At 66.8% G+C, this 56986-nt stretch carries 49 protein-coding genes, 3 tRNA genes and 1 pseudogene (2 of these 53 running past the window's edge); 28 read left to right on the top strand and 25 right to left on the bottom strand.

The genetic code is table 11. The features are described from left to right. Both QLQ83_RS10630 and QLQ83_RS10625 read left to right on the top strand, forming a co-directional pair. Positions 1-1283 carry the 3' portion of a catalase gene (locus QLQ83_RS10630; RefSeq protein WP_282735501.1) on the top strand. Its footprint begins 1108 nt before the window's first position, so 1283 of the gene's 2391 nt are visible here — the last part of the coding sequence; its start codon lies off the left edge, out of view; it ends in the stop codon at positions 1281-1283. A gap of 29 nt (positions 1284-1312) precedes the next feature. After that, positions 1313-1849, top strand: coding sequence for a DUF421 domain-containing protein (locus tag QLQ83_RS10625; RefSeq protein WP_282735500.1), 537 nt, complete (start codon positions 1313-1315; stop codon positions 1847-1849). Here the strand turns inward: QLQ83_RS10625 and QLQ83_RS10620 are convergent. Continuing rightward, positions 1758-2093 carry a GlsB/YeaQ/YmgE family stress response membrane protein gene (locus tag QLQ83_RS10620; RefSeq protein ID WP_282735525.1) on the bottom strand — a complete coding sequence of 112 codons (336 nt, stop codon included), beginning with the start codon at positions 2091-2093 and terminating at the stop codon, positions 1758-1760. The genes QLQ83_RS10625 and QLQ83_RS10620 overlap by 92 nt on opposite strands. A gap of 354 nt (positions 2094-2447) precedes the next feature. Between QLQ83_RS10620 and QLQ83_RS10615 the strand changes: the two genes are divergently transcribed. The 3 genes from QLQ83_RS10615 (at position 2448) to QLQ83_RS10605 (ending at position 3787) form a co-directional block, all read left to right on the top strand. Further along, positions 2448-3068, top strand: coding sequence for a DUF892 family protein (locus QLQ83_RS10615; RefSeq protein ID WP_282735499.1), 621 nt, complete (start codon positions 2448-2450; stop codon positions 3066-3068). 164 nt (positions 3069-3232) lie between these two features. Next, positions 3233-3391 carry a YqaE/Pmp3 family membrane protein gene (locus QLQ83_RS10610; protein WP_282735498.1) on the top strand — a complete coding sequence of 53 codons (159 nt, stop codon included), beginning with the start codon at positions 3233-3235 and terminating at the stop codon, positions 3389-3391. 27 nt (positions 3392-3418) lie between these two features. Then, entirely contained in the window at positions 3419-3787 is a 369-nt protein-coding gene (locus QLQ83_RS10605; protein ID WP_282735497.1) for a DUF4112 domain-containing protein, read from the top strand. Between the two features lie 120 nt (positions 3788-3907). Here the strand turns inward: QLQ83_RS10605 and QLQ83_RS19490 are convergent. Next, positions 3908-4720 (bottom strand): annotated as a pseudogene (locus QLQ83_RS19490) (endonuclease/exonuclease/phosphatase family protein). Positions 4721-5533: 813 nt separating this feature from the next. Between QLQ83_RS19490 and QLQ83_RS10590 the strand changes: the two are divergent. Both QLQ83_RS10590 and QLQ83_RS10585 read left to right on the top strand, forming a co-directional pair. Further along, positions 5534-6136, top strand: a complete 603-nt coding sequence (locus QLQ83_RS10590) for a PAS domain-containing protein (protein ID WP_282735494.1) — start codon at positions 5534-5536, stop codon at positions 6134-6136. A 21-nt stretch (positions 6137-6157) separates the two neighbouring features. Further along, complete coding sequence (locus QLQ83_RS10585) at positions 6158-8752, top strand: chemotaxis protein CheB (RefSeq protein ID WP_282735493.1); 2595 nt, start codon at positions 6158-6160, stop codon at positions 8750-8752. 18 nt (positions 8753-8770) lie between these two features. On the opposite strand, the gene QLQ83_RS10580 is transcribed toward QLQ83_RS10585, so the two are convergent. From QLQ83_RS10580 to QLQ83_RS10570, 3 genes are read right to left on the bottom strand one after another with little or no spacing between them, the layout of a single operon-like run. Next, positions 8771-10030 carry an AI-2E family transporter gene (locus QLQ83_RS10580; RefSeq protein WP_282735492.1) on the bottom strand — a complete coding sequence of 420 codons (1260 nt, stop codon included), beginning with the start codon at positions 10028-10030 and terminating at the stop codon, positions 8771-8773. A gap of 23 nt (positions 10031-10053) precedes the next feature. Then, the gene (locus QLQ83_RS10575; protein WP_282735491.1) at positions 10054-10446 is read right to left on the bottom strand and encodes a PRC-barrel domain-containing protein; all 393 of its coding nucleotides are present in this window, start codon (positions 10444-10446) and stop codon (positions 10054-10056) included. Next, on the bottom strand, positions 10443-10601 hold the full coding sequence (locus QLQ83_RS10570) for a hypothetical protein (protein WP_282735490.1): 159 nt from the start codon (positions 10599-10601) through the stop codon (positions 10443-10445). The genes QLQ83_RS10575 and QLQ83_RS10570 overlap by 4 nt, the downstream gene beginning before the upstream one ends. Positions 10602-10936: 335 nt before the next feature. Here QLQ83_RS10570 and QLQ83_RS10565 point away from each other — a divergent pair, with 335 nt between their 5' ends. Together QLQ83_RS10565 and QLQ83_RS10560 are read left to right on the top strand one after the other, a co-directional pair. Beyond that, a complete protein-coding gene (locus QLQ83_RS10565; RefSeq protein WP_282735489.1) occupies positions 10937-11326 on the top strand; it encodes an ElaB/YgaM/YqjD family protein in 390 nt (129 codons plus the stop codon). A 355-nt stretch (positions 11327-11681) separates the two neighbouring features. Beyond that, on the top strand, positions 11682-12149 hold the full coding sequence (locus QLQ83_RS10560; protein WP_282735488.1) for a PRC-barrel domain-containing protein: 468 nt from the start codon (positions 11682-11684) through the stop codon (positions 12147-12149). A 219-nt stretch (positions 12150-12368) separates the two neighbouring features. Here QLQ83_RS10560 and QLQ83_RS10555 read toward each other — a convergent pair whose 3' ends face one another. Beyond that, positions 12369-13091 carry a Crp/Fnr family transcriptional regulator gene (locus tag QLQ83_RS10555; RefSeq protein WP_282735487.1) on the bottom strand — a complete coding sequence of 241 codons (723 nt, stop codon included), beginning with the start codon at positions 13089-13091 and terminating at the stop codon, positions 12369-12371. A gap of 214 nt (positions 13092-13305) precedes the next feature. Beyond that, positions 13306-14025 carry a Crp/Fnr family transcriptional regulator gene (locus tag QLQ83_RS10550; protein ID WP_282735486.1) on the bottom strand — a complete coding sequence of 240 codons (720 nt, stop codon included), beginning with the start codon at positions 14023-14025 and terminating at the stop codon, positions 13306-13308. A 539-nt stretch (positions 14026-14564) separates the two neighbouring features. Between QLQ83_RS10550 and QLQ83_RS10545 the strand changes: the two genes are divergently transcribed. Both QLQ83_RS10545 and QLQ83_RS10540 read left to right on the top strand, forming a co-directional pair. Further along, on the top strand, positions 14565-15695 hold the full coding sequence (locus QLQ83_RS10545) for a diguanylate cyclase domain-containing protein (RefSeq protein WP_282735485.1): 1131 nt from the start codon (positions 14565-14567) through the stop codon (positions 15693-15695). Positions 15696-15926: 231 nt separating this feature from the next. Beyond that, on the top strand, positions 15927-16091 hold the full coding sequence (locus QLQ83_RS10540) for a hypothetical protein (RefSeq protein ID WP_282735484.1): 165 nt from the start codon (positions 15927-15929) through the stop codon (positions 16089-16091). A gap of 212 nt (positions 16092-16303) precedes the next feature. Here QLQ83_RS10540 and QLQ83_RS10535 read toward each other — a convergent pair. The 6 genes from QLQ83_RS10535 to QLQ83_RS10510 form a co-directional block, all read right to left on the bottom strand. After that, positions 16304-16379: transfer RNA gene (locus QLQ83_RS10535), tRNA-Lys, on the bottom strand. A gap of 30 nt (positions 16380-16409) precedes the next feature. Beyond that, positions 16410-16485 (bottom strand) — tRNA-Lys (locus QLQ83_RS10530). Positions 16486-16566: 81 nt separating this feature from the next. Beyond that, positions 16567-17424 (bottom strand): 23S rRNA pseudouridine(2605) synthase RluB, encoded by an 858-nt coding sequence (gene rluB, locus QLQ83_RS10525; RefSeq protein WP_282735483.1) that lies wholly within the window; start codon positions 17422-17424, stop codon positions 16567-16569. Next, positions 17421-18287: an SMC-Scp complex subunit ScpB gene (gene scpB, locus QLQ83_RS10520; RefSeq protein ID WP_282735482.1), complete on the bottom strand. Its 867-nt coding sequence runs from the start codon at positions 18285-18287 to the stop codon at positions 17421-17423. The genes rluB and scpB overlap by 4 nt, the downstream gene beginning before the upstream one ends. Beyond that, on the bottom strand, positions 18284-19219 hold the full coding sequence (locus tag QLQ83_RS10515) for a segregation and condensation protein A (RefSeq protein ID WP_411971128.1): 936 nt from the start codon (positions 19217-19219) through the stop codon (positions 18284-18286). The genes scpB and QLQ83_RS10515 overlap by 4 nt, the downstream gene beginning before the upstream one ends. A 320-nt stretch (positions 19220-19539) precedes the next feature. Continuing rightward, positions 19540-21363 (bottom strand): DEAD/DEAH box helicase, encoded by a 1824-nt coding sequence (locus QLQ83_RS10510; protein WP_282735481.1) that lies wholly within the window; start codon positions 21361-21363, stop codon positions 19540-19542. A gap of 262 nt (positions 21364-21625) precedes the next feature. On the opposite strand from QLQ83_RS10510, the gene QLQ83_RS10505 reads away from it, so the two are divergent. Beyond that, positions 21626-22126: a hypothetical protein gene (locus tag QLQ83_RS10505; protein ID WP_282735480.1), complete on the top strand. Its 501-nt coding sequence runs from the start codon at positions 21626-21628 to the stop codon at positions 22124-22126. Between the two features lie 75 nt (positions 22127-22201). Here QLQ83_RS10505 and purL read toward each other — a convergent pair whose 3' ends face one another. Continuing rightward, entirely contained in the window at positions 22202-26179 is a 3978-nt protein-coding gene (gene purL, locus QLQ83_RS10500) for a phosphoribosylformylglycinamidine synthase (RefSeq protein ID WP_282735479.1), read from the bottom strand. A gap of 158 nt (positions 26180-26337) precedes the next feature. On the opposite strand from purL, the gene mltF reads away from it, so the two are divergent. After that, positions 26338-27801 (top strand): membrane-bound lytic murein transglycosylase MltF, encoded by a 1464-nt coding sequence (mltF, locus tag QLQ83_RS10495; RefSeq protein WP_282735478.1) that lies wholly within the window; start codon positions 26338-26340, stop codon positions 27799-27801. Positions 27802-27819: 18 nt separating this feature from the next. On the opposite strand, the gene tadA is transcribed toward mltF, so the two are convergent. Further along, positions 27820-28290, bottom strand: coding sequence for a tRNA adenosine(34) deaminase TadA (gene tadA / locus QLQ83_RS10490; protein WP_282735477.1), 471 nt, complete (start codon positions 28288-28290; stop codon positions 27820-27822). Positions 28291-28374: 84 nt separating this feature from the next. Between tadA and QLQ83_RS10485 the strand changes: the two genes are divergently transcribed. From QLQ83_RS10485 to QLQ83_RS10445, 9 genes are all read left to right on the top strand, one after another. Then, positions 28375-29190, top strand: coding sequence for an acyl-CoA thioesterase (locus QLQ83_RS10485; RefSeq protein WP_282735476.1), 816 nt, complete (start codon positions 28375-28377; stop codon positions 29188-29190). A gap of 41 nt (positions 29191-29231) precedes the next feature. Beyond that, positions 29232-29307 (top strand) — tRNA-Thr (locus tag QLQ83_RS10480). A gap of 257 nt (positions 29308-29564) precedes the next feature. Continuing rightward, positions 29565-30284, top strand: a complete 720-nt coding sequence (locus QLQ83_RS10475) for a GntR family transcriptional regulator (protein ID WP_282735475.1) — start codon at positions 29565-29567, stop codon at positions 30282-30284. Between the two features lie 24 nt (positions 30285-30308). Then, on the top strand, positions 30309-31526 hold the full coding sequence (locus QLQ83_RS10470) for a CaiB/BaiF CoA transferase family protein (protein ID WP_282735474.1): 1218 nt from the start codon (positions 30309-30311) through the stop codon (positions 31524-31526). A 12-nt stretch (positions 31527-31538) separates the two neighbouring features. Further along, the gene (locus QLQ83_RS10465; RefSeq protein WP_282735473.1) at positions 31539-32828 is read left to right on the top strand and encodes a TRAP transporter large permease; all 1290 of its coding nucleotides are present in this window, start codon (positions 31539-31541) and stop codon (positions 32826-32828) included. A gap of 97 nt (positions 32829-32925) precedes the next feature. Next, positions 32926-33972 (top strand): TRAP transporter substrate-binding protein, encoded by a 1047-nt coding sequence (locus tag QLQ83_RS10460; protein WP_282735472.1) that lies wholly within the window; start codon positions 32926-32928, stop codon positions 33970-33972. Positions 33973-33983: 11 nt separating this feature from the next. Beyond that, positions 33984-34499: a TRAP transporter small permease gene (locus QLQ83_RS10455; protein WP_282735471.1), complete on the top strand. Its 516-nt coding sequence runs from the start codon at positions 33984-33986 to the stop codon at positions 34497-34499. Further along, a complete protein-coding gene (locus QLQ83_RS10450; RefSeq protein ID WP_282735470.1) occupies positions 34496-35428 on the top strand; it encodes a hydroxymethylglutaryl-CoA lyase in 933 nt (310 codons plus the stop codon). The genes QLQ83_RS10455 and QLQ83_RS10450 overlap by 4 nt, the downstream gene beginning before the upstream one ends. Positions 35429-35434: 6 nt before the next feature. Continuing rightward, the gene (locus QLQ83_RS10445; protein ID WP_282735469.1) at positions 35435-36649 is read left to right on the top strand and encodes an MFS transporter; all 1215 of its coding nucleotides are present in this window, start codon (positions 35435-35437) and stop codon (positions 36647-36649) included. Positions 36650-36653: 4 nt separating this feature from the next. On the opposite strand, the gene QLQ83_RS10440 is transcribed toward QLQ83_RS10445, so the two are convergent. The 3 genes from QLQ83_RS10440 to QLQ83_RS10430 form a co-directional block, all read right to left on the bottom strand. Beyond that, positions 36654-37406, bottom strand: a complete 753-nt coding sequence (locus QLQ83_RS10440) for an SDR family NAD(P)-dependent oxidoreductase (protein ID WP_282735468.1) — start codon at positions 37404-37406, stop codon at positions 36654-36656. A gap of 117 nt (positions 37407-37523) precedes the next feature. Next, entirely contained in the window at positions 37524-38798 is a 1275-nt protein-coding gene (locus QLQ83_RS10435) for a Y-family DNA polymerase (RefSeq protein ID WP_282735467.1), read from the bottom strand. Continuing rightward, a complete protein-coding gene (locus tag QLQ83_RS10430; RefSeq protein ID WP_282735466.1) occupies positions 38795-39253 on the bottom strand; it encodes a LexA family protein in 459 nt (152 codons plus the stop codon). Before QLQ83_RS10430 ends, QLQ83_RS10435 begins: the two co-directional genes overlap by 4 nt. 147 nt (positions 39254-39400) lie before the next feature. Between QLQ83_RS10430 and QLQ83_RS10425 the strand changes: the two genes are divergently transcribed. After that, positions 39401-41374, top strand: coding sequence for an acyl CoA:acetate/3-ketoacid CoA transferase (locus tag QLQ83_RS10425; protein ID WP_282735465.1), 1974 nt, complete (start codon positions 39401-39403; stop codon positions 41372-41374). A 9-nt stretch (positions 41375-41383) separates the two neighbouring features. Here the strand turns inward: QLQ83_RS10425 and QLQ83_RS10420 are convergent, their stop codons facing one another. After that, positions 41384-44476, bottom strand: coding sequence for a bifunctional diguanylate cyclase/phosphodiesterase (locus QLQ83_RS10420; protein ID WP_282735464.1), 3093 nt, complete (start codon positions 44474-44476; stop codon positions 41384-41386). 173 nt (positions 44477-44649) lie between these two features. Here QLQ83_RS10420 and QLQ83_RS10415 point away from each other — a divergent pair, with 173 nt between their 5' ends. Next, positions 44650-45930, top strand: coding sequence for an MgtC/SapB family protein (locus tag QLQ83_RS10415; protein ID WP_282735463.1), 1281 nt, complete (start codon positions 44650-44652; stop codon positions 45928-45930). Positions 45931-45970: 40 nt separating this feature from the next. Here the strand turns inward: QLQ83_RS10415 and QLQ83_RS10410 are convergent, their stop codons facing one another. The 3 genes from QLQ83_RS10410 to QLQ83_RS10400 form a co-directional block, all read right to left on the bottom strand. Continuing rightward, entirely contained in the window at positions 45971-46453 is a 483-nt protein-coding gene (locus tag QLQ83_RS10410) for an SRPBCC family protein (protein ID WP_282735462.1), read from the bottom strand. Between the two features lie 34 nt (positions 46454-46487). Next, on the bottom strand, positions 46488-47111 hold the full coding sequence (locus QLQ83_RS10405; RefSeq protein WP_282735461.1) for a LolA family protein: 624 nt from the start codon (positions 47109-47111) through the stop codon (positions 46488-46490). Positions 47112-47172: 61 nt separating this feature from the next. Beyond that, complete coding sequence (locus tag QLQ83_RS10400) at positions 47173-48195, bottom strand: AraC family transcriptional regulator (RefSeq protein WP_282735460.1); 1023 nt, start codon at positions 48193-48195, stop codon at positions 47173-47175. Between the two features lie 194 nt (positions 48196-48389). Between QLQ83_RS10400 and QLQ83_RS10395 the strand changes: the two genes are divergently transcribed. Both QLQ83_RS10395 and QLQ83_RS10390 read left to right on the top strand, forming a co-directional pair. Further along, the gene (locus tag QLQ83_RS10395; RefSeq protein ID WP_282735459.1) at positions 48390-49829 is read left to right on the top strand and encodes an FAD-binding oxidoreductase; all 1440 of its coding nucleotides are present in this window, start codon (positions 48390-48392) and stop codon (positions 49827-49829) included. Positions 49830-50006: 177 nt separating this feature from the next. Further along, positions 50007-50621: a cell wall hydrolase gene (locus tag QLQ83_RS10390; protein ID WP_282735458.1), complete on the top strand. Its 615-nt coding sequence runs from the start codon at positions 50007-50009 to the stop codon at positions 50619-50621. 8 nt (positions 50622-50629) lie between these two features. On the opposite strand, the gene QLQ83_RS10385 is transcribed toward QLQ83_RS10390, so the two are convergent. Both QLQ83_RS10385 and QLQ83_RS10380 read right to left on the bottom strand, forming a co-directional pair. Next, a complete protein-coding gene (locus QLQ83_RS10385) occupies positions 50630-52498 on the bottom strand; it encodes an ABC transporter ATP-binding protein (protein WP_282735457.1) in 1869 nt (622 codons plus the stop codon). 210 nt (positions 52499-52708) lie between these two features. Beyond that, the gene (locus tag QLQ83_RS10380; RefSeq protein ID WP_282735456.1) at positions 52709-53224 is read right to left on the bottom strand and encodes a DUF4231 domain-containing protein; all 516 of its coding nucleotides are present in this window, start codon (positions 53222-53224) and stop codon (positions 52709-52711) included. Positions 53225-53439: 215 nt separating this feature from the next. On the opposite strand from QLQ83_RS10380, the gene QLQ83_RS10375 reads away from it, so the two are divergent. Next, positions 53440-53916, top strand: a complete 477-nt coding sequence (locus QLQ83_RS10375; protein WP_282735455.1) for a glycine zipper 2TM domain-containing protein — start codon at positions 53440-53442, stop codon at positions 53914-53916. 10 nt (positions 53917-53926) lie between these two features. Then, positions 53927-54964 (top strand): hypothetical protein, encoded by a 1038-nt coding sequence (locus QLQ83_RS10370; RefSeq protein WP_282735454.1) that lies wholly within the window; start codon positions 53927-53929, stop codon positions 54962-54964. 26 nt (positions 54965-54990) lie between these two features. Here QLQ83_RS10370 and QLQ83_RS10365 read toward each other — a convergent pair whose 3' ends face one another. Then, positions 54991-56986 carry the final stretch of an nSTAND1 domain-containing NTPase gene (locus tag QLQ83_RS10365; protein ID WP_282735453.1) on the bottom strand. Its footprint extends 2267 nt past the window's final position, so 1996 of the gene's 4263 nt are visible here — the last part of the coding sequence; the start codon falls outside the window, past its right edge; the stop codon is at positions 54991-54993.

Raw genomic sequence — 56986 nt, 5'->3', positions numbered from 1 at the left:
AATCGGGCGAATTTCCTGAATGGGAGCTGGGACTGCAGATATTCACAGAAGAACAGGCCGAAGGCTTCAGCTTCGATGTGCTCGACGCGACCAAGATCGTCCCGGAGGAGCTCGTACCGCTTACGCCTGTCGGACGAATGGTACTCAACCGCAACCCGGACAACTTCTTCGCGGAAACCGAGCAGGTAGCATTCTGCACGGCGCACATCATACCGGGCATAGACTTCTCCAACGATCCGTTGCTCGCCGGTCGTATCCATTCCTATGCCGATACGCAGATCACGCGACTCGGTGGTCCCAATTTCCACGAGATCCCGATCAATTCGTCGCTTGCCTCGGTACAGAACAACCAACGCGATGGCATGCACCGTCAGGCACTGCATCGCGGGCGCGTGGCGTACGAGCCGAACTCACTGGCAGGTGGTTGCCCCTTCCAGGCCGGAACAAGCGGATTCGTCTCCTACCCCGAGTCCATTACCGGAGACAAGGTCCGAGGAAAACCGGAGAAATTCGCGGAGCATTATGCGCAAGCCACCTTGTTCTACGAAAGTCAGACGGCCGTCGAGAAGGCCCATATTGCGGCCGCCTTCCGATTCGAGCTGAGCAAGGTCGGTATCCCCGCGATACGTGAGCGGATGTTGGCTTCACTGGGGAACGTTTCACGGGAACTGGCCGCAGAGGTTGCGTCCGGACTGGGAATGGAAGTTCCCAATGCCATGCCGAAGGCGGTCGCCGACCCGAATCCGCCGGAGGTGAGCGTTTCTCCGGCGTTGTCGCTAATGGCGCTCCCGGGCGAATGCGGAGTCCGCACACGGCAGATTGCCGTGCTGGTCGAGAATGGTGTCCACCATGCCTCGCTCGTTGCCCTTCACGCGGCCTTGACCGAGGCGGGTGCCGTCGTGCATTTCGTGGGGCCACGGGTGGGCACGTTCGTCGGCACCTCCGGTGAGAAGGTTGAAGCTGACAAGTCGATGGAGAATTCTCCAGGATTCCTGTTCGATGCGCTGGTGGTGCCCGATGGCAGCGAGGCGGTCCAGGCGCTCGCGGGTAACGGGCATACGGTGGAGTTTATAAAAGATCAGTTCAGGCACTGCAAGACGATTCTGGTCCTGGGCGCTGGACGGAAGCTACTGGAAATGGCAGGCATCGAGCCCGCGACAAACCAAGACCCGGGTATCCTGCTGGCGGAGGGCGTCGACGCAGCCGAGATCGCAACGGCCTTCATCGATGCGGTCGCCGCTCATCGCCATCCATCCCGAGACCGCGATCCACCAACGAAATGACACAGCCCGCTGTCGGCAGGAGAAAACAGATGCTGTTTAGTGGATGGGACAGTCTGTTGCGCACCTTGGTCGTTGGCATCCTGGCTTACGTTACGCTTGTCGTCTTCCTTCGCGTCTCGGGGAAGCGGACACTCTCCAAGTTGAACGCCTTCGACCTGATCGTGACCGTCGCCCTCGGCTCGACCCTGGCAACCGTCCTTCTGGCCAATGATGTCGCACTAGCCGAAGGGGTCCTGGCCTTCGCCCTGCTCATCGGCCTGCAGTTCGCCGTCACCTGGTCCAGCGTCCGGGCACGATGGGTGCGGCGACTGGCGACGGGAGAACCGATGATGCTGCTTTACGACGGCAATTTCCTGCCAACGGCTCTGCGTCAAGCGCGTGTAACCGAAGACGAGATACGGGCGGCGGTACGCTCGGCCGGGGTCAACTCGATGCACAAGGTGCGCGCAGTCGTCCTGGAAACCGACGGTTCGTTTAGTGTCGTCCGGCCGGGCGAGAATGGGGGCGGCTCCAGCCTGGTCGGCGTCGAGAGGCCTCAGGAGTTACTGAAGACCGCAGACCGGTAAACCTCTTATATTTCCCTCCGGCTGGGGAAACGCTGATTGATCGGAGTATCCTGCTGCGCTGGAACAAACTCAGGATGGCCAGCAGTATTATCGCGCCGGTCAGCGACATGACGCAGCTCGTGATGGTTAAGACGTCGTTAATCGAGCCGACGCCGAGCAGCGGCCCGATCAGAAACCCGTCAAGTGCGCCGACGATACCGACCACGACGTTGAGGATGATGCCGTGCTGGGCGTTAGTGCCCATGATCATGCTCGCGACCCAACCTAGCAGGCCGCCCATGACGAGCCATACGATAATACCCACGATTCCGTGCCTCAACATAATCGTGGCGCGCCTGGCGCCAAAAAATCGATTCTACGGCTCATATTACGCGGTCACCGTGCGCTATCGAACACTGGGACCGCGGCGAGTGGATGATGACCGGGCGAATCAGGCCCGCGGCACCGAACTGCTATGTGGGCTACAGCACCGACCCAGCAGCACCTACCTCCTATCATTGGACATTCAACTGGCCGCCATCTGTCGCACCGTTGAACCCAAGCCAATGTCGCAGCACGCCTGTCGTGCGCGCCGCCACCGATGGTCAGGAGTAAAACCGTGAATAAGAAACCGATTATCAAGAAGCAGTTGCACGAGTTGCTATTTCAAGCTCTCGAGACGGAGCGCGGTGGTACAAAGATCTACAAAACCGCGCTCTCATGTGTGCTGAACGAAGAACTGAAAGGTGAATGGGAGGAGTACCTCGAGCAGACCCGCACCCACGAAGAGGTGCTGCTGACGGTGTTCGAGGAGCTGGGACTGAATCCGGATACCGTCACGCCCGGCCGAGAAGTGGTAGCACACCTGGGGGATTCGCTGGTTACCGCGATGGAAATGGCGAAGGCAAAAGGCAGCGCCGCGGATGCCCAACTCGTTGCCGGTGAGTGTGTGGTCCTGGCGGAAACCAAGGACCTCCAGAACTGGGACTTGATCGGGCATCTGGCAGAACACGGCCAGGGAGAGGAAACCCGCGTGCTCAGCACCGCCTTCGAAGCGGTGGGCAAGGAAGAAGAGCATCACCTCCTTCACACGAAAGGGTTCCTGCGCGAATTGTGGATCGAGTCGCTCGGGTTGCCGGCGGTCCTGCCACCCCCCGAGGAAGTGAAAAAAGTGGAAACGGCGATCGGCGCCGCGCGGGCGGAGCACCAGCGCGACGACATGCTGAAGTCGAAGCACTGACGAAGGCAGCAAGGTGGGCCTGATATTGTAGTAGTGTCGGTGAGTGTGGCATGTCGTACCGAACCCTCGGGCCAGACGGATCAGCACGCGGCGTCTCTTGACCCTCGTGAGCTACCGCGTGCGGCTGCCCGAACGGCATCCCAACGCAACCAGGAGCACAGCCATTGGACCTGTTACGCATCATCATCGCGATCTTCCTGCCGCCGCTGGGCGTCTTTTTGCAGGAAGGCATCGGAAAGCATTTCTGGATCAACATTCTGCTCACGCTGTTCGGCTATATTCCCGGCATCGTCCACGCCGTGTGGATCATCGCCAGACGATGAACACGGCGTTTGTGAAGGCGCACCGCGATGTCACCATCTGACGCGCCCCAGCGCCGACCCGCCGACGCTCGTGAGCGCGTGCATCGGCTCGCGCGACTGATGGACAGTTCGATTCGCCTGCCCGGAGGTTTCCGCATCGGGGTCGACGGGCTCATCGGGCTAGTACCGGTGGTCGGCGATCTCGCTGCGGCCGGGGTGTCGTTCTACATCGTCGCACAGGCGGCTCACGCCGGTGTGTCGGTCAGGGTACTAGCGCGCATGGCACTGAACGTCGCGCTGGATGCCGTGGTCGGCGCGATTCCGGTGCTCGGCGACGTGTTCGATGTCGCGTTCAAGGCCAATCAGCGCAACGCCAGGCTGATGGATGCCTATCTGGATCGCAGCGCGCCACGCTGAAATTCGGTTCGCATTCTCGCGACAACCGACACCCCATCAAACCGGTGCGGCTGAGTAGGCGGTCTAAAGTTCCAATCGCAACACTATTGAGGGTGCTCGGGCGACCCGATGTCGACAGGCTCACTCGTCCGGGTGCTGCTTACCGTCTTCGATCTTTTCATTTACCTGCTCCTCTTCCGTCCGGGTCGTATCCGGCTCCTCCTGTTCCGCTTCTGCGCCGGCCTCCAGGCTGAGTTCGATAAAGATAGGAAAATGATCCGATCCCCAGGCGGGCCCTCTGTCAATACGGACGAGCTTGAAATGATCGGTGTGGAAGACGTGATCGAGAGGCCAGCGCAGTAGCAGGTTCTTGGCGTGGTAGGTGTTATACATGCCCCGCCCGACGCGCGGGTCGAGTAGACCACTGGCTTTCTGAAACAGGCTCGTGGTGTATGACTAGGCCACATCGTTGAAATCGCCTGCAACAATTGTTGGCCTATCGCGTTTCTCCACTTCCCGGCCCACGATCAACAGTTCCGCATCTCGTTCCGTTGTCTCGGTCGCATACTTCGGGTTGGGCGGATCGGAATGCACGAAATGCATGAATATCCGGTCATCTGACGGCAGCACCAGCTGCATGTGCATCGATGGGATGCTGTCCTTTAGAATAAACCGGATCTCGGGATCGATCATCGCCAGTCGGCTATGTAGGAGCATGCCATAGGTGTTGTCGAGTGGGTTCTTGAGCGTGTACGGATATTTCTCTTCCAGGGGCCTTAGCGCTTCTTCCCACCACTGGTCTGTCTCCAACGACAAGACCACATCCGGATCATACTCGCGCACGATATCCAAGAAGGCCTGCGACTTCCGGTTTTCCATCAGCACGTTTGCAACCAGTAGCCTCAGGTTGGCGTCGTCAGAACGTGCCTCAGTCGCCAGTACCTGCTTGGGCATCAGCATCGTGTACGGAAGCACCTTCACAACCTGATATCCCACGGCCAGAACCAACAGCCCAAGAACGACGGATTCGTGGACGCGACGTGGGTTCCAGAAACAGAGACAGAGGGCAAGCAATACGACACCTGAGATGGCAATCTGCGCTCTTGGAAAATCAAAAACACGAATCCACCACTGATCGAACCGAAGTAATGGGAGAGCTGTCGCAACCACCAGCAGCATAGCCAGAAAGACAAGAATAATTTTCACGGGACTTGAAAGAGCTTCTCGGAAGAGCATGACCCCACCCACGATGCCAACAATGTGTCCAATGCATCACTCGAGAATCTGTAATGATTGCAAAAGGAATTCACATCCTGCCGTGCTGCTGTGCTGAGCTGATGCACTTGCACGGCAGCTATAACTAAAATAAATCATGACAGAATTCCGCGAAATGATCTGTTCGTCAGCGTACACACCGCTCTAACCGGGCTTCCCTCGATTTATTGGTCACTAGGCATTACAAGAATCTCTATACCGGATATCGAAACCCGCATTGTCGCGTATTAAGATGTCGGGGAATAGCCCCATCTATCAGTGACACTTATTCATACTTGATTTTAGTGTCGAGAAAGCGTTTCTGGCATACCGCAACGTTCTATCGGCACGGAGCTATATCAGATCATTGCGGCCAGATCATATGCGACCGCCACTTGAGGGTGTTGAATAAAAATGCACAAACCCCGGATATAGCCGAAATTTCAATACCAATCCCTGCCGAAATAAGCTATAATACAAACTGTAATCTTGAGCGTAAGTTTGGAGTCTCGTATGCCTACCACCAGTAATGAATCCAGTGTCTATACACAGCTGCGAGACAAGGCTGAAGCGCAGCTGCAGATGGGCACGACGCCGACAGCGAGTCACTGGTCCGTGGGCGTTGACGCCCTGAGCCTCCTCCACCGGCTGTCCAGCAATCCCGACAATGCGGAAGATGCCCTCAAGCTGCTCCATGAATTGCAGGTCCATCAGGTGGAGCTTGACTTGCAGAACGAGGAGGTTGCTGCCAATGAGCAAGCACTTGGGGAGGAGTTGAGCCTTTACCGGAACTCTTACGATTCCGCCCCCTTTGGCTACTTTCTCGTCGACCTGGAGGGCAAGGTTATTCAGGTTAATCTTGCCGGCACGGAACTCTTTGGCGTCGGGCGTGACGATCTTGAGGGACACCCCATCGACACATGCCTGCCAGCGGAGAGCCGGCCGCAGCTGCGCGGGTTGCTACAGCATGTGGCGAAGAGCGGTGCCAGGGATTCCTGCGTAGCCAAGACGGGTGGAGGCGCACAGGGCTCCCGCCACTTACAGTTTCTGGCATCCATCCCCCCAGGGCGCGAGCATATCCTGTTGGCCTGCTGCGAGTGCGCCAGTGGGGAGTAACCCCGTTAGCCGTTCCATGCCATGGCTGCCTTGAGCCCTGCCGATATGCCAAGCCCCCCACCGGCGGCCTTACGCATCCTGGGTATTGGCGCATCCGCCGGTGGCCTGGCGCCGCTGGAAGAGTTCCTTGCCCGGATCCCGCCCCACAGCCACATGGCCTATGTGGTGGTGCAGCATCTCGATCCCACCCACAAGGCGTTGCTCCCGGAATTACTCCAGCGCACTACCCCGATGTCGGTGCGGCAGGCGACCCATGGCATGCCCATCGAACCTGACTGCGTGTATGTGATTCCGCCGAATACGGAACTCAGCGTTGTCGACGGCCTTCTGAACCTGGCCGAACCCATGGAACCCAGGGGCATGCGCCTGCCTATCAACGTGCTGTTTTCTTCCCTGGCACGCGCCCAGGGAGAGCACGCCATCGGGGTGGTACTGTCCGGCATGGGCTCCGACGGCACCCTGGGTCTACAGGCGATAAAGGCCGTGGGCGGCCTCACGGCAGTGCAACAGCCCGACACGGCACAGTTCGATGCCATGCCCAACAGCGCCATCGCCGCAAACTGCGCCGATATCATCGCCCCGCCCGGCGAATTGCCCGTCCGTATCCTGAACTGCCTTTCCCGGGCGCCCACCCCGAGCGCCTCCGGCGGGCTTTCGACAGAACCAGAAGCAGAAACTGAGCCGGAATCAACGCCCTTGCAGCGCATTTTACGTCTGCTTCAACAGCGAACCCGGCACGACTTCTCCCTCTACAAGCCCAGCACCCTGCACCGCCGGATGGCCCGGCGCATGGCGATCCATGAAATCGCCACCCTGAGCCTTTACGTGGATTTCCTCAAGCGCAACCCCCAGGAGATCGACCTTCTGTTCAAGGAAGTACTCATCGGGGTGACCAGCTTTTTCCGTGATGCCGAGGTCTGGCAGTATCTGGCGGATACCGGTCTGCCGGAACTGCTGGCGCGACAGCACAGTGAGCCCCACCTGCGCGCCTGGGTGGTTGGCTGCTCAACCGGCGAAGAGGCTTACTCCCTGGCCATGATCTTCACGGAGGCGCTGGACAAGCTGCCACGTCCCCATGGTATTACCCTGCAGATCTTCGCCTCCGACCTGAGTCCCGACGCCATTTCTACAGCTCGCCGCGGCCATTACCCTGCCGACATCAGCAGCAGTGTCTCGGCGGAGCGCCTGGCGCGCTTTTTCAGCATCCATGGCAACGGCTACCAGATCAACAGGGATATCCGCGACCTGGTAATGTTCGCCCAGCAGGATGTGGTGCTCGATCCCCCCTTCACTCGACTCGACCTGATTTCCTGCCGCAATCTGTTGATCTATTTCGATCAGAGCCTGCAACGCAAACTCATTCCCCTGTTTCACTACAGCCTGCGCACTGGGGGTGTGCTGTTGCTGGGGAGCTCGGAGACGGTAGGGCGCAACACTCAGTTGTTTGCACCTATCCAACCCAAACTCCGACTTTACCTGCGCCAGGAGAATGTCCAGAACCGCGATATCCGGTTGCCGGTAAAGTCGTTTCCACCTCTGGCCAGGATAGCCAAGGAGCTTCCCGTGACCCCCAGCGACTCATCCTCCCACACACATGATAATCTGCAGGCGGCAGCCGATCAGGTGTTACTGCAGGTCTATGCCCCCGCCGCAGTGGTGGTCAACGATGAGGGTGATATCGTCTATATCAGCGGACGCACGGGAAAGTACCTGGAGCCTGCCGCCGGCAAGGCCAACTGGAATTTTTACGCCATGGTGCGGGAAGGCCTGCGGACCCCCATCGCCAGCGCCCTGCGCCAGGCCTCGAACCGGAGCGAACCGGTATCCTTGCAAGACCTTCAGGTGCAACTGCCAGGCGGGGGAACGCAGAGCGTCGATATCACCGTACAGGCGCTGCGAGAACCTGCCACCCTGCGTGGGATGAAGATGATCGTGTTCCGCGACATCGCCCCGGCTCATGCCGGCCAGCCGGACAAGAACAGGTCGAAGACGGCTACGCAACATACTCATGCGAAGGAGTTGCAACAGTACCAGGATGAAATCCAGACATTGCGGGAGGAAAACCGCGCGTCCCAGGAAGAGCTGCAGTCGGCCAATGAGGAATTGCAGTCGACAAATGAGGAATTGCAGTCGACCAATGAGGAGCTGACCACGTCGAAAGAGGAAATGCAGTCCATGAATGAGGAACTGCAGACCATCAACGCGGAAATGCAGACCAAGCTCGACGATCTCGCCCTCGCCCAGAGCGATATGAAAAATCTGCTCAACAGCATCGATATCGCTATTCTTTTTCTCGACCATAACCTGAACGTCCGTCGTTACACTGACAGGGCATCAAAGATCATCAATATCCGTGAAAGCGATATCGGCCGCCCACTCAGTGACCTGACCACTACCCTGCAGTATCCGGAACTGAATGATGATGCCCTTACCACCCTGAGCACCTTGGCATATTCCGAGAAGCAGGTCCCCGCCTCCGACGGCCGCTGGTTTACGGTACGGATCATGCCCTATCGCCGTCTGGACAATGTGATTGACGGGGTGGTCATCACCCTTCTCGATATCACCGCAACCAAGGAATTGGAACAGGCCCTTCGCAAGGATCTGCGATCGTGATGGAAAGATCCGCTACCTTCATGGCCTTTCATCCCCGCTACTCAGTGTCCGTTTCAGGCTGGACTTAATCTCGCCCCAGATGGCAACGAAGAACGCCGTCAGGGGCACCGCGAGTACCATGCCGATAATGCCACCCAAGACCGTGCCCCAGAAGAAAAGGGAAATAACCACGAGTGCAGGGTGCAGCCCCGAGCGGTTGGCCATGATCTTCGGTGTCAGCAGCCAACTTTCCACCAGTTGCACCGCCGCGAACACCAGCCCGGTCAGGACCAGTAACTCAATGCCGCCATCCGACTGCAGATAGGCCATGGGCAAAACCACCAGCAGGCCGATCAGAGTGCCCAGGAAGGGGACAATATTCAGCAGGCCCAGCACCAGCCCGACAAGAACGCCGTATTCCAGGCCGATCAACGTAAAGCTCATGGCATACAAGGTACCCATGCACACGGCGATGATCAGCTGGCCCTGAAAGAAGGCGGTGACGTATCCGACAAATACATCCATGAAATACAGCGTTTTCTGCTGAGTGGATTCATGGAAGATGGATAAAAGTTCAGTTGCCTGCCCCCGGAGCAAGTTCCCAGAAAGCAGGGTGAAGAAAAGGAACAGAGGCACGAAGCTGATAGCGGCCAACAACCCCAGATATGACATGATCCTCCTGCCCGGGTCTTCCATTCCTGGCACGACAGCCTCGGACTCCTTCCCACCGTTGCTCTCCATGCGGGTAGAAATCATGGAGCTGAGTTCCGGGAAGTGAAAGGAGAAATATTCCTGCCAGCTTGCCAGTGTGTCAGGCAAAACGGTCATCAACTGGACGAACTGTTTGACCACAACGGGGACGAGCAGGAAAATCAGGCCGCCAATACCCACGAAAAAGATCACCAGTAGAAGAATAATGGCCAGCAAGCGTGGCAAGCGAAGCTTTCTTTCGAGAAATTCCACCACCGGATAAAGCACAAGCGCCAGAATACCGGCCAGAGAAAGCGACAGAAGAAGGTTATAGAACGCATTCAGTACCCAACCGAATGACCATACGATGATCCCTATCAGCGAGGTCATTGCAACCAGAGACAACAGAACCGTTGTGTAGCGAAACAGGCGAAGCTCAGCCGCATTGAACAGTCGTTGTTCCGGACGTAGCTCCGGCGGGTCTTGGCTAGCAACTTTCGCTCCGCCAGCCAAGGGTTCCTGCCTATCGTGAGCCATTGCGAATTCCTGCGTTAGCTGTTCGTGTTTATTGAATATCAACAGCCCATCACCGGCCATCGCAGAAGCCACGCTCAGCCTCCTGATAAATCCGATCACCTGGTATAGAAGGACTCGATGGTCGAACTCCAGGTGGCGTCAGCCATATTCGGCCATTGATGCTTCTCGAAGCCTGGTGCATTCTTCAACCGCTCGACATCTACATCGAGCATGAAACGATTGTTCACCTTGTCGTGCTTCAAGGCCTTCCAAGGAATCGCGAACAGGCGATCACCCATGCCGAGAAAACCGCCCGAGGCCAAGACTGCGTAACGAATCCTTCCCTCGGCTACATCGAGCATAAGATCCTGAATCTTGCCTAGCTCTTCATCCTGCATATTACAGACATTGTCGCCGGTTATCGTGGAGGCGCTCAGTAATGTGACGCCGGCCTGCATATCATCGGAGGCGGCGTGACCACTCTTCGATGGCATCATTGCATCGTTCATTTCTTTTCCTTCTTGGCATCGCTATTGAGTTCTTTCAACACGGCTCCATCCTTGCCGCCATGTTCTTTCGCATTACCCGTCTGCTCAGTGCGCTTGTCGCCGGCAACCTTCTTGTCTTTCTTACTCGCACTCTCTTTGACCTGATTCTTGTTCATGACCTGAACTCCATATGAGTTTTTTGGGTTCTTTCCCTCACCATGGATCCTTTTTAGTCCAGGGTGGCTCCTGTCAAGATAGTCGAGGCCCGAGGTCCGGTCTGTGCGCTGCACAACTTATGCGGGGCCATTCTTTCAGGCAGGCATCGGGGGCGCTGCCTTACGGTACGGCGGCTCTGTGTGCTGGCGCACCGAAATATCGTTCGCTTATGCCTAAGCTGAACCCGGATCGAAATGGCTTTCCGGGTCTCGGGGACTGCTCTCCAGACCCTGGAGGCCCCGGTAGTTGGTGTCCATACCCCGACTATCCAAAGATATCAACACGATATGGACTGATGAATTCGACCGTCAGATACGCATCGAGACCACCGACGACGATGATCGTCACACCAGACAGGGCGTTGTCGCCCGTCTACACAGCGACACAAGAGGGTTGGATCATGGCGACGAAAGCAAGCGAACACGATACTGCCGATCCGGTCGAGGGCAAGGCTCACGAAGCGATGAACAGGGCCGCCCAGACCGCTGGCAAGGCGGAGGAGTACGCTCGGCAGCACGCATCCCACGCCGATGAGCGCGTTCGGGAGGTAGCAGCCCATGGGCGCCAGCGGGCAGATGATCTGCTCGAACGCGTGACCGGCCACGTCCGCGAGAAGCCGCTGCTGTCCATTGGCATCGCCTTTGTTGCTGGCGTGCTGTACTCATCCCTGAGGCGTCGCCGGTAACGCACGGCTTGCAGAACGCCGAAGCCGGCGAGGTCACCGGCAGGTCTGGCAGTGGGGACGCCAATGGCGCAGGGCTGACATGACGGAACCCTCACGTCCATTGGAAATCGCACATGCGTGACTGAGCGCGCCGATATCCCGTTCCTACAGATACCTGAAAGCACTGCAACCATCTCCAAATTTCGACTTGTATCTTCTTCATTGCCACGTCAAGGAATGTCGTAACTATGTTTGGTACCGCACCGACAAAGCGATCTTTTTTGCCCAGCCTGACATGGCATTCCCCTGATTCGGGAACTGCTCTCCAGACCCACGAGGGTCCGGAAGACTGCCGTTAAGCAGAGGAGGCTCAATCATGAAGAAGCTAAAGAGGTTAATCCTTTCCGCCGCCATTGTACCGGCACTAGCATTTAGCACGACGGCAATAGCCGAGAAGCATGACGCCGAGAAGCAAGACGCCATGAAGGCAGACGGTGAGCAGCATGCCGAGCAGCAAAGCACCGGCGAACAGCAAAAAGCCGGCGAGCAGCAGATGAGCGGTAAGCCCGCTGGTGCCTTCTACGCCGACGACGTCATCGGCCAGACCGTCAAGCACCGCGGTACAGATGAGGATGTGGGCGAGATCCAGGATCTGGTCATCGGCAATGACGGCCGCATCGTCGGCGTCGTGGTCGAGACTAGTGGCTTCCTGGGGCTCGGCGGACAACACGTGGGGCTGGGCTGGGACCACATAGAGCACACCATGGAAGATGACGAATCCGTGTTCTACACGGATCTTGACGAGGAAACGCTGCGGAACTCGCCCGAATACGAGCGCGATTGATCCAACCCACAGTCGGCGGGGGCACATCGTGCCCCCGTTGTCTTGACTCCATCCTCAGAAGTCGCAGCCCATACTCCGGGTAGGCGCCCGCCCCTCATCACCCTGAAGGCGTCATCCGCGTCGCTGGGGGTGCTGAGCCACGATATCGAGACGCTCCCCCTCCGCATTGTTGTCATGACATCCTGGCTGGCGCGCTCTCCCCAGAGCGCACCAGCCACCTCATGGTGCGCCTCCGTCGGTGATGACGCGCCGGTAGAGACTTCGATCGGCGGCATAGCACCCACAAGAGGCCTCGATCAGGCCCGCTCGGTCCAGCACCGTGATATCCCCCCGGTGATAGCTGATCAGCCGGCGCGCCTGAAGCGCCATAGCGGCCAGGGTGATGCCGGCACGACGCACCCCCAGCATCATGGCCAGGAACTCGTGGGTGAGATGCAGCTGATCCGAATGCGCCCGATCCTGAGTCATCAACAGCCAGCGCGCCAGGCGGGCCTCGACCTGATGAAAGTGGGAACACGCCGCCACCCGGGACAGTTGGTGCATGAGCACATAGAGATAGCGCTTCAGCAATACCTGAAGCGCAGGACTCTGCTCCAGGTGACGGCCAAAGACAATCGTCGGCAGGCGCAGTGCCGGCCCTGCCCCCTGCACCAGGGCGCGCAAGGGCGATTTATCGAGTCCCAGGATCAAGGGCATCCCGTACATGCCTTCACTGCCGACCATCGCCACTTCCAGCTGCTCACCGTCACTCAAATTCGCAATCAGGGAAATGAAGCTGTTGAGGGGAAAATGGACATGCAGGATCCGTCCACCGGGCTCGGTGATCACTTCACCGAACTCCAGGTCGATGACCTCGCAGTCGGCAAGGAGAGATGCCCTGTCCTGACGCGGCAAGCTGTCGATGAGGTGGTTGGTTATCGGACCGAGGGTCGAAGGCTTCATGTGCACGCTCCTGGTGGAAAACCGGCAATCGGCACATGGCAAGAAATCAAAGGGCTCTGACGTCAACGACAGCAGGGAGTGATCATGGAATCACCGATAAGCCGGTACACGAACACTGGCATGTCCAGCAACATGCCGTCGGTGCGCCAGGGTACACACGCCAGGAAACGCCCTGCTCAAGCACCCTACCAGGTCCATAAGGGAAAGGGCCCCGTCATCCGGTGCGATGATAGCTCAGCAGGCGGTCGTACTCCTTCTTGACGACCGCATAGCACTCACATACCCGCGCCTCCAGGCCAGTCCTGTCCAGGATACTGATGTGCCCACGATGGTAGGAAATCAGCCCGGCCCGCTGCAGCTTGCCGGCCGACTCGGTGACGCCCTCTCGACGGACACCCAGCATGTTGGCGATCAACTCCTGGGTCATGACCAGCTCGTTGGTCGGCAAGCGATCCAGGCTCAGCAACAGCCAGCGACACAGCTGCTGATCCAGGCTGTGATGCCGGTTGCATACCGCAGTCTGGGCCATCTGGGTGATCAGGGCCTGCGTGTAGCGCAGCAACAAATGCTGGAGCGTTGACGCGCGATCGAATTCATCCTTGATCAGTTGTCCCTTGAGGCGATAGGCGCTGCCGGCGCTCTGCACGACGGCACGGCTAGGCGTGGTTTCGCCGCCCATGAACAGCGAGATGCCGACGATACCCTCGGCACCGACGACGGCAATTTCCGTCGAATCTCCATCTTCCATGACGCACAGTAGCGATACGATGCAGTCCACCGGGAAATAGACATGGCGCATCACCTTTCCCGACTCGGCCAGCGACTCCCCCAGCCTCAGATCGACCCGCTCGAGGTGGGGCGCAAGGCGCTGGTATTCATCCCTCGACAGGGCCGCCAGCAAGTGATTCTGACGAGGATCATGTTGCAGGGCCATGACTGACACTCCCGTATCGGACAAGCCACCCCCGATAACAGGGTGCAAAAAAGGGACTGGTCCGATGGTGGTTGATGACCCGTGGCCGCCGCTGAAACGCCTTGCCGGCCGCACCCCGGATCACATCAAGAGACAGGCAACCGGATGCCCCGCGGCAGCAGGCAACCGATTACCCATTGAAATAGATAGAAAGCTCCGAGTCACACGAGGCTCTCTGCACTCCCCGCCGCCGACACACTCGCATGAAGCGTAGCCCATGCCGTGTACGCTAACGCACGGAAGCGACGCGGTCACGCCACTAGGCTCGCTAGATACTGGCCAAGCCCCGGGATTCGGGTCAGGCCATGCCGTCCCACAGGGGGCTCGCACGCAAGCCGAACAGGGAATCGACTCATGGTTGTGCCACCGTTTCTGATGATCAGGCCTCTTGTCTCACGGCCTCGAGCGACACACCCGGCCATTGTGCTCTACCCCCACCATCCGGTATACGGCCAGTGGCGGATGCGTGTCCCCGGGTCGAGTCCATGAGGGACGACTCGATGCTTCAGGGCTCCGCCTGGACGCCCCTCGATTCCGCCTCCTTCCGCGCAGAACAGCCGGTGCGGCATGGCCCTACCCCGAGAGTGGAAGACTTCCCCGGGCGAAAAGCGACCCTCGTCGCGAGGCGAGATATCGCAGCCGCCCTGGATGCCGAGAAGGCATGGGCTCGGGTAGCGCTCGATACCATTGGCGATGCCGTCCTGACCATCGATCTTCACGGCGCGGTCACCCACATGAACCGGGTAGCGGAGACCCTGACAGGCTGGTCGCAACCGGAAGCGATCGGCAAGCCTCTGTCCCGTGTGTTCCATCTTGTCGATGGCAAGACACACCAGACGACGGTCACCCCCGGGCGGCGCGCCATCGAGGAGAACAGAGCGGTAGGCCTCGCTCTGGATTGCGTGCTCGTCCGACAGGATGGCAGCAAGCTTGCGATCGAGGATTCAGCGGCGCCCATCCATGACCGGGAAGGTCGAGTCATCGGCGCCGTGATCGTGTTCCACGACGCCTCCCAGTCACAGGTCATGCTGGAGCGGATAGCCTACCAGGCGCAGCATGATGCACTCACCGGCCTGCCCAATCGCGCCCTGCTGACGGAGCGGCTCTCCCGAGCCATTGGCCTGGCTCGACGACACCGACACCTGGTCGCCCTGCTCTATCTCGACCTCGACGACTTCAAGCCCATCAATGATTCATTCGGCCATGCCGTGGGGGACAGCCTGCTCCAGGCGGTTGCGAGTCGTGTTCAGGACTGCATGCGCGACATCGACACCGTCTGCCGCCAGGGTGGCGACGAATTCGTGATCCTGCTCGCCGAGATCAGGCGACCCGAGGATGCCACGCGAGTCGCGGAAAAACTGCTCGCCGTCCTCGGCAGGCCATACGGTATCCAGGGTCATGAACTCCTTATCACGCTTAGCATCGGCATCAGCCTCTACCCCGATGATGCCGACGATGCGGATACCCTCATGCACAACGCCGACACGGCCATGTACCACGCCAAGCGAAATGGTCGAAACGGGCATCACTGCTTCACAGCCGAGATGAATACCCGCCCCCTTCAACGAAGGCGGACCGAACCAGGCCTGCATCCCCCCCTGCAGCCATCGCAATACGTTTTCGACTTCTAGGGGAGGGACGTGCTGCTCACGGAGGTCGTCTCCGGTGCCCGAGCCCTGGTTGACGGAACGCATCCGTTCCCCGGATGCGCCCAGCCCGCCGGGATCATCCCCTTGGCTCGATCGTTCTACCGGGCTTCGGGCAAAGAGGGCAATGTACGGCAGCGCACAGATGGGAGGCCACCGATAACTTATCCTCAGCATGGGTGAGGCAAGGGAACCGCCTGTACAGGGAGTTACACCATGCGTCGCACGGACTGCGACGCCATCATGACACGAGCCATCCCGCAGCATCCTCACACAGGATCATGCGTCAAACAGGAATACGTCTTAATGAACAACATCGTCTATATCGTCGGCGCAATCGTCATCGTGTTGGTGATTCTCTCCGTTCTCGGTCTTCGTTGAGACCCGCGACGAGCGACTGGATCGGCAAGGCAGCAGAACCCGTGGGGCTGCCGGCCGAAGACGCGCCATCTCACTGGAAACGTCCCCGTGACCATCAGCAAAGGGCGAGGTGATCGCCAGTAGCGCGGGCCATGCTCGACAGTGAACTCACATGGATCCCATTACGCAAAACGCCCTCGCTTCCTGGAAGCGAGGGCGTTTTGCTGGCAATCTGGTGGGTCGTGTAGGATTCGAACCTACGACCAATTGGTTAAAAGCCAACTGCTCTACCAACTGAGCTAACGACCCGGTGCTTGTGGGCAAGCATACAGGCTCGGATGGTGGGTCGTGTAGGATTCGAACCTACGACCAATTGGTTAAAAGCCAACTGCTCTACCAACTGAGCTAACGACCCCTCCGAACGGGTGCAGATATTACTGATCTGCCCCCGTGATGGCAAGCGCTTTTTGCCTTTGGTCGCAAGGCGGGGCCGCGCTCAGCGCCCGCGCTGGCCCTTGGGCTTGCGCATGGCCTGCACCGGCCGGCGCTTGTGCTTGTCCCGGCTCCAGCGGTTCTTCTCGTCCGGAGTCAGTTCCGGCACCTTGCGTGCTTCCAGGCCGGCCGTCGCCGAGAGGTCATCGATCTCGTCCTGGGAGAGTTCCACCCACTCGCCGGCCTTGGTCCGCTTGTCGAGGAAGATGTTCCCGTAGCGCACCCGCTTCAGGCGGCTGACGGTGAGCCCCTGGGACTCCCACAGGCGACGCACCTCGCGGTTGCGGCCCTCCATGATGACCACGTGGAACCAGGTGTTGATGCCCTCGCCGCCGAACTCCTGGACGTCGGTGAAGCGTGCCGGCCCGTCATCGAGCATCACGCCCTCGACCATGGCCACGACCTGCTCCTTCTTCACCTCGCCCATCACGCGAACGGCATATTCACGCTCCACCTCGGTGGAGGGATGCATCAGCTTGTTGGCCAGTTCCCCATCGGTGGTGAACAGCAGCAGGCCGCTGGTGTTGATGTCCAGGCGGCCGATGGCGATCCAGCGCTCGCCCTTGAGGCGCGGCAGGCGATCGAAGACGGTACGCCGCCCTTCCGGGTCCTTGCGGGTACACAGTTCGCCCTCGGGCTTGTTGTACATGATCACCCGGCGCGGCACCTCCTCGGCGCCGCGCAGGGTCACCGGGCGGTCATCGACGGCCACCCGGTCGCGCATCTCGATGCGGTCGCCCAGGGTGGCCACCTTGCCGTTGACCTTGACCCGGCCATCGGCGATGGCGGCCTCCATCTCGCGGCGCGAGCCGAGTCCGGCACGCGCCAGGACCTTCTGCAGTTTCTCGGTGGTAGTGCTCATCGGTCGTCATTCTCACTGGGTGTGGATTCCGTCCCCGGGGCAGCGTCATCGGCGACGCGGCCCCGGGCACGTTCGGACAGTCGAGCCTCCAGATCGGCGAAGCTCAGCCCTGCCCGCTCGGACGCCTTCCCGGCGTGGTCATCATCGTCGGCCCTCCCGGCCGTCGGGTCGGCGGCCTGGGGGGCCACCTCGCCGCCCGTCTCGGGCGACATCTCGTCTTCTGCCTCGTCCGCCTCGGGCGAGTCATCGACCGCCTCGGCCTCGTCCGCCTGGGCCAGCAGCTCGTGCTGGGGAGGCGGTGCCTCCTCCTCCACGACCGGCTCCTCGAAGTGCCTGAGCTCGTGCATCGGCGGCAGCTCGTCGAGGGTCTTGAGGCCAAAATCGTCGAGGAAGCTTCGCGTGGTGGCATAGACCCCCGGGCGCCCGGGAACGTCGCGGTGGCCCACCACCCGGATCCAGCCGCGGTCGAGCAGGGTGCGCATGATCGAGCCGCTCACCGTGACGCCCCGCACCTCCTCGATGTCACCACGGGTCACCGGCTGGCGGTAGGCGATCAGTGCCAGCGTCTCCAGCAGCGCCCGGGAATAGCGCTGGGGCCGCTCGTCCCAGAGCCGCGAGACCCAGCGCGAGAGGCGCGGCCGGATACGCAGCTGGTAGCCCGAAGCGGTCTCGACCAGCTCCATGGCCCCCCGCTCGTGGCGGTCCCCCAGGCGCTCCAGGGCCTCGCGCAGGGCGCGCCGCGGCGGACGCTCGTGGTCATCGAACAGCCCCTCCAGGCGCTCCAGCCCCAGCGGCTCCCCGGCCGCCAGCAGCGCCGCCTCGAGGATCTCGTCCAGGGCATCGGGAAATTCCATGGCGGTCATGCCGGGTCGCTCCCCTCCGGGTCATCCAAGGGATGGTCATCGAAGGCGCTCTCGCCGCCCTCCTCCTCGAGGAACGCCTCCTCGGGCCCCTCGTCCCGGGCGGCCCTGGCGCGCACATGGATCGGCGAGAGCGGGGCATTCTGCACGATCTCGATCATCGCCTCCTTGGCCAGCTCGAGGATCGCCATGAAGGTGACGATCACCCCGGCCCGCCCCTCCTCGAGGGTGAACAGCGCCTCGAAGGCGGTGTAGTGCTCGTCGCCCAGGCGCTCCATGATCGCCAGCATGCGCTCCCGGGTCGAGAGCCCCTCGCGGCTGATCTGGTGGGCCTGATTGAGCTCCGCACGGCGCAGGATGCCGGCCAGGGCCCCGAGCAGCTCGTCGAGCTCCACGTCGGGGTGGATCACCCGCGCCTCCAGGGCCGGCAGGGCCGCCCGGGCCGGAAACCAGTCGCGCCCCAGCCGCGGCAGCTCGGCCAGCGACTCGGCGGCATACTTGAGCCGCTCGTACTCCTGCAGCCGGCGGATCAGCTCGGCCCGCGGGTCCTCCTCCTCGTCGTCCCCGCCCTCCTTCGGCGGGCGCGGCAGCAGGGTACGCGACTTGATCTCGGCCAGCATGGCCGCCATCAGCAGGTACTCCCCGGCCAGCTCGATCTCCATGGCCTTCATCAGCTCCACGTACTCGATGTACTGGCGGGTGATGGCGGCCACGTCGATGGCCAGGATATCCAGGTTCTGACGGCGGATCAGGTAGAGCAGCAGGTCGAGCGGCCCCTCGAAGGCCTCGAGGAAGACGCGCAGCGCCTCCGGCGGAATATAGAGATCTTCCGGCAGCTGGGTGATCGGCTCGTTGAACAGCCGCCCCAGCACCTCGGCGTGGCCGGCCGCGGCATCGGTCTGTTCGGGGCTGGCGGTATCGGGGGTGGCGCTCACGCGGCGTGCCTCTCCGGGGACGCAGGATCAACGGGGCAGTCTAGCAAGATGGTGCCGAGGGAAACAGCATCGACGCCACCGACCGCCCACTCGAGGCTGATCCGGTGACAGGCCCCGAAGTGTCGGACCACCGGGGAGGCGCTGTGAATACCTCCCTGTACGCTACCGACGCCCTGCTTCGCTTTCGCGTCCCGCTCCGCTTGCAGGTCCGGTGCTGGCCATCCCTGGCCAGCCCGTTCGGAGCCATGCTCCTCACCCATGGCGTAGGACCTCCCCTACGGCCTGCCCCCGGCGCCTCTCGTTCAGACCATGCATGCCTGCTACTCCGCCTCGGCGGCCTTGCGGTAACGCCCGGTGTAGTCGAAGAGCTTCTCCCGCACCTGCCAGTGGCGGCCCACCTTTCGGCCCACCACGAAGTCGGGGTGGCGCAGGCGGTGGCGCTCGGCGACCACCTCCTCGGGGGTGGTGGGGCGGAAAGGCACGCCCGGGGCGCGCAGGTGCTCGCGCAGGAAGGCCGCGGCGAAGGCGCCGCGCTGGGCCGGGGTCTCCAGGGCGAACCACTCCGACAGCGTGGCACCGTCCTCGTCATGGTAGGTCACCTTCAATCGCGGCAGGCCGCGGCCGTTGACGGTGGCCTCGAGCTGCATGCCGGCCACGCGCAGCACCCGGGCGTCGCGCAGGCGCAGCGCCTCCTTGAGCTTGTCGTCGGCGTCCACCAGCAGGGTCTCGCAGCCGTGACAGCGCCGGGCGGCGATATCGTTCTCGGCGCCGCACTCGGGGCACACCTTGAAGCGAAACCGGAAGTCGCACTGAGTGCGCTTGCCGCGCTCGTCCTCCACCAGCCCCTGGCAGCGGCGACCGAAGTGCTCGATCACCACTTCGCCGTCGCGACGCCCCCAGAAGAGATTGGCATGGCCGCAGGCCGGACACTCCACCTGCACCGGCTCGCTGTCGCCGGTCGGTTTGGGCGAACCCACCTCCGGGGCATAGAGGTCCCAGGGATTGCCGGCATAGTCGAGGACCAGGCAGTCGCGCTTGCCCGGCGCGAGGCGCAGGCCGCGGCCGACGATCTGCTGGTAGAGGCTCACCGATTCGGTGGGACGCAGGATGGCGATCAGGTCCACGTGGGGGGCATCGAAGCCGGTGGTGAGCACCGCCACGTTGACCAGGTACTTGAGTTCACGCGCCTTGAAGGCATCGATGATCCGCTCGCGTTCGGCAGAGGGGGTCTCGCCGGTGACCAGCGACGCCTCGCCCGCCGGCAGGTAGCCGAGGATCTCCTCGGCGTGGGCCACGCTTGCCGCGAAGAGCATCACCCCCTGGCGGTTCCGGGCACGCGCCACGATCTCGGCGATGATGCCCGGGGTGGCGCGGTGGCCCGCCACCACCCGGTTGAGCTCCTCCTCGCGGAAGAGCCCACTCGAGGCCGGGACGAGCGCCGAGAAGTCGTAGCGCAGCTCTTGCCCGTCCTTGAAAAGGGCCGCATCGATGCGCCGCGGCTCAGCGAGGTAGCCCTGCTTGACCATCAGCCGCAGTGGCTGCTCGAAGACGCAGTCGCGAAAGAAGGCATCCACGTCGCCGCGCACCATGCCATGGTGATGGCGATGGTAGATGAAGCCCTGGCCGAGGCGATAGGGGGTCGCCGTGAGGCCGAGGATCTTGAGGCGCGGGTTGGCCGCGCGCAGATGGTCGACCACCTGGCGGTAGCTGGAGTCCTCCGCCGGCGATACCCGATGGCACTCGTCGACCACCAGCAGGGTGAAGGGGCCGCGCGGATGGTCCGCCGCGGCGAAGCGTTCGAGGTTGCGCACCACCGACTGCACCGAGCCGAACACCACCTGGCGTCCGGCCTCCTTGCACCCCAGGCCGGCGCTGAAGATGTCGGCCTCGAGGCCGTAGGCCAGGTACTTGGCGTGGTTCTGCTCCACCAGCTCGCGCACATGGGCCAGCACCAGCACCCGCCCCCGGGCCAGGCGCGCCAGCTCGGCGATCACCAGCGACTTGCCGCTGCCGGTGGGCAGCACCACCACTGCCGGATCGCTGGAGCCGCGGAAATGCGCGACGACGCGACGTACCGCCGCCTGCTGGTAGGGGCGCAGGGTCGGGGGGACAGCGCAGGGCGTGGTAGCAGCGGGGGCAGTCATGCAGGTTCCGGGATGGCGAGACGGGCCGCCATCTTAGCGGGACGCCGCGCCGTCGTCAGGGGGCAGGAGAAGGGTGGCGGCCCTCCGACCCTCCGGATTGTCGACCGAGCGGTCAGGAAACCGACGACATTGCCGACAGCCGGCGTATGAGATCGACGCTTCGCCGCCCCCGACTGGCAGAAACTTGATCGGGGTCATGCCGGGCGACACTAGCCTGCAGCAGCATGGCACTTTTCCAAGACTCCCGATAGAGGAGAGCGCCATGCACACAATTCCAACAAGCGCCACCCCCCGCCTGCTGCCCGAGGAGCTTCTGGGCCTCGCCAGCGATCATGAGCGCGACGAGCTCGAGCGCTACCGCGGCCTCGCCTTCCGTTTCCTGGCCTTCAGCAGCGCCACCAGTCGGCTGATGGCTGCCCTGGGCATCGAGTGCGAGATGCGTCTGGCGGGCCTCGCCCGGGCCGCATGCCGCCTAGGCCTGGACGAGCCGCGCGGCGACGCGGCCACGCGCCTGGCCGCGCCGGCCGTGGCACCACCGGTCCTGGTCGACAGCCTGAAGATGGCGCGGGACGCCCTGTCCCAGGCCATGGCCGATGCCGCCGCCTCCCGGCGGTTCTACGCGCGACTCGGCGAGGTCGGCGCGGCCTCCTCCCTGGGCCATGAGTTCGTCGCCATTGCCCGCCAGAAGCAGGCGGAGCTGGCGATCCTGCGCGAGCACTGCCTCGAGAGCGGCGCCGGTCAGGTGCAGCGCCGCCGCGCCTGACCGGCGAGGCGCTCCCGAGACGACGGAAGGCGGCCCTCGGGCCGCCTTGCGTGTCGTCTGCGGGCCTCGCGGGAATCAGCCCAGCCAGACCCGTGCGTTGCGGAACAGGCGCATCCAGGCGCCGTCGCGGGTCCACTCGGCAGGCCGCCAGGAGTTGGTCACCGCGCGCACCACCCGCTCGGGGTGAGGCATCATGATGGTGACCCGGCCGTCGGGGGTGGTCAGGCCGGTGATGCCGGAGGGCGAGCCGTTGGGATTGGCCGGATAGCGGGTGGTCACCTGGCCGTGGTTGTCCAGGAAGCGCAGGGCGACCTGGCCGCTGCCCTGGATGCCGCGCAGGTGGGCACTGTCGCGAAACTCGGCGCGGCCCTCGCCGTGGGCCACGGCAATGGGCAGGCGCGACCCCTCCATGCCGGCCAGCAGGATCGACGGGCTCTGCTCGACCTGGACCATGGAGACCCTGGCCTCGAACTGCTCGGACTCGTTGCGCACGAAGCGCGGCCAGGCCTCGGCCCCGGGGATCAGCTCCTTGAGCTGGGCGAGCATCTGGCAGCCGTTGCACACCCCCAGGGAGAAGCTGTCGTCGCGCTCGAAGAAGGCCGCGAACTGCTCCCGGGCGCGGGGGTTGAACAGCACCGACTTGGCCCAGCCGCCGCCGGCCCCCAGCACGTCGCCGTAGGAGAAGCCGCCGCAGGCCACCAGGCCCTTGAACGCCTCCAGGGAGACCCGCCCTTCCAGGATGTCACTCATGTGCACGTCCACGGCCTTGAAGCCGGCCCGATCAAAGGCCCAGGCCATCTCCAGCTGGCCGTTGACGCCCTGCTCGCGCAGCACCGCCACCGCCGGGCGTGCCTTGTTGAGCTGGGGTGCCTGGACATAGGGCGCGGCGATATCCTCGTCGACCTCGAAGGTCGGCTGGGCACAGAGCCCGGGGTCGCGGCCATCGAGCAGGCCATCGAACTCGCTCTTGGCGCAGTCGGCGTTGTCACGCAGCGCCTGCAGGCGATAGCTGGTCTCGGCCCAGGTCCGCTCGGCCAGCAGCCGGGTGGTCTCCAGCAGCGGCTCCTCGAAGAGGGTCACCCGCACCTGGTCGTCGTAGCGTGGGCGGGCGATGACGCCGCAGGTCTCGATGCCGGCGGCGGCGAACTGGGCCAGCACCGCCTCGGTGTGCCGGCGGTTGACCTGGATCACCGCCCCGAGCTCCTCGGCGAAGAGCGCGTTGAAGGCGTCGACGGGCTCGTCGATCAGCCAGTCGAGCTTGATCTCGAGGCCCGCATGGGCGGCGAAGGCCATCTCCAGCAGGGTCACCAGCAGGCCGCCGTCGCTGCGGTCATGGTAGGCCAGCAGCGTGCCCTCGGCGTTGAGCCCCTGGATCACCGCGAAGAACGCCTTGAGGTCCTCCGGGTCGTCCAGATCCGGACACTCGTTGCCCACCTGGCCATAGACCTGGGCCAGGGCCGAGCCGCCGAGGCGATTCCGGCCGCCGCCCAGGTCGATCAGCAGCAGGTCGGACTCGTCCTGCTCCAGGTTGATCTGCGGGGTCAGGGTCCGCATGGCATCGGTGACCGGGGCGAAGCCGGTCACGGAGAGCGACAGCGGCGAGGTGACGCTCTTCTCCTCGACCTGCCCGTCATCCGCGCCACTCTCCTCCTGCCAGGCGGTGCGCATGGACATCGAGTCCTTCCCCACCGGGATGGCGATGCCCAGCGCCGGGCAGAGCGCCATGCCCACCGCATGGACGGCGTCATACAGGGCCTGGTTCTCCCCCGGATGGTCGGCGGCGCTCATCCAGTTGGCAGAGAGCTTGATGTCGCCGAGCTTCTCGATGGGCGCGGCGGCCAGGTTGGTGATGGCCTCGGCCACCGCCAGGCGGGCGCTGGCCGCCGGGTCGATCAGCGCTACCGGCGGCCGCTCGCCCATGGCCATGGCCTCGCCGGCATGGGTGTCGAAGCTCGCCGTGGTCACGGCGACGTCGGCCACCGGCACCTGCCAGGGGCCGACCATCTGGTCGCGGGCCACCTGGCCGGTGATGGAGCGGTCGCCGATGGTGATCAGGAAGCTCTTGGAGGCCACGGCGGGCAGGCGCAGCACGCGGTCCATGGCCTCGCGCAGGTCGAGGTTGTCGAGCATCACCCCGGAGAGTGGATTGACCCGGCGCTGGAACTCGCGCTGCATCTTCGGCGGCTTGCCGAACAGCACGCTCATCGGCAGGTCCACCGGCTGGCTCTCGAAGTGGCCGTCGGTGACCGCCAGGTGGTGCGCCTCGGTCGCCTCGCCCACCACCGCATAGGGGCAACGCTCGCGCCGGCACAGCGCCTCGAAGGTGTCGAGGTCCTCCGGGGCCACCGCCAGCACGTAGCGCTCCTGGGCCTCGTTGCACCAGATCTCCAGCGGGCTCATGCCCGGCTCGGCGTTGGGCACGGCACGCAGGTCGAAGAGGCCACCGCGCTCGCCATCCTTGACCAGCTCCGGCAGGGCGTTGGAGAGGCCGCCGGCGCCCACGTCGTGGATGAAACGGATGGGATTCTCGCTGCCCAGCGCCCAGCAGCGGTCGATGACCTCCTGGGCGCGGCGCTCCATCTCGGGGTTGCCGCGCTGCACCGAGGCGAAGTCCAGGTCGGCGCTCGATGCGCCGGAGGCCATGGAGGAGGCCGCGCCGCCGCCCAGGCCGATCAGCATCGCCGGCCCGCCCATCACGATCAGCTTGCCGCCGACCGGGATCTCGCCCTTCTCGACATGGCCGTCGCGGATATTGCCGTAGCCGCCGGCGAGCATGATCGGCTTGTGGTAGCCACGGCGTTCGATGCCGTCATGCCCCAGGGCGTCCTGCTCGTAGGTGCGAAAGACGCCGGCGAGGTTCGGGCGCCCGAACTCGTTGTTGAAGGCGGCGCTGCCGATGGGGCCCTCGAGCATGATCTGAAGCGCCGACTGGATGCGCTCGGGCTTGCCGTAGTCGAACGCCTCCCAGGGCTGCACGAACTCGGGGATGCGCAGGTTGGAGACGGTGAAGCCGGTCAGGCCCGCCTTGGGCTTGCCGCCGATGCCGGTGGCGCCCTCGTCGCGGATCTCGCCGCCGGCGCCGGTGGCCGCCCCGGGGTGCGGCGCGATGGCCGTCGGGTGGTTGTGGGTCTCCACCTTCATCAGGATCTGGATCGGCTCCCGGGCACTGCCATAGGCGGCGCGCTCACCGTCCTTGCCGGTGAGCGGGGTCGGGAAGAAGCGCGGTGCCTCGGACCCCCGGATCACCGCGGCGTTGTCGCTGTAGGCGGAGAGGATGTCGTCGGACGAGCACTCATGGGTATGCTTGATCATCCGGAACAGCGAGTGACTCTGCGCCTCGCCGTCCACCACCCAGTCGGCGTTGAAGATCTTGTGGCGACAGTGCTCGGAGTTGGCCTGGGCGAACATCATCAGCTCGACGTCCGTCGGGTTGCGGCCCAGGTCGCGGAAGGCCTCGACCAGGTAGTCGATCTCGTCCTCGGCCAGCGCCAGGCCCAGCTCGGCATTGGCGGTGACCAGCGCCTCGCGCCCTCCTTCGAGCACATCGACGCTGCCCAGCGGTGCCGGCTCGTGGTGGGCGAAGAGCCGGGCGGCGTCGGAGGCGTCGGCGAGCACGCTCTCGGTCATGCGGTCATGCAGGGCGGCCTGGATCCGCTCGAAGGCGGTCTCGGAGAGGGTGCCGGCGACCTTCACCCGGTAGGCGATACCACGCTCGATGCGCCGCACCCTGGCCAGCCCGCAGTTGCGGGCGATGTCGGTCGCCTTGGAGGACCACGGCGACTGGGTGCCGATGCGCGGCACCACCAGAAACAGCTGGCCCGCGGCGCGGCTCTCGTTCGGTCGCTCGGGGCCCTCCTCCTGTCGCTCGGGGCCGTAGTCGAGGAGCTGCTCCAGCAGGCGCCGCTCGTCGTCCCCCAGGTCGCCGTCATGGTCGACGAAATGGACATGGTCGGCGTGCAGGGACTCGACCTCGGGAACGGATGCGCGCAGGGCGTCCAGCAGCTTGGCATGACGGAAAGCAGATAGGGCGGGCGCGCCTCGCAGTTCGAGCATATCCTGGAGCCTCTGAAACAGGGGGAGAATTCGGGGCCGCGGCCGGCGGCAACGAGCGCACATGATACTGGAAAGCGCCGGGCGCGAGAAATCGGCGTAGGTGACAGCCGCCCGCGCGCTGGTTAAGGTTGAGGGTCTCATCGCCGCACATCGCCCACATGCCCGCATTCCCGACCGACCCTGCCCGGCGCCAGTGGCGCGGGGCCGCCCTCCTGTGCAGTGCCCTCCTGCTGGCGCTGCTGCCCGGGCGTTCCGGAACGCCCGAGGGCCCGCACCTGGGGGAGGTACTGTCGCGGGACTTCCTCAGCGTGCACACCCGCAATACCCCCACCACCTACTACGAGGGACGCCAGGGCCCCACCGGGTTCGAATACGAACTGATGCGGCGCTTCGCCGACCACCTGGGGGTCAGCCTGACCCTGGAGGCCGACCACCATATCCAGGGCGTGCTGGACGCCGTGCGCGAGGAAGGCGACCTGGGCGCCGCCGCCCTGCCCCTGGACCCGACGCGAGAAGGCCTGCTCTTCAGCCGACCGATCATGCTGCTGCAGCCGCTGCTGGTCTATCGCCGCGGCCTGTCCCCCCCGGAGACGATCGCCGAGCTGGAGGGGCTGGAGATCGGCACCCTGCGCGGGGCCGGCACCGACCGGGTGCTGCGCGAGCTGCAGGCGGAGCACCCCGGGCTGAGCTGGAAGGAGTCCGGTGAGCTGGAGGTGGCCGAGCTGCTCGGCCAGGTGGCCCGGGGCACCCTGGATGCCGCGGTGATCTTCGAGCACCAGTTCCGCCTCAACCGGCTGTTCTTCCCCGAGGTCGAGGATGGCTTCACCCTCGGCAAGCCGCTCTCCCTGGCCTGGGCCTTCCCCGCCGGACGGGGACTGGGGCTGGTCAATGCCGCCAATCGCTTCCTCGACGACCTGCGCCGCGACGGCGAGCTCGACGCCCTGGTGGCCAGCTACTTCGGCCACGACGATTACCTCGAGTACGTGGGCGCCCGCACCTTCATCGCCCATGCCCGCAAGCGCCTGCCGCGCTACACCGAGCTGTTCCGCGAGGCCGCCCGCAACACCCGCTTCGACTGGAAACTGCTGGCCGCCGTGGGCTACCAGGAGTCCCACTGGAAGCCCAGGGCCACCTCCCCCACCGGCGTGCGCGGGCTGATGATGCTGACCAACGCCACCGCCGGCGATCTCGGCGTCGACAATCGGCTCGACCCGGCCCAGAGCATCCATGGCGGCGCCCGCTACCTGCGCCAGCTTATCGAACGGCTGCCGGAATCGATCCAGGGCGACGACCGCCTGTTCATGGCCATGGCCGCCTACAACGTTGGCCTCGGGCATCTCTACGATGCCCGCAGGATCGCCGAGCAGCGCGGCGGCGACCCCGACCGCTGGCGCGACGTGCGCGAGGCGCTGCCGCTGCTCCAGGAGCGCGAGTGGCACAGCCAGACCCGCCACGGCTATGCCCGCGGCGGCGAGCCGGTGATCTATGTGCGCAATATCCGTCGCTACTACGAGATCCTGGCCTACATGGACCGCAGCCAGGAGCAGTTTCACGAACTCAATGCGCGCCTGCCCGACGAGGACGAGGGCGCACTGTTCGAGCAGGTCCCGCCCGTTCTCTGACCGGCGGTGCCCCTGGCCTCAGTCGTTATCGAGGCCGGCGCGGCGCGCGGCGAAGAAGTCCCGCAGCAGGCGGGCGGCGCGGGCGGCCAGCACCCCGCCCTCCACCGTCACCCGGTGGTTGTACCAGGGCTGGGCGAAGAGGTTGGCCTTCGACTCCGCCATGCCGCTGCGCGGCTCGGCGGCGCCATAGACCAGCCTCGCCAGGCGGGCATGGATGATCGCCCCGGTGCACATCAGGCAGGGTTCCAGGGTCACGTAGAGGGTGCAGCCGTCCAGCCGGTAGTTGCCGAGCCGCTCGCCGGCATCGCGCAGGGCACGGATCTCGGCATGGGCGCTGGGGTCGTGCTCCCCTACCGGGGCGTTGAAGCCGGCACCGACGATCTCGCCCGCGGCGTCCACCACCACGGCGCCCACCGGCACCTCGCCGGCGGAAAGCCCCTGCCGGGCCTGATCCAGCGCCCGGTGCATGTAGAACTCGTCGCTGCGCACTGTCGTGAACTCCCGTAGACTGGATGGTATTCAGACGATCGTATGATACCGATGGCCGGCACGCCATCGCCCCGGAGGAGACCGATGAAGCCCGACGCCCTCAACGCCCTGGTGGACCTGCTCGCCCTGGAGGCCCTGGAGGAGAACCTGTTCCGCGGCCGCAGCCAGGACCTCGGCCTGCCCCAGCTGTTCGGTGGCCAGGTGCTGGGCCAGGCGCTCTCGGCGGCCAGCCAGACCGTCGACCCGGCGCGCCGGACCCACTCCCTGCACGGCTACTTCCTGCGCCCCGGGGACCCGCACCGCCCGGTGGTCTACCAGGTCGATGCGGTGCGCGATGGCGGCAGCTTCACCACCCGCCGGGTCACGGCCATCCAGAAGGGGCGGCCGATCTTCTTCTGCAGTGCCTCCTTCCACGGCGAGGAGCAGAGCATCGCCCACCAGCCCGCCATGCCCGAGGTCGCCCCGCCCGAGGCGCTGGCGGACGGCGATGCCCGCCTCGAGCGCTTCCCCGGGCACCCCATCGAGTTCCTGCATCTCGGCGACGAGGCCGAGCCGGGCCGACCGGCCTGCAAGCGCCTCTGGTTCCGCCTGGTCGGCGAGCTGCCCGATGACCAGGCGCTGCACCGCTACCTGCTCGCCTACAGCTCCGACTTCAACCTGCTGACCACTGCCCTGGTGCCCCACGGCATCGACTTTCGCGACCCGCAGCTGCAGATCGCCAGCCTCGACCACGCCCTCTGGTTCCATCATGACGTCAGGGTCGACGACTGGCTGCTCTACGACATGGACAGCCCCTGGGCCGGCGGGGCACGGGGCTTCGCCCGTGGCAGCATCTACGACCGTCAGGGCCGGCTGGTCGCCTCCAGCGCCCAGGAGGGACTGACCCGACTGCGCCGCTGACGCCTGGCATCGTGCCAAAAGCGGCGCTACCATGCCCCTGCGCCGCAATAGCTCAGCTGGTAGAGCAACGCACTCGTAATGCGTAGGTCGGAGGTTCGACTCCTCTTTGCGGCACCAGGTCTACATAGCGAGGAAAAACGGCCACTTGGCGAATCGTCGCGGTGGCCGTTTTTCGTTCCGGTCAGTCTAGGCAGCAAACAGCCAGTCGCCACCAGAAAGCCGCTCGGCACCCGCCGAGCGGCTTTCTCCCTTCTCCCCCCCGACCGCCAGGCAAGGCTGCCTCGAATTGCATGCAACTCTAGCCTAAAGTCTAGTGATACGGCGCACGGCATCTCTCCTACCTTGTAAATTGCATGCAATCCAGGACATCTGCCGTGAGCACTACCCGACACCTCGATGCCGCCCCCGTCGTGAGAACGGCCACCGCCCAGGTTCACGAGGCGATCAAGCAGCGCATCCTCGACGGCAACTACCGGCCGCACGACTACATCCGCGAGGCCAGCGTGGCCCGCGAGCTCGAGGTCAGCCGCACCCCGGTGCGCGAGGCGCTGCGCGAGCTGGTCTCCGAGGGCTGGCTCGAGGCGATCCCCCACCATGGCGCCCGGGTGGTCGCCTGGACCGAGAAGGATGCCCGCGAGGTCTTCGAGCTGCGCCTGGTGCTCGAGCCCATGGCGGTGCGCCTGGCCAGCCAGCGCATGGACTCGGCACGACTGGGCCGCCTGGAGGCGCTGGCCGAACGCATGGAGGCACTCGTCGAGCGCGTCGAGACGGACCCCGGCGTGCGCAACGAGATCGCCCTCCTCAACCACGACTTCCACCGCGAGCTGGTGCTGGCCAGCGACAACCAGCGCCTGGCCAGCGTGCTGGAGAGCGTGGTGCGCACCTCGGTGATCCGCCGTAACTTCGGCAACTACGACCTCACCAACCTGCGCCGCAGCATGCGCCACCACCGCGAGATCCTCGAGGCCATCGTCGCCGGCAGCCCCGAGTGGGCCGAGCACGTGATGCGCGCCCACCTGCTGGCCGCCCAGGCCCTGCATGTCCGGTCAACCGATGTCTCCGACGGCGCCCCGCCGGGGACCTCCCCCCACTGACCCTGAAGAGGCACCACAACAACAATGACGCCCCATGACACCCAATCCCCGACGCCCCTCAGCGACATCAAGGTCCTCGAACTGGGCCAGCTGATCGCCGGACCCTACTGCGGCCAGGTGCTGGCCGACTTCGGCGCCCAGGTGATCAAGGTCGAGCCCCCCGGCAAGGGCGACGCCATGCGCCAGTGGGGCGAGGCCGACCGCGACACCGGCGAACCGCTGTGGTGGAACGTCATCGGCCGCAACAAGCAGTCGCTGACCCTGGACCTGCGAACGCCCCGCGGCCAGGCGCTGCTGCGCGAACTGGCCAGCCAGGCCGATGTCATCATCGAGAACTTCCGTCCCGGCACCATGGAGCGCTGGGGGCTGGGGTACGAGGAGCTTTCCCGCCACAACCCCGGCCTGGTGATGGTGCGCGTCACCGGCTTCGGCCAGGACGGCCCCTACGCCTCGCGGGCCGGCTTCGCCTCGGTGTGCGAGGCCATGGGCGGCCTGCGCCACCTGAGCGGCTACCCGGACCGCCCGCCGGTGCGCGTGGGCATCTCGCTGGGCGATACCCTGGCGGGCCTGCACGCCGCCCTGGGCACCATGATGGCGCTGCACCAGCGCCACCGCAGCGGTCGCGGCCAGGTGGTCGACAGCAGCATCTTCGAGTCGGTGCTGGCGATGATGGAGAGCCTGGTCCCGGAGTACGCCCGCGCCGGCAAGGTGCGCGAGCGCAGCGGCAGCTTCCTGCCCAAGATCGCCCCCTCCAACGCCTATCCGGCCCGCGATGGCCGCGACGTGATCATCGGCGCCAACCAGGACACGGTGTTCCGTCGCCTCTGCGAGGCGATGGGCCAGCCGGGCCTCGCCGACCACCCCGACTACGCCACCCACCGCGCCCGCGGCGAGCATCAGGCAGCCATCGATGACCTGGTCGCCGCCTGGACGCGCGAGCACGATGCCCAGCAGGTGGTCGACATCCTGGCCGAGGCCGGCGTCCCGGCGGGGCTCGTCTACCGTGCGCCCGATATGCTCGATGACCCGCACTTCCAGGCCCGGGGGGCGATCGTCGAGGTGCCCGATCGCCACGGCCGCCCGCTGCCCATGCAGAACGTCTTCCCGCGGCTCTCCGACACGCCGGGACGCGTCCGCGAGGTGGGGCCGGCACTGGGCGAGCACACCGAGCAGGTGCTCACCGGCTGGCTGGGTCTGGCACCCGAGGCCCTCGACGCCCTGCGCGCCGACGGCGTGATCTGAGGACGCCACCCCATGGATCCCGTCATCGTCCTGGTCGTGCTGGTCGTGCTGATCACCATCGGCTTCCCGATCTTCCTGGCCCTGGGCCTCTCCGGCCTGGTCGGGCTCTACATGGCCCGCGGCTCGCTGGCGTTCTTCTTCGCGCCCTCGTCGCTCTTCGGCCAGCTCAACGCCTTCGAGCTGATCGCCCTGCCGCTGTTCATCCTGATGGGAAACTTCCTGGGCGCCACCCCGGTAGGTTCGAGCCTGTTCACCGCCGCGGTGCGCTGGCTCAACTGGCTGCGCGGCAGCCTGGCGATCTCCTCGGTGGGCGCCTCGGCGATGTTCGGCGCGGTCTCGGGGGTGAGCCTCGCCGGCGTCGCCGCCGTGGGCTCCATCGCCGTACCGCAGATGCTTCAGCGCGGCTACAGCCGCTCGCTGGCCGCCGGCGCCGTGGTCAGCGCCGGTGCCCTGGCCATGCTGATCCCGCCCAGCGTGCCCTTCATCATCTATGGCGCGGTCTCCAGCGTCTCGGTGGCCGATCTATTCATCGGCGGCATCGTGCCCGGCATCGTGCTGGCGCTGGCCCTATCACTGTTCATCTACATCCGCGTGCGCCTGAACCCGGCCGAGGCACCGGCCAGCGAGGAGCACTTCACCTGGCGCCAGCGCTGGGCGAGCCTGGCCAACATCTGGCACGCCGGCCTGCTGGTGGTGGCGGTGCTCGGCTCGATCTACTCGGGCCTGGCCACTCCCAGCGAGGCGGCGGGCATCGGCGCCGCCGGCGCCTTCCTGATCGCCACCCTGGTGTTTCGCAGCCTCAGCTGGCGCCGCTTCCTGGAGATACTGGCCACCACGGCGCGGATCAGCGGCGCCATCCTGCTGATCATCGGCTGCGCCAAGATCTTCGGCGACTACCTCAACATGGTACGCGTCCCGCAGCTGCTCACCGAGGCGCTTACCGCCACCGGCCTGCCCGCCTGGGCGATCCTGGTGGCGGTGATGCTGCTGCTGATCCTGCTGGGCATGATCGTCGATGCCGTGTCGCTGATCGTGGTGACCACCCCGGTGCTGCTGCCGCTGATCACCGCCCTGGGCTACGATCCGCTGTGGTTCGGCATCGTCATGGTGCTCAACCTGGAGATCGCCGTGGTCACCCCGCCGGTGGGGCTCAACCTCTATGCGCTGCGCGGGGTCTGTCCCGAACTCTCGGTGGAGGAGATCATCCGGAGCGCCCTGCCCTTCGTCGCCGTGCAGTTCCTCGTGCTGATGCTGTTCGTGTTCTTCCCCGGCCTCAGCCTGTGGTTGCCGGGGCTGATGTAGCCCCGGTGTATCAACGTCAGTGAAGTGAACCGTCACAACCGACCGTCGCAACGGTCCATCACAACGACTCATCACAACAACAAGCAGGAGATTCACCATGACGCTTTCCCGTCGCCAAGTCCTGAAGTACGGCACCTTCGCCACCGCCGGTGCCACCCTGTTCGGCACCCAGAGTCTGCTGGCGCCCCGCAGCCACGCCGCCACCACCCTGACCGGCGTCACCTACCTGCCCGACTCCTACAAGGCGCTGACCTACGGCTCCAACCGCTTCGTGGAGATGCTCAAGGAGAACGGCGGTGACGCCCTGTCGGTGGAGTTCTACGACTCCGGCCAGCTGCTCAAGGTGGACGAGCAGCTGCCGGCGCTGCGTGCGCGCAGCATCGATTTCATGTTCCACACCTTCTCCTACATCACCCGCTCGATCCCCATCCTCGGCGTGACCGGCCTGCCCGGGGTGGTCGGCGAGCTCTACCGCAATCCGGAGCGCCTGCGCCAGGGCAGCCCGCTGATGGAGCTGATCAACGAGGTGCTGGCCGAGGAGAACCTCTACATGCTCACCTCCGGGGGGGGCATCCTCGAGCCGGAGTACCTGTGGAGCACCGAGGCGAGCCCGATCCGCCGCCTCGACGAGGTGCGCGGCAAGAAGGTGCGCATCGTCGGCTTCGAGGCCACCCAGGCCTTCGAGCCCTACAACGTGGGCGCGACCCGCATTCCCTCCTCGGAGACCTACATGGCGCTGCAGCGCGGCACCGTGGACGCGGGGGTCTTCAACATCTCGACGGTCATCGGCCGCAGCCTCCAGGAGCAGCTCAAGGTCTGCTACAAGCTGCCGATCACCGGCTTCTCGGTGGCGCCCTTCATGCTGCGCGACACCTGGGACAACCTCGACGACGACGTCCGTGCCGTGCTGCAGAAGGCCGCCGACTGGTACGACGAGAACTTCATCGAGCACTGCAACAACGACATCTACCCCAACGAGTACTGGCCCCAGGTCGAGGAGGCCGGCGTCGAGATCGTCGAGCCCACCGAGGAGGACCTCGAGACCTTCAACGCCGGCGTCCAGGACGTCTGGGACATGTGGAAGGAAGAGGTCGGCGAGGAGGTCGGCAACCGGGCCATCGCCCTGGCCCTGGGCGAGGCCTGAGGGAGAGTGCCATGACCATGACTGCCATGCGGAGCTGGGACGGCCTGCTGGCCGTCCTGCGCTGGACGTCGATGGCGGTGCTGATGTTCATGATGGCGTCGATCTGCTACGACGCCATCATGCGCTACGTCTTCACGGCCCCGACCAGCTGGAGCCTGGAGATCAACTCCTTCCTGCTGGTCTACCTGGCCGTGATCGGCGCCGCCGAGGCCCAGCGCCACGACGCCCATATCCGCATCACCTACTTCAAGGACAAGCTGCCGCGGCGCCTGCGCGGCGCCATCGACCTGGCCACCGGGCTGCTGGGTCTCGCCTTCTGCGCCATCCTGGTGTGGCGCGGCGGCATCATGGCCCTGCAGGCCCTCGAGTACGGCGAACGGGTCTCCAGCTCGCTGGGCACCCCCATGGTGTATCCCTATGCGCTGTTGCCGATCGGCTTCGCCGCCCTGGGCCTGCAGTTCCTGATCGATGCCCTGGCGGCCGTGCCACGACTGGCCGGTGCCGCTGACGAGGAGAAAACCCGATGAACCTGCTGTCGCCACCCGAGCGGGTGGACATCGTCGAGGTCGCCCCGCGCGACGGTTTCCAGTCGATCCGCGAGCCGCTGCCCACGGACGAGAAGATCCGCTGCATCCAGCGGCTGATCGATGCCGGCATCACCCGCATGGAGATCGGCTCCTTCGTCAGCCCCCGAGCCATCCCGCAGATGGCCGATACCGGGGCGCTGGTCGCCGCCTTCGCCGACCGGGCCGCCATGCGCTTCTCGGCCCTGGTGCCCAACCTCAGGGGCGCGGAACTGGCCCTGGCCCAGGGCATTCGCGAGCTGGTCTTCGTGGTCTCGGTCTCCGAGTCTCACAACCAGGCCAACGTGCGGCGCAGCGTGGCGCAATCCCTCGAGGATCTCGCCCGCATCGTCGAGCTCCTCGAGCACGACGGCAATGCCTGCCTGCGCCTCGACCTGGGCACCAGCTTCGACTGTCCCTACGAGGGCAGCATCGCCTGGCACCAGGTCGATGACGTCCTCTCACGGGCCCGCGCCCTCTGCGGCGACCTCCACCTCGAGGTCGCCCTCTGCGACACCACCGGGCGCGCCACGCCCTACCGGGTGGCCGAGCACTTCCGCCAGCTGGTCGCACGACACCGCGGACCGCGCCTGACGTGGGCCTTCCATGGCCACGACACCTACGGCATGGGCGTGGCCAACGCGCTGTTCGCTATCCATAACGGTGCCACCACGGTGGACGCCGCCTGCGCCGGCCTCGGTGGCTGCCCCTTCGCCCCCGGGGCCACCGGCAACACGGCCACGGAAGACCTCGTCTACGCCCTCAACGGGGGCCAGGTCGACAGCGGGATCGACCTGTCTCGGCTGCTGGCGGCGGCCGATGCCATCGCCGCCCTCCCCGGGGGGCAGACCGCCAGCCACCTGCGGCAGGTGCCCAGGGACCGGGTGGCCTGAGCCGTCGTGCCGGTCGTCCTGCTCGCCACCACCCTGGTCCTGGCCTTCTCCTCGCTGGTGGCGCTGTTTCCCGCCGCCATCGCGCCCGAGGTGGCCAGGGCCCTGGGCGTCTCCTCGGCCACGGTGGGCCTGCAGGTCAGCCTGATCTTCGCCGGCGCCATGCTGACCTCCCTGGTGGGCGGCCCCCTGACCCGGCGCCTGGGCCCCTGTCGTACCAGCCAGCTCTCGCTGGCCCTGCTGGGCGGCGGGGCCGGGCTGCTGGCCATCCCCACCCTGCCGAGCTTCGCCGTCGCCTCGCTGTTGGCCGGCCTCGGCTATGGCCTGACCAACCCCTCGGCCTCGCTGCTGCTGGTGCGCTTCACCCCACCCGGGCGGCGCGGGCTGATCTTCTCCCTCAAGCAGTCCGGCGTGCCCCTGGGCGGGGTGATCGCCGGCGCCAGCGCCCCCGCCCTGGCGCTGGTCATCGGCTGGCAGGCGGGGCTGCTGATGCTCACCGGCCTCGCCCTGGCCGGCATCGCCGCCCTGCAGCTCGCCCGCCCGCGCTGGGACGATCAGCGCGCCCCCCACACGCCGTGGCTGGCCACCCCCTTCGCCGGGCTCGCCGTCGTCTGGCACCAGCGTTCACTGCGCCACGTGGCGCTGCTCAGCCTCTGCTTCTCGGCGATCCAGCTGTCGGTCTCTGCCTTCACGGTGGCGCTGCTGGTGGAGGACCTGGCCTTCGGCCTGGTCGAGGCGGGGCTGGTGATGTCCGCCGTGCAGGTCGTCGGGATCGTCGGGCGCATCGGCTGGGGCTGGATCGGCGACCTGCTGGGCGACCGCCTGACCACCCTCGCCATGATCGCCTGCACCACCGCCGTCGGCGCCCTGCTGGTGGCCACCATGACGCCGGCCTGGCCCAGGCCGCTGGTCACCGGCCTGCTGTGCCTGCTGAGCCTCTCGTCGCTAGGCTGGAACGGCGTCTTCATGGCCGAGATCACCCAGCTGGCGCCGGCCGAGCGCATCGCCGATGCCGCCGGCGGCTGCCTGGTCTTCACCTATGGCGGCGTGCTGCTCGGCCTGCCCCTGTTCACGGCGCTGCACGGCCTGTTCGGCCGCTACACGCCGGTCTTCGCGGTGCTCGCCGGCGTGGCCCTGGTCGGTCTGTGGCTGACCCGCCAGGCCCGCCTCGCCGCCCGGCGCGAGGCCGCCGAACAGCTACCGGTCGAGAATGGCGCCGGATAACGCCTCAGGACTTGCCGGCGGTGAAGCCGCCATCGACCAGCAGGTGGGCCCCGGTGACGAAGCTGGCCTCGTCGCTGGCCAGGAACAGGAAGGCGTTGGCGATCTCCTCCGGGCGACCCAGGCGGCCGATGGGATGCAGGCCGATCAGCCCCTGCAGCATGTCATCGTCCAGGGCCTCGAGCAGCGGGGTGTCGATATAGCCCGGGCCGATGGCGTTGACCCGCACGCCCTTCGGCGCCGCCTCGATGGCCAGGGTCCGGGTCATGTTGACCACCCCGCCCTTGGCGGCGGTGTAGGCGGCAGTCTGGGACTGCCCGAAGACCCCGAGGATGGAGGCGCAGTTGACGATGCTGCCGCCGCCCTGGCGGTACATCACCCGCAGCGCGGCCCGGGCCACCCGGAAGACCCCGTTGAGGTTGATGTCGATGACCTTCAGGTAGTCATCGTCGCTAAGCTCGTCGGTGGGGCAGATGCCACCGATGCCGGCGTTGTTGAACACCGCCTCCACGCTGCCGAGCTCGGCCACGGTGTCCGCGAACAGGCGGTCGACCTGGGCGGTGTCGGTGACGTCGCACGCCTTGAACAGGCAGCGGCCGTCGTACCGGTCATCGAGCCGTGCGGCCTGTGCCTGGCCGTCGCCGCCCTCGAGGTCGGCGATGACCACGCTGGCGCCCTCCTCCAGGCAGCGCTCGACGCTGGCCAGACCGATGCCGCTGGCGCCGCCGGTGACGATGACGTTCTTGCCCTTCATGCGCATGATGCTTCTCCCTGTCGATGACCTGCCGGCGCGACGAACGGCCACGCCGGTGCGCCCCCAGTGTAGCCAATCGCCTCGCCGCGGAAACCCCGCATCACCCCGACTTGCGGCACCTTCTCAGCGCGTCTTGACCCGCATCAACTCGTCCCAGCGGGTGGTGTAGCGCGAGGTGCGCCGCTCGCAGCGCAGCGCCCAGGCGGTGCCCCGGCGCGGCAGGCCGAAGCGCACGGTATCGCGGCCCATCTCGCGGTTGAGCCGGTCCACCGTCGCCATCAGCCGCTGGCTGCGCCCACGCGCGGCCTCGCTGCGTGGCGCCAGCAGCGAGAGCTGGTGGCGGTCGGCCTCCACCAGGTCGAGCAGCATCACCCCGCACTTCTGGTAGCGCACGCCCTCGAGGAAGATCGCCGCGAGCCCATGGGCGGCGGCCTCGAGCAGCTCGCGACTGTCGTCGCTGGGTGCCGGCAAGGGTACCACCACGCTGTTGCGGTACTGGCGCTCGCCGGCCAGGTGCGGGTTGGTGCGCACAAAGACCATCAGCGCCCGGGCCTGGCTGCCCTGGCCACGCAGCTTCTCGGCGGCCCGGGCGGCGTGCTGGCGCACCGCCTCCTGCAGGTCCGGGAAGGCGCCGGTCAGCCGCCCGAAGGAGAGCGAGACCATGATACGCTGGCGCGGCTCATGGACGTCATCGAGGACGATGGCCGGGCGGCCGCGCAGCTCCCAGACGATGCGCTCCAGCACCACCGAGAAATGGCGCCGGACCTGCTTGGGGTCGGCCTGGCGCAGCTGCCAGGCGGTGTGGATCTCCATCAGCGCGAGGCGTTCGGCGGTGCGTCGCGCCACCCCCCACAGTTCGGTCACCGGCAGCCCCTCGAGCAGCGCCCGGGTGGCGGGCCCGTCGGCCTCGAGCAGGCAGACGCCCTCGTAAACCGCGAGCGACTTGGCCGCCCGGTTGGCCACCTTGGCCAGCACCCGGGTCGGCGCCAGCCCCACGCAGACCGGGATGCCGGTATCGCGGCGCACCGTCTCGCGCAGTCGCTGGGCATGCGCCTCCAGGCCGCTCGGGGCGAAGCCGGAAAAACCCACGAAGCTCTCGTCGATGGAGTAGGCCTCCACGTCCGGCGAGAACTCGGCCAGGATCAGGTTGACCCGGCGGCTCATGTCGCCGTAGAGCGCATAGTTGCTGGAGAGCAGCACCGCCTGGCGGCGGATGGCCGGCGGCAGCAGGTGCATCGGCGCGCCCATCGCCACGCCCAGCGCCTTGAGCTCGTTGGAGCGCGCCACCACACAGCCGTCGTTGTTGGAGAGCACCCCGACCGGTCGCCCCTCCAGGCGCGGGGCGAAGACCCGCTCGCAGCTGACGTAGAAGTTGTTGCAGTCGACCAGGGCGATCACGGCTCGCCCCCCGGCAGGGCGTGGAGCACATGGGTGACCACGCCCCACACCTCGCATTCACGGCCCGTCAGGGGGATCGGCGCGAAGCGCGGGTTGCTGGCCACCAGGAAGGTCTGCTCGCCGCGGCGCTCCAGGCGCTTCACGGTGGGCTCGCCATCCACGGCGATCACCACTACCCGCCCGGGCAGCGGCTCCAGGCTGCGGTCCACCACCAGCAGGTCGCCGTCGTGGATGCCGTCGCCGAGCATGGAGTCGCCCTCGGCCCGCACGAAGTAGGTGGCGGCCGGGCGGCGCACGACATGGGCGTGCAGGTCGATCTCCACGTCCAGGTGGTCGTCGGCGGGGCTCGGGAAGCCCGCCCGTACCCGGCACCCCATCAGCGGCTGAGCCGACTCGCCAGGGAATAGCACGGCGCGGCCGATCACCCGAGCGGTGGTGGACAGCGACGACATCATGGGCCTCTCCCTCAAATACTGTATATATTAACAGTATTCGACACTTCTCCCCCGCCTGGCAAGCCCTGCCGGCACCCGGGACGCGTGCTACCGTGAAGGAGCCTCCACAAGGCACAATTACAAAGCACCCTCACCAGGACGCCCGCCATGCCCCATCCCCTGCTCTCCCGCCAGCCCTTCACCGCGAAGGGCAAGGTGGTCTCCGCCCGCGAGGCCGTGAACCTGATCCGTGACGGCGACGCCCTGGCGACCGGCGGCTTCGTCGGCATCGGCTTCGCCGAGGGGCTGGCGGTGGCCCTGGAGGCGCGTTTCCTGGAGACCGGCGAGCCCCACGACCTGACCCTGATGTATGCCGCCGGCCAGGGCGACGGCAAGGAGCGCGGGCTCAATCACCTGGGCCACGAGGGGCTGGTGGCGAAGGTGATCGGGGGCCACTGGGGGCTGGTGCCCGCCCTGCAGAAGCTCGCCATCGAGGGGCGCATCCAGGCCTGGAACCTGCCCCAGGGGGTGATCTCGCACCTCTTCCGCGACATTGCCGCCGGCAAGCCGGGCACCCTCACCCGCGTCGGCCTGGGCACCTTCGTCGACCCGCGCCTGGGCGGTGGCCGGATCAACGACGTCACCCTCGAGGAGCGCGTCTCGCTGCTGCCCATCGACGGCCAGGAGTACCTCTTCTACCGGGCCCTGCCGCTGCAGGTGGCGCTGCTGCGCGGCACCACCGCCGACACCCTGGGCAACGTCAGCATGGAGCGCGAGGCCCTGACCCTGGAGGCGCTGGCCATCGCCACGGCGGTGCGCAACTCCGGGGGCGTGGTGATCGTGCAGGTGGAGCGCCTCGCCGAGCACGGCACCCTGCACCCCAAGGACGTGAAGATCCCCGGCATCCTGGTCGACTGCGTAGTGGTCTGCGAGGATCCGGCCCACCACTGGCAGACCTTCCGCACCGCCTACAACCCGGCCTTCTCCGGCGAGATCCGCGCCCCCATGGCGACGCCCGAGCCGCTGCCGCTCTCGGCCCGCAAGATCATCGCCCGGCGCGCGGCCTTCGAGCTCAGGCCCAACAGCGTGGTCAACCTGGGGATCGGCATGCCCGAGGGCGTCGGCGCGGTGGCGAGCGAGGAGCGCCTGCTCGAGCACCTGACCCTGACCGCCGAGCCCGGGGTGATCGGCGGGCTGCCGGCCGGCGGGCTCGACTTCGGCGCGGCGCTGAACACCCAGGCGATCATCGACCAGCCGGCCCAGTTCGACTTCTACGACGGCGGCGGGCTCGACATCGCCTTCCTGGGCATGGCCCAGGTGGATGGCGCGGGCCACGTCAACGTCTCGCGCTTCGGCCCCCGGCTGGCCGGCGCCGGCGGCTTCATCAACATCAGCCAGAACGCCCGCAAGGTGGTGTTCATGGGCACCTTCGTGGCCACCCGGGAGGCGCTTGCCATCGTCGACGGACGGCTCGAGGCGCCCCCGGTCGGCCAGGGCAAGTTCGTCGCCGAGGTGGAGCATCGCACCTTCAGCGGGACCCTGGCCGCCGCGGACGGCAAGCCGGTCTGCTACGTCACCGAGCGGGCGGTGTTCGAGCTCACCCCGGAGGGGCTCACCCTCACCGAGATCGCCCCGGGGGTCGACCTGGAGCGAGACGTCCTGGCACTGATGGCCTTCACCCCGCGGATGCCCGAGCCGCCCCGGCTGATGGACGCGCGGATCTTCCGCGACGCGCCCATGGGGCTCGCCGAGGAGCTGCTCGACCGGCCGCTGGCGCAGCGCTTCAGCCTCGACGAGGAGAAAGGCATCCTCTTCATCAACTTCGAGCACCTGCGGGTCGCCTCCCCGGAGGACATCGACGCCATCGAGCAGGAGGTCGAGCGCCGCCTCGCCCCGCTGGGCCGCCGCGTCCAGGCCATCGTCAACTACGACCACTGCCGCATCGACGACGCCCTGCTCGCCCCCTACACCGAGATGGTGCGCGGCCTCGAGCAGCGCTTCTACACCCGGGTGACCCGCTACACCACCAGCGGCTTCATGCGCCGCAAGCTCGGCCACGCCCTGGAGGCGCGCGCCGTCTCGCCGCACATCTACGAGAGCGCCGAGGAGGCGGAGGCCCACCTGGGTGACAGCGAGGGTTGAGCCCGATGATCAGCAGCTGAGCACCAACGCCTCCACCGGCACCGGCCGTCCAAAGAGGTAGCCCTGGAAGGCGTGGCAGCCATGCGCCACCAGCCAGGCCCGCTGGGCCTCGGTCTCGACCCCCTCGGCGATCACCTCCAGCTCCAGGCTCTCGGAGAGGGCGATGGTGCTGGCGACGATGGCCGCACTGGCCTCGTCCTCCAGCAGGTCGCGCACGAAGGACTGGTCGATCTTGAGCTGGTCCAGGGGCAGACGCTTGAGGTAGGAGAGCGAGGAATAGCCGGTGCCGAAGTCGTCCAGGGCGAAGGTCACGCCATGCTCTCTGAGGCGCCGCATGGTCTCGCGGGCCTCGTCGCGATCGTCGACGAACAGGCTCTCGGTCACCTCGAGCTTGAGCCGCTCGGGGCGGGCGCCGGTGCTCGCCAGGGTGGCCAGTACGTGATCGACGAAGGCCGCCTCGCGGAACTGCTGGGGGCTGACGTTCACCGAGACCGTGAGGTCGGCCGTGGCGGGATCCGCGGCCCAGGCCACCAGCTGGCGACAGGCGGCCTCCAGCACCCAGCCGCCGATGGGCACGATCAGCCGGTTCTCCTCGGCCAGCGGGATGAAGTCGCCGGGGGAGACCATGCCCCGTTCCGGGTGCTGCCAGCGCAGCAGCGCCTCGACCCCGATCATGCGACGATCGGCATCCACCTGGGGCTGGTAGTGGAGCAGGAACTCGTCCCGGGCCAAGGCCTGGCGCAGGTCCGCCTCGAGCCGGGCACGGGCGTGAAGCTGGGCCTGCATGGCAGGGTCGAAGAAGCGCAGGGTGTCGCGCCCGGCCCGCTTCGCCTGGAAGAGGGCCATGTCGGCCTGCTGGAGGATCTCGTCGAGGGTCGTGCCGTGATCGCGGTAGAGCGTGATGCCGATGCTGCCGGTCATCGTCACCGAGCTTCCGGCCAGGCCGACCGGCGCCTGGAGCACCCCGAGCAGCTTGTGGGCGATACGCTCGGCAACGACCGCCACTCGCTGCGGGTCACGCCCCAGGTCGTGCAGCAGCACGGCGAACTCGTCGCCGCCCAGCCGTGCCAGGGTATCGGGGGCGCGCAACACCCCGCCCAACCGACTCGCGATCTGCTGCAGCAGCTGGTCGCCGGCATGGTGGCCCAGGGTGTCGTTGACCTGCTTGAAGTTGTCCAGGTCGAGATAGAGCAGCGCGCCGAACTGGTCGCTGCGATAGCTGTCCTTGAGCGCGCCCTCCAGGCGGTCCAGCATCAGCCGGCGATTGGGCAGCCCGGTCAGGGGGTCGTAGAAGGCGAGCTGGTGGACCTCCTCCTCGGCGGCCTTGCGCTGGGTGATATCGCTGAAGGTGGCCACGTAGTGGGTCAGCTCGCCGGCCTCGTCGCGCACCGCGCTGACGGTCAGCCACTCCGGGAACACCTCGCCGTTCCTGCGCCGGTTCCAGATCTCGCCCTGCCAGCTGCCGTTCTCCTGCACGCTCTCCCAGAGGTGCCGGTAGAAGGCCTCGTCGTGGCGCCCGGAGCTGAGCAGGCTCGGATTGCGCCCCAGCACCTCGGACTCGGCATAGCCGGTGATGCGGGTGAAGGTGTCGTTGACCTTGAGGATCCTGCTCTCGGCATCGGTGATGACCATCCCCATGTGGGTCTCGAAGGCGGTGGCGGCGATGCGCAGCTGGGCCTCCGTGGCGCGGGACTGGGTCACCTCGCGCACCACGGCGAGCACCCCGCTGAAGCCTTCGCCCTCCTCGGCCAGCGGACTGATGATGGCCTGGAAGTCGCGGGGCACGCCGGCCAGGGTGACGCGATACTCGGTCTCCACCGGCTCGCCGCTGGCCTTGAGCTTGGCCAGGGCCTGGTCGAACCGTTGCGCCACCGCGTCCGGCAGAACCTCGCGATAGTGGCGCTGCAGCAGTGCCTCGGCCTCGTCGAGCAGCTGGTCACGGTCCACGGCATGGACATAGACGAAGCGTCCCTCGGCATCGAACACGAAGATCATGTCCTGGATCGAGCCGATCAGGGCCTGCAGCCTCGCCTCGCGGTCCTGCACCGCCCGTCGGGCCTGCTCGCGCTCCATTAGCCGCCGGCGCAGGTCGCCCTCCAGTTGCAAGCGACCGAGGTAATGGTGCAGCAGCCACCAGCCCAGCGCCGCCACCACCAGGAAGATGGCGCCCAGCAGCCAGAGCCGCTGCCACCAGCCGGCGAGCAACACCTCGAGCTCCTCGCCGACCACCACCAGGAGTGGCAGCCCTTCGACCCGCTGCATGGCATAGAGGCGCTCGTTGCCGTCCAGCGGCGAGGCGGTGCGCAGGGTCGTCGCCGCCTCGCCGCTGTCGAGGAAGGCCCGTGTCAGCGGCTCGCTGACCGGGGTGCCGAGCACGCCCATGGCGCCCCTCTCATCGAAGGCCGGCCGCCGGGTGACCAGCCGCATTTCGGTATCGAGAATGGCAATGCTTTCGCCGCGGGTCATGTTCAGTCGCTCGAGGGCCTCGCCGAAGATGTCGGGATTGAGCCTAAGCACGGCCAGGCCCTGGAAGTCCCCATCCGGCCCGACCAGGCGACGGGCATGCGCCACATGGAAGTCCTGGCTGACGGCCGACCAGAAGAGCGGGGACACCCACTCCTGGCGGTCTGCATCCTGCTCGAAGGCCTGAAAATGGGGCAGGCCGGTGACGTCGAGACCCTGTGAAAATGCCGGGTTGGCAGAGGCCCGCAGCATCCCCCCGGCACTGACGATACCGAGGTCATCGATCAAGGCATGGCGATGGCTGTGCTGGCGAAGGAGTGCCTCGAGGGCCGCATCATTGCCGCGGCGTGCCAGCAATGCCTGCCCGAGAGGCGACTGGAACACCTGCACCAGGCTGGAGAGCGTGTGATCGCTGACCTCGAAGGTACTGGCCACCCATTCGGCCACCAGGTCGGCCCGCGCGCTGGCGCGCTCCCGACCCAGCTCCAGGTCGCGTCGGTGCTGGTCCAGCAGGATCCCGGCGAACAGCAGCAGCAGGGCCAGCAGGGCGAGCAGGTAGAGGGCGATGGCACGACAACGCAGTCGCCGATGACGGCTCTCCAGCAGCGCCTCGTCGGAGGGGGGCGACACATCCCTCATGTCACGGGCAATCCTTGCGTTGAATCAAGACGTTCAGTGTACCGGCTGGGTGGGAATAATGCGTCCGGCCCATCGTGGAGGCGCTTTCCCGCAGCCCCCATTGAAGCAGACCTCACCGCGGGCCACCATGAAAGAATCCGCCAACCATCGGACGGCACCGGGAAGCCCTGCCCATGGACGATGTCGCCAGCCAGTTCCTCACCGCCAATGACTCCGCCATCCGCCTGGGCGTGGCGCTGCTGCTGGGCGCCCTGATCGGCATCGAGCGCGGCTGGGTGGCCCGGGAGCAGAAGTCCGGCGAGCGCATCGCCGGGATCCGTACCCACTCGCTGGTCGGGCTGCTCGGCGGCATCGCCGCGCTGCTCTCGGACACCGTCAGCGACTGGGCCTTTCCGCTGGTCTTCGTGGCCGTGGCCGGCATCAGCCTGGTCGCCTGGCGCGCCAAGCTGGCCGAGCAGCATGACTACAGCATCACCGGCCTGGTGGGCCTGCTGCTGACCTTCTGCTTCGGCGCGGTGGCCGTGGCGATCGACCTGGCGCTGGCCGCCGCCTGTGCGGTGATCACCGCGGTGATCCTCGACAACAAGCACGAGATTCACGGCCTGTTGAACAAGCTGCAGGCCCACGAGCTCGATGCCGGCCTCAAGCTGCTGCTGATCACCGTGGTGATGCTGCCGCTGCTCCCCGATCGCGGCATGGGCCCCGGCGAAGCGCTCAACCCCTACGAGATCTGGTGGATGGTGGTGCTGATCGCCTCGATCTCCTTCGTCGGCTACTTCGCCATGCGCCTGGGCGGCGCCGAGAAGGGCATCCTCTTCACCGGCCTCTTCGCCGGGCTCTCCTCCTCCACGGCGCTGACCCTGCACTTCGCGCGGACATCGCGCCAGAGCCGGGAGGTCGAGGCGATGCTGGCCGCCGGCATCCTGCTGGCCTGCGGCACCATGTTCCCGCGCATCCTGCTCTATGCCGCGGTGATCAGTCCCGGGCTGCTGCCGGCGCTGCTGCTCCCGGTCACGGTGATGGGAATGATGCTCTATCTGCCGGCGCTGTACCTCTGGCGCCACCACCGCCAGGCCCTCAGTGTCGAAAGCACCACCCCGATCCAGAACCCCCTGGAACTGCGCACGGCACTGCTGTTCGGCGGCCTGCTGGCGGTGATCATGCTGCTCGGCGAGTGGCTGCGCGGCGCCCTGGGCGAGGCCGGCATCTACCTGCTGGCGGCCTCCTCGGGGGTGGCCGACGTCGACGCCATCACCCTGTCGCTGACCCGCATGTCGCTGGAGCGCATCGCCCCCTCCACCGCGGTGCTGGGCATCGTGATCGCCGCTGCGGTCAACAATCTCTTCAAGTCGGGGCTGGCCACCGCCTTCGGTACCCGACAGCTTGGCAAGCGGGTCGCCCTGCCGATGGTCGCCTCGATGGGCGCGGGCCTGGCGCTGGCCTGGTGGCTGTAGGACACCGGCACGCTCAGAGACATGTGGAAGGCAGCGTCAGTTATTCGTCCTGGGACGTCCCCAGCAGCCGCGCCTCGAGCCGCCGGGCGAGCCCTTCGGCCCCGTCCTGCATCACGGCATGGTGGTTCCAGGCGAACAGCGGCCCCGCGACCGGGGCGACCAGGGCCATCCAGCGCCGCACGGGTCGTACCCGCCACTCGTAGCGCACTCGGGTGACAGGCCCCTCCTCGCTCAGCCGCCAGCGCCCGGTTCCCTGCACATCGCCCCGGGCCACGCCCTCGATCAGCCGACCCGGCAGGACACGGGTCACGCGGACCTCGAAGCACAGGCGATAGCCCATACGACTCTGCCAGGTATAGCGATAGACGCGGCCGATTCCCTCACTGTTACCCGGCGCCAGTTCTTCCACGGTGCGCAGGCCCTTCCACCAGGCCGGCCAGCACTGCGATCGTGCGATCGTCCGGTACACATCGTCGAGGGGGGCCTCGAGCCACCAGGTGGTGACGAACCGCAGCTCTGCCATGCATGGGCTCCAGCGCATCGTCCGGGACGCGGATTCAGGGCGTGAAGAAGCCGGCCGGCAGGTCGGGATCGATGACGATCTCCTCCAGCCGTACCCGCTCGATCACCTTGCCCCACCGGTCGCTGCTGGTGACCCGGCGCGGAAACAGCGTCTCGGCGTCGAGCCACAGCTCATAGCGGGCGACCTCGCCCACGCGATGCCCCTCCCCGCCCTGCACGACCAGGTGGTGGCTGCGCCGGCCGTCGACCGGCGCCTCGCCCAGCAGGCGCAGCTCCCCCTGCCGGTGCAGCCGTTGCACGTTGCGCAGCAGGGACGCGACGTCCGACTGGTCCACCCGGTGTCCCCTGGCGCTTTGCACCAGGGGGTTGAGGGGGCTGAGGGAGAGGCCGGCACGCCGCTGTGGCGACCCGAAGGGCCACAGCCTGACCCGCCGCGTCTCGGGGCTGTAGATCACCACGGCCCCCGGATAGGGCGAGACCAGGTCCATGCGGATGAAGCCCGGGCGACGATAGGCATAGCGGATGACCTCCTCGCCGCGTCGCCCCTGGCTGCGCAGCACCAGGCGGTAGGCGTTGACCTCCTCGACGCGGGCCAGCGCCGCCGAGACCGGGTCGCTCGCCTGGCCGAGGGCCACCATCGACAGCAGTTCCGGCAGCATCTTTCCCTCCTAAATCGCCCGGACCTCGACCGGGCGACGCTTGCTTGGCAGTGCCACTGCCCTAGGCCGCGCCGGCGCCCAGCCGGGCCCGCTGACGCCGCCAGGCCGCGGGTGGCTGGCCGACTTCCCGGCGGAAGGCGCGACTGAAGGCGGACTCGGACTCGTAGCCGACTTCCAGCGCAATCGAGGCGATCGGTGCGCTGGACTGGCGCAGCAGCCCGGCGGCCACCTGCATGCGCCACTTGGCGAGGTAATGCATCGGCGCATGGCCGGTGAAGCGGGCGAAGCGCTCATGCAGGGACGAACGTGACAGGCCGACGTGATCGGCGAGCCGGTCGATCGTCCAGGCCTCGGCGGGCCGGGCATGAAGCAGCGCCAGGGCACGCCCGACATAGCGATCGTTCAGCCCGGCCAGCCAGGTCGGCGGCCCCTCGGGCAGGTCATGGAGGTAGCGGCGCACCAGCGCGACGAACATCGTCTCGCTCAGTCGCTCGAGCAGCGCCTCCCCGCCCGGCCGCTTGAGGGTCGACTCCGACAGCGCGAAGCGGATGAAGTGGGCAATCCAGTCATCGTCATCGGCCTGCCCGGCAGGCACATGCAGCAGCTGGGGGAGGCTGGCGAGCAGCGGGTTGAAGGGGTGCACGTCGCAGCCGAAGAAGCCGCATACCAGGGTCGCCCCGTGCCGGTCGCTGGCCGGGTCCAGTCGCGCCATCGACAGCGAGGCACCGCGCCGGCTGGCGAAGAACGGCAGCTGCTCCGGGCGGGGCAATCCATAGGGGCGCATGTCCACCTCCCCGCGCAGGCCCGGCTCGCTGGAGATCACATGGCGGTCGCCGTGGGGAAACATCACCACGTCGCCTTCCTGCAGCCGCACCGGCGCCTCGCCGACCACCATGGTCCAGCAGCTCCCCTGGGTCAGCACATGGTAGGCCATGACGTGGTCGATCCCCGGCATGATCAGCGCGGCGATGGCCCTGGCCGGGGGCGATTCGCTCACCCAGCGGTCATTGCCCTCGACATGGTAGAACACCGCCCCCCGCAAGCGGATGCTGCGCAGTACCTGGGACAGCGTGTCCTGACTCATGGCCACCTCGTCGGTGGGGGAAGGTGCGTCGAAGCCGGTATCACTCAGTATCGCGGACGATGCCCCCCATCGCCATGACAAACCGGATTCCCGGACAAGTCCGACGGAGTCGGGGCCAGTCGCGCCACCGCATGGCGCCGCATACTTCCGCAGTGGCCACCGCCACCGTCATTCCCCTGACCCGGAGAGGACCCATGGAAACCCTGACCTATCGCTCCCTGGACGGCCCCCTGGCCGTGCTGCAACCCGAGGAGGCCGAGGCACTCGCCGCCGGCATCCGGGGTGGTGTCATCACCCCCGCCGATGCCGACTACGAGGCGACCCGCCGCGTCTGGAACGGCATGGTCGACCGCCATCCGGCGTTGATCGCCCGCTGCCTGGGCAGCCAGGACGTGCGTCGTGCCATCGACTTCGCCCGCGACCACCGCATGCTGGTGAGCGTGCGCGGCGGGGGCCACCATATCGCCGGCAATGCCGTGGCCGAAGGCGGCCTGGTGATCGACCTCTCGGCCCTGCGGGGCGTGCGGGTCGACCCGCAGGCCCGGACTGCACGCGTGGGCGCCGGCGCCCTGCTCGGCGACGTCGACCACGAGACCCAGGCCTTCGGCCTGGCCACACCGCTGGGCATCAACTCCACCACCGGGGTGGCCGGGCTGTGTCTGGGCGGCGGCTTCGGCTGGCTGACCCGCCAGTACGGCCTGACCATCGACAACCTGCTATCCGCCGACATCGTGACCGCCGACGGCCAACTGCACGTGGTCTCGGCCAGCCAGGAACCCGAGCTGTTCTGGGCCCTGCAGGGCGGCGGCGGCAATTTCGGCGTGGTCACCTCCTTCGAGTTCCGGCTCCACCCGGTGGGCCCCCAGGTGCATGCCGGCCTGGTGGTCTACCCCTTCGCCCAGGCACAGAAGGTGTTGCGGGCCTGGCGCGACCTCAGCGCCGGGGCGCCGCGCGAGCTCAGCATCTGGACGGTATTGCGCCAGGCACCGCCGCTGCCGTTCCTGCCCGAATCGATCCATGGCCAGCCGGTAGTGGTCTTCGCCCTGGTGCACCACGGCGCCCTCGAGGAGGGCGAGCGCCTGGCGGCCCGGGTGCTCGAGTTCGGCGAGCCGGTCGGCAGCATGCTCGGACCCCAGCCCTATGCCGGCTTCCAGACCGCCTTCGACCCGCTGCTCACCGCCGGTGCGAGGAACTACTGGAAGTCCCACAACTTCCTGGCAGTCACCGATGAGCTCATCGACGCGGTGATCCGCGGGGCCGAGGCCCTGCCCGGGCCCGAGTGCGAGGTCTTCATCGCCCAGCTGGGCGGTGCCGCCGGCGAGGTCGAGGTGGCGGACACCGCCTACGCCGGCAGGGATGCCAACTTCGTGATGAACGTGCATGGCCGCTGGCAGGACCCCGCCGAGGATGACCGGGTGCGGGACTGGGCGCGGGGCGTCTTCCGTGACACCGGCCCGTTCGCCACCGGCGGCGGCTACGTCAACTTCCTGACCGAGGACGAGGCAGGCCGGGTCGACAGCGCCTATGGCCAGAACTACGCCCGGCTCCAGGAGGTCAAGCGCCGGTACGACCCCGACAACCTCTTTCGCATCAACCAGAACATCGCGCCCGCGGTGCTGGCCAGGACGGCATGACCCCGCCCGGGCCGGCACCCCGCTGCCGGCCCGGGTCCCTTTCGCCCCTCGGCCTCGTCGGGCGGCGGCGGGCTATACTGAGACGGCTCCCCACCCCGCGCCGACCCGTCCTGCCGGTACCGAGTATGCTGCCCCGGCACGGCGAGCCCGACGCCCCTGATCGCGAGAGGTACGGCCATGCACCGCCCATGGGTCGCCGCCGCGCTGCTGGCCTTGCTGCTCGCCAGCGGCCCGACCGTCGCCGAGCAGGAGGAGCGGGCGGAGGCCGCCGCCGCCAAGGCCGAGGTGCTGGAGCGGGTCGTCGCCCCCGACGCCCACGCCACCCCGCCCGACGAGCCGATCACCGAACAGGAGGTGCAGGCCGTGGACCCGGCGGGCAGCGATCCGCTGGAGGAGCCGATCACCTGCCTGGCACGCAGCATCTACTGGGAAGCCAAGGGCGTGCCCGGTCGCGACATGGAAGCCGTCGCCAATGTCGTCATGAACCGGCTCGCCCACGAGGGCTTTCCCAACTCGATCTGCGAGGTCGTCACCGAGGGCTCCGAGCAGCCCCCCTGCCAGTTCTCCTGGTGGTGCGACGGGCGCCCGGACGAGATCGTGGAACCCGACGCCTACGAGGTCGCCAGGGAGGTCGCCCGACAGGCGATCAATCAGGAACTGACCGACCACACCGCTGGCGCCCTCTATTTCCACCACCGGACGGTGTCGCCCGACTGGGCAAGCGTCTATCCCCGGACCGCAGAAACGGAGCAGTTCCTCTTCTACCGGCCCGATGACGGCATGGCCCGATAGCACGCCGCTCACTCACCTGCCGTCGCCGCGTCGCGGATATCGAGCCCCAGGAATCCGCCGGACTGACGGCGCCATAGGGCGGCATAGAGGCCGTCCCGGGCTAGCAGCTCGCGATGGGTGCCGCCCTCGATGATGCGCCCCTCGTCGATCACCACCAGGCGGTCGAGCATGGCGATGGTCGAGAGGCGGTGAGCGATGGCGATCACCGTCTTGCCTTCCATGAGCGCATAGAGCTGCTCCTGGATCGCCGCCTCCACCTCGGAATCCAGCGCCGAGGTGGCCTCGTCCAGCACCAGGATCGGCGCGTCCTTGAGCAGCACGCGGGCGATGGCGATGCGCTGGCGCTGGCCGCCGGAGAGCTTGACGCCGCGCTCGCCGACATGGGCGTCCAGGCCGCGGCGGCCCTGAGAGTCGACCAGTGCATCGATGAAGGTGTCGGCATGGGCGCGGCGCACCGCCTCGAGGATGGCCGCCTCGCTGGCCTCGGGACTGCCGTAGCGAATGTTGTCGCGCACCGAGCGGTGCAGCAGCGAGGTGTCCTGGGTCACCATGCCGATGTTGCGCCGCAGCGACTCCTGGGTGACCGCGGCGATATCCTGGCCGTCGATCAGGATGCGGCCGCCCTCCAGATCGTAGAAGCGCAGCAAGAGGTTGGCGAGCGTCGACTTACCGGCCCCCGAGCGACCGATCAACCCCACCTTCTCGCCGGGGGCGATGGTCAGGTCCAGGCCGTCGAACACGCGCACGCCCTCGCCGTCGGGGCGGGCATAGCCGAAGCGCAGCGCCTCGAAGCGGATCTCGCCGCGAGGCACCGCCAGCTCGACGGCGCCGGGCCGGTCGCTGACCGCGGGTTCGCGGGCGATGGTGTTGATACCGTCCTGCACCGTGCCGATGTTCTCGAACAGGCTCGCCACCTCCCAGAGGATCCAGTTGGACATGAAGCGGATGCGCATCACCAGGGCGATGGCCACGGCGATGACGCCCAGCGACACCGCCTCCAGATACCAGGCGCCGATGGCCATGGCGGCGGTGCCGGCCAGCAGCAGCGAGTTGAGCAGGGTCAGGCTCACGGTAAGGCCGGTGGCCAGACGCATCTGGCGGTGCACGGTGACCATGAACGCCTCCATGGCGTCGCGGGCGTAGGCCTGTTCGCGACGGGTGTCGGCGAACAGCTTGATGGTCTGGATGTTGCTGTAGCTGTCGACGATGCGCCCGGTCATCAGCGCCCGGGCGTCGGCCTGCGCCATGGAGACCGCCCGCAGTCGCGGGACGAAGCCCCACATGATGGCGATATAGCCGGCCAGCCAGAGCACCAGGGGCAGCATCAGCCAGGGCTCGGCACTGCCCATCAGCAGCATGGCGCCGGCGAAGTAGATGATCACGTAGACCATCAGGTCCATCAGCTTCATCACCGTCTCGCGGATCGCCAGCGCCGTCTGCATCACCTTCTGGGAGACCCGGCCGGCGAACTCGTCCTGATAGAAGGCCAGGCTCTGGCCGAGCATGTGGCGATGTGCCAGCCAGCGACCGATCATCGGGTAGTTGCCGAAGATGCTCTGGTGGGTCAGCAGCGCCTGCAGCAGCGTCAGCAGCGGCAGGCCGACGACGACCAGCGCCGCCATCCCCGCCAGCCGCCAGCCGTACTCGGCCAGGAAGCCCGCGCGCTCGGCACTCGCCAGCCAGTCGACCAGTTCCCCCATGTAGTGGAAGAACAGCACCTCCGCGGCCGAGACCAGCGCCGTGACAAGCGACATGGCGACCAGCAGACCCAGCACCGGCCGGGAAAAATGCAGGATGAAGGGCAAGAGCCCACGGGGCGGCGTGCCGGTCTCGCCGGAGGGGTAAGGGTCCACCAGGTCTTCGAAAAAGTGGAACATGGCATCACCGGTGGTGGTAGCGGGTGTGGCCCCCGGGACGACGCCCCTGGGAGCCTGTCGGATTGGACCGATCGTCGCGAGAGATTCGGATTTCGAGACAAGTTTATCGATCTGATGAGGCGAATAGCCCGCTATTTAACAAATCAGACCGAATGAAATTGGCCGAAAGACCGGATGCCGCAGCAGATCAGCGTTAAGTCCGACAGGCGCCTAGAGCGGCTTGCCGTCCTTGCGGAGAGCGACGCTCTTCTCGGCGGTACGCACCCAGCGGGCATGCTCGCTGGACACCCGCTCCTCCACCCGTTCCGCGAGCAGGCGTAATGCCTCGGCGCGATCCAGATCACGATAGGGTCCCGCGCCGGCGAGCAGCAGGAACTTCTCGTGCTTCAGGTGCTCGGCCGTGCCACGGTACTGGATCCACAGCGGCCCGAACTGGTTGATCTGCTCGGTGGCCTCGAGAACCGCGATCGAGGCCCCGAGCACTGCCGTCAGCCAGCGGGCGAGCGGCGAATCGGCCATCGAGAGCACCGGGATGGTAGCGGCGAAGGCCACCTGCAGCACGCGCAGGCGCTTGTGCCAACGCCGACAGTGTCGACTGCGCTGTCCATACCAGGCGAGCTGGTCTTCCAGGCGTTGCCACTCGGCGCGCTCGCGCAGGGCAGCGTCGGCCTGGGAACCTTCGGCGCCCGGTGCATCGACGCCACCGGTGATATCGGGATCGTCCACCTCGCCTCCGTTGGCCATCGCCCCTGCCCATGGGGTACGACGGCACCCCTGAAGACAAAGATAGCAGCCCGGCATATCCGACATGGAGCAAGTGCGAGGGGAGTGCAATACTGCTGACAGGGGCATGAGGCCGGCCCCCGGCATTCCAGTCAGGCTTCGGTGATCACGGTGGCGAGTCGTCGCGCAGAAGGCCCGCCACCCCACGGGAGGCCGCCATGGCACTTTCCCTGTCAACTCCCTTGCGCGTGGTGTTCATCATGCTGCTGAGCCTGCTGCTCGGCGGTTGCCAGACGGTCGACTCCAGCCGTTGCGAAGGAATCAGCACCGGGCTTGGCGCCGTCATCGGTGGCGTCATCGGCTCACAGCTGGGCAGTGGGACCGGGCGAACCGCCGCCACCGTCGTGGGTGCCGGACTCGGGGCCTGGATCGGCCGGGAAATCGGCGCGCGAATGACCTGCGAGGACCGCCAGGAAATGAGTACGGTCCTCGACGAGACGCCGGCCGGCGAGTCACGCAGCTGGAGCAACCCGGAGACCGGCAACGTTTACACCATGACGCCGCAGTCCCCCTTCGCAAAGGGTGACCAGCAGTGTCGCCACTTCGAGATGCAGGTCGTGGTCGACGGCGAGCCACGCCGCACCGAGGGTACGGCCTGCCGACGCCCCGACGACCAGGCATGGTCCACCGTCTAGGTGTGTGCTCATGACCATCAACACGGGACATCACCGGTGGACGCGATTTCTCGCCTGCCTGCTTGCTGCCGCGCTGGCTGTCTCACCGCTGGCCACGGCGCAGGACTGGACCGGCCAACGCCTTCCCACCATCCCCGACGACAGCAGCAGCCAGGACGACGTCTCTCCCGACGACATCATCCCTCAGGATGAACCGGACACCACCAGGGACTCGGGAGGGGGTGGCGGCAGCGACTGGACGGTACCGGCGATCGTGGCCGGCACCGCGGCGACGGTGCTGCTGGTTCGCTGGCTGCGGGAGCGCCGTCAGGCTGCGAAGCGACCCACCGCGGACGAGCGCGACAAGCAGGTGAACCTGCAGCAGCAGGGTCCGGAGTTCGCCCCCATATACAACACCAGCGCCTTCGCGGCCATCGGCCTGGTGCAGGGTAATTGGCCATTCGTGCTGGACTTCGCCCATGACGAGCCGGTCATCGTCACCCTGCGCATCAGTGCCCGGGGGGTACCCGATATCTACACCCTGCGCTTCCCCTTTGGAGCGTACGAGACGGGCCACCATCGCCTGCAGTTCCAGCTGCCGCCGGCCTTCGGCGACAGCGAGCGCCCCGCCGCCATCGCCGTGACCGCCACCGACTCGAGCGGCAAGCAGACCGCCCCCTCGTTCCGCGTGCTTGCCCTCGGCTGCGGCCCCCGCGCCGTGGGCTCGGTGGCCATCGAGGAGGTGACGTTCCTGCCGCGTCTGATTCGAGCCCAGGCTCGCGAGCAGGCCTCCTATCGGTTCTTCTCGCGCTCCGACTTCCCCAGTGTCATGGCCGACTTCATGCGCGTGGAACCGGCCGAGGACGGCGAGCGCCACTTCTTCGTCGACGAGGAGCCTATCGACGGCGGGGTGAGCGCCGGACGCAGTATCGAACCGCAACAGTGGGATGGGCGCGACGCCGGACAGCGAATCTCCGCGGGAACGCATCGCCTGAAGATTCGCGCCTGGGCACCGACACGCGGCTGGCTCACCGTCTGGTCGGACTCGCGTGTCGACGTCTCGCCCTGAGGGACCGCCCCCGGGTCCGCCGGCCGTCAGTCATCGGGTGGTGCGAGCTCGGTCGAGAGTCCCCGCCAGGCCGCTGCGGACAGCACCTCCACCTCCCCCGTCGAGGTGAGCCGGGTACCGGTCGATCGCTGCTGACGCAGGGCCGGCCGTTGCGGCGGCGCCACCACCGGCGGCAGCTGCCAGAGGGTGACACGCTCGCCCGAGGTGACCAGCAATCGATGCTCCCTCGCCGTGAAGTCGACATCGATCGCCGGCGGAGAGTGGCCCGCGCCCTGCAAGGCGGGTGTCAGCGGATGCCCGCTGATCGTGTCCCAGAGCCGCAGGCCGCCTCGGCGCTGCCAGCTGAGGACCCGTTCCCCGTCGGGCGTGAACGCGGCGCCGGCGACGTCGCCATCGTGGGCCAGGGACGCGAGCAGGGTGCTGCTGTCGGCCTCCCAGATCCGCACAGTTGCGCCTCCCCAGCTCAGCAGCCTGTCGGTTCCGGCGTGCCGCCGGGCTCCCTGGACGTCCTCGTGAGGGAAGGCCATCTCGTCGTTGCCGATGTCCGGCCAGGCAACGAGGCGCACGACACCATCGTCGCTGGCGACCAGCAGCCGTTCGCCATCGAGCTCGGCATGGCGGACCAGCACGCCCTCGACGAGGGGCGCCGGCGGCGCCGGTGACCCGAGGTCCCACAGCCCCAGGCGGCGATCCTCCCCCCAGGTCAGCAGCCCCTGGCCACCTGCGAAGGCCGCGCCACGCAGGCGGCATTCCACGTCGTCGCCGTGCGCGATCGCCACCGTGCGAGCACTGCCGACCCGCCACAGCCAGGCGGTACAGCCCTGGGTGCCCCAGAACAGCAGCCGGTCGGCGTCGGGACTCCACGCCACGCCGGCCAGCGGATCTTCACCCCGTGTCCCGCCGGGCGCGGCCAGCGCACGGAAGTCCCCCTCCTCCCAGCTCCAGAGGCGCACCTCGCCATCGGCACCCGCGGTCAGGAGGCGGTGCCCGCCGGGGGCAAATGCGGCATACACGGCCTTCGGATCAAGCGGGCGTTCCTCCGGCGCCGCGTCGATGGCCGTCGGCCAGACGTGCAGCCGCCCGTCCAGGGTGACGGCCCTCACCGTCTCCTCGCCCGCCACCAGCGTGGCATCGAGCACGACCGCCGGTAACTGCAGCATCTTCGCGGTCCGGCGGGAAGGCAGCTGCCAGAGGCGCAGGCTGCCATCGCCTCCCCAGCTGAGCAGGCGCTGTCCGTCCTCGCTGATGAAGGCCTCCCTGACCCGCGACGCATGCCGTATCGGCAGCCCCAGCGACTCGCCGTCGTGGCTCGACCAGAGCCGGACGTCGCTCCCGCCCCAGGTCAGCAGGGCATCATCGCGGAAGAAGCGAGCACCGGCCACGGGGCCGTCGAGGGTCGCCACCGGCTCGCCGGTCCCTGTGTCCCAGAGGCGGGCAGGCCCACTTGCCGAGCTCCAGGTGACGAGGCGCCCCCCCTGCAGCACGGGAGGGTCGAGCTCGTCCTTGTGCCGGATCACCGTGCCGACGGAGCGCTGGCCCTCGAGATCCCACAGTCGCGCGGTGCCGCAGGCGCCATGGTTCCAGACCAGCAGGCGACGCTGGGCGTCGAGGAACCGGGCCCCGATGGCCCTCGGGCTGCAGCGCCCCCCCTCGGCCGCGGCCGGCGCGAAGTCCGACATCCCGGGCAGCCACAGCCGGCCATTGTGGTTCCAGAGCACGACCTCGTGCGGCCGGCGTCCGAGCGCCCCGCCGACGACATCACCTCCATGGCGCGCCTCGACCCTGGCGTCATCGACGTGCCAGACCACGGCCTCCCCGCCTCGGGTCCAGATCAACAGGCGCGCCCCATCCGGCGAGATGGCCACGCCGGCGAGGCCGGCGGCATCGCGCCAGCCCCGCAGCGATTGGCCACTGGCCAGGTTCCAGACCCGGGTGTCGCCGGCCGGGGTCGTGGTCACCGCCGTGGTCTCGTCGGTGCCGCCGATCCACACCCTGTCCACCGCCGGCGGAAGTTCGGCCAGC

It is taken from the genome of Halomonas rhizosphaerae, from assembly GCF_030010555.1.
In the GTDB taxonomy this organism is placed as follows: domain Bacteria; phylum Pseudomonadota; class Gammaproteobacteria; order Pseudomonadales; family Halomonadaceae; genus Halomonas; species Halomonas rhizosphaerae.
The sequence above is the reverse complement of the archived record's forward strand: the minus strand, read 5'-3'. Positions and strand labels throughout refer to the sequence as shown.

What these genes read in the sequence shown, in the direction of transcription:
- QLQ83_RS10555 (WP_282735487.1), bottom strand. Translation starts at nt 13,091, where the DNA reads ATGAAGCCTTCGACCCTCGGTCCGATAACCAACCACCTCATCGACAGC.
- QLQ83_RS10545 (WP_282735485.1), top strand. Translation starts at nt 14,565, where the DNA reads ATGCTTCAGGGCTCCGCCTGGACGCCCCTCGATTCCGCCTCCTTCCGC.
- QLQ83_RS10460 (WP_282735472.1), top strand. Translation starts at nt 32,926, where the DNA reads ATGACGCTTTCCCGTCGCCAAGTCCTGAAGTACGGCACCTTCGCCACC.
- mltF (WP_282735478.1), top strand. Translation starts at nt 26,338, where the DNA reads ATGCCCGCATTCCCGACCGACCCTGCCCGGCGCCAGTGGCGCGGGGCC.
- QLQ83_RS10585 (WP_282735493.1), top strand. Translation starts at nt 6,158, where the DNA reads ATGGCTGCCTTGAGCCCTGCCGATATGCCAAGCCCCCCACCGGCGGCC.
- QLQ83_RS10400 (WP_282735460.1), bottom strand. Translation starts at nt 48,195, where the DNA reads ATGAGTCAGGACACGCTGTCCCAGGTACTGCGCAGCATCCGCTTGCGG.
- QLQ83_RS10405 (WP_282735461.1), bottom strand. Translation starts at nt 47,111, where the DNA reads ATGCTGCCGGAACTGCTGTCGATGGTGGCCCTCGGCCAGGCGAGCGAC.
- QLQ83_RS10605 (WP_282735497.1), top strand. Translation starts at nt 3,419, where the DNA reads ATGTCACCATCTGACGCGCCCCAGCGCCGACCCGCCGACGCTCGTGAG.
- QLQ83_RS10420 (WP_282735464.1), bottom strand. Translation starts at nt 44,476, where the DNA reads ATGAGGGATGTGTCGCCCCCCTCCGACGAGGCGCTGCTGGAGAGCCGT.
- QLQ83_RS10620 (WP_282735525.1), bottom strand. Translation starts at nt 2,093, where the DNA reads ATGGGCACTAACGCCCAGCACGGCATCATCCTCAACGTCGTGGTCGGT.
- QLQ83_RS10465 (WP_282735473.1), top strand. Translation starts at nt 31,539, where the DNA reads ATGGATCCCGTCATCGTCCTGGTCGTGCTGGTCGTGCTGATCACCATC.
- scpB (WP_282735482.1), bottom strand. Translation starts at nt 18,287, where the DNA reads ATGACCGCCATGGAATTTCCCGATGCCCTGGACGAGATCCTCGAGGCG.
- QLQ83_RS10410 (WP_282735462.1), bottom strand. Translation starts at nt 46,453, where the DNA reads ATGGCAGAGCTGCGGTTCGTCACCACCTGGTGGCTCGAGGCCCCCCTC.
- purL (WP_282735479.1), bottom strand. Translation starts at nt 26,179, where the DNA reads ATGCTCGAACTGCGAGGCGCGCCCGCCCTATCTGCTTTCCGTCATGCC.
- QLQ83_RS10375 (WP_282735455.1), top strand. Translation starts at nt 53,440, where the DNA reads ATGGCACTTTCCCTGTCAACTCCCTTGCGCGTGGTGTTCATCATGCTG.
- QLQ83_RS10370 (WP_282735454.1), top strand. Translation starts at nt 53,927, where the DNA reads ATGACCATCAACACGGGACATCACCGGTGGACGCGATTTCTCGCCTGC.
- QLQ83_RS10415 (WP_282735463.1), top strand. Translation starts at nt 44,650, where the DNA reads ATGGACGATGTCGCCAGCCAGTTCCTCACCGCCAATGACTCCGCCATC.
- QLQ83_RS10450 (WP_282735470.1), top strand. Translation starts at nt 34,496, where the DNA reads ATGAACCTGCTGTCGCCACCCGAGCGGGTGGACATCGTCGAGGTCGCC.
- QLQ83_RS10455 (WP_282735471.1), top strand. Translation starts at nt 33,984, where the DNA reads ATGACCATGACTGCCATGCGGAGCTGGGACGGCCTGCTGGCCGTCCTG.
- QLQ83_RS10430 (WP_282735466.1), bottom strand. Translation starts at nt 39,253, where the DNA reads ATGATGTCGTCGCTGTCCACCACCGCTCGGGTGATCGGCCGCGCCGTG.
- QLQ83_RS10505 (WP_282735480.1), top strand. Translation starts at nt 21,626, where the DNA reads ATGCACACAATTCCAACAAGCGCCACCCCCCGCCTGCTGCCCGAGGAG.
- QLQ83_RS10590 (WP_282735494.1), top strand. Translation starts at nt 5,534, where the DNA reads ATGCCTACCACCAGTAATGAATCCAGTGTCTATACACAGCTGCGAGAC.
- QLQ83_RS10440 (WP_282735468.1), bottom strand. Translation starts at nt 37,406, where the DNA reads ATGCGCATGAAGGGCAAGAACGTCATCGTCACCGGCGGCGCCAGCGGC.
- QLQ83_RS10625 (WP_282735500.1), top strand. Translation starts at nt 1,313, where the DNA reads ATGCTGTTTAGTGGATGGGACAGTCTGTTGCGCACCTTGGTCGTTGGC.
- QLQ83_RS10385 (WP_282735457.1), bottom strand. Translation starts at nt 52,498, where the DNA reads ATGTTCCACTTTTTCGAAGACCTGGTGGACCCTTACCCCTCCGGCGAG.
- QLQ83_RS10540 (WP_282735484.1), top strand. Translation starts at nt 15,927, where the DNA reads ATGCGTCGCACGGACTGCGACGCCATCATGACACGAGCCATCCCGCAG.
- QLQ83_RS10425 (WP_282735465.1), top strand. Translation starts at nt 39,401, where the DNA reads ATGCCCCATCCCCTGCTCTCCCGCCAGCCCTTCACCGCGAAGGGCAAG.
- QLQ83_RS10570 (WP_282735490.1), bottom strand. Translation starts at nt 10,601, where the DNA reads ATGAACAAGAATCAGGTCAAAGAGAGTGCGAGTAAGAAAGACAAGAAG.
- QLQ83_RS10575 (WP_282735491.1), bottom strand. Translation starts at nt 10,446, where the DNA reads ATGAACGATGCAATGATGCCATCGAAGAGTGGTCACGCCGCCTCCGAT.
- QLQ83_RS10390 (WP_282735458.1), top strand. Translation starts at nt 50,007, where the DNA reads ATGCACCGCCCATGGGTCGCCGCCGCGCTGCTGGCCTTGCTGCTCGCC.
- QLQ83_RS10560 (WP_282735488.1), top strand. Translation starts at nt 11,682, where the DNA reads ATGAAGAAGCTAAAGAGGTTAATCCTTTCCGCCGCCATTGTACCGGCA.
- QLQ83_RS10485 (WP_282735476.1), top strand. Translation starts at nt 28,375, where the DNA reads ATGAAGCCCGACGCCCTCAACGCCCTGGTGGACCTGCTCGCCCTGGAG.
- QLQ83_RS10395 (WP_282735459.1), top strand. Translation starts at nt 48,390, where the DNA reads ATGGAAACCCTGACCTATCGCTCCCTGGACGGCCCCCTGGCCGTGCTG.
- QLQ83_RS10510 (WP_282735481.1), bottom strand. Translation starts at nt 21,363, where the DNA reads ATGACTGCCCCCGCTGCTACCACGCCCTGCGCTGTCCCCCCGACCCTG.
- QLQ83_RS10550 (WP_282735486.1), bottom strand. Translation starts at nt 14,025, where the DNA reads ATGGCCCTGCAACATGATCCTCGTCAGAATCACTTGCTGGCGGCCCTG.
- QLQ83_RS10470 (WP_282735474.1), top strand. Translation starts at nt 30,309, where the DNA reads ATGACGCCCCATGACACCCAATCCCCGACGCCCCTCAGCGACATCAAG.
- QLQ83_RS10565 (WP_282735489.1), top strand. Translation starts at nt 10,937, where the DNA reads ATGAATTCGACCGTCAGATACGCATCGAGACCACCGACGACGATGATC.
- rluB (WP_282735483.1), bottom strand. Translation starts at nt 17,424, where the DNA reads ATGAGCACTACCACCGAGAAACTGCAGAAGGTCCTGGCGCGTGCCGGA.